48 protein-coding genes and 2 pseudogenes (1 of these 50 running past the window's edge) are annotated in these 57,425 nt (G+C 70.8%); 12 read left to right on the top strand and 38 right to left on the bottom strand.

Going from position 1 to position 57,425, the window contains the following annotated elements; genetic code table 11:
* The 4 genes from DWB68_RS04220 to DWB68_RS04205 all read right to left on the bottom strand — a co-directional run.
* A protein-coding gene (locus tag DWB68_RS04220; RefSeq protein WP_119423899.1) for an RNA polymerase sigma factor crosses the window boundary here: on the bottom strand, positions 1-110 show its beginning. It extends 1,054 nt beyond the left edge of the window; 110 of the gene's 1,164 nt are visible here — the first part of the coding sequence; the start codon lies at positions 108-110; its stop codon lies off the left edge, out of view.
* A gap of 251 nt (positions 111-361) precedes the next feature.
* A complete protein-coding gene (locus tag DWB68_RS04215) occupies positions 362-1,699 on the bottom strand; it encodes a DUF4192 family protein (protein WP_119423898.1) in 1,338 nt (445 codons plus the stop codon).
* Positions 1,700-1,781: 82 nt separating this feature from the next.
* A complete protein-coding gene (locus DWB68_RS04210) occupies positions 1,782-3,086 on the bottom strand; it encodes an MFS transporter (protein ID WP_119423897.1) in 1,305 nt (434 codons plus the stop codon).
* Positions 3,083-4,123, bottom strand: a complete 1,041-nt coding sequence (locus DWB68_RS04205; protein ID WP_147391571.1) for a PAC2 family protein — start codon at positions 4,121-4,123, stop codon at positions 3,083-3,085. Before DWB68_RS04205 ends, DWB68_RS04210 begins: the two co-directional genes overlap by 4 nt.
* A gap of 299 nt (positions 4,124-4,422) precedes the next feature.
* Here DWB68_RS04205 and DWB68_RS04200 point away from each other — a divergent pair, with 299 nt between their 5' ends.
* The 4 genes from DWB68_RS04200 to DWB68_RS04185 all read left to right on the top strand — a co-directional run bounded on the left by DWB68_RS04200 (position 4,423) and on the right by DWB68_RS04185 (position 9,880).
* On the top strand, positions 4,423-5,943 hold the full coding sequence (locus DWB68_RS04200; RefSeq protein WP_407645649.1) for a leucyl aminopeptidase: 1,521 nt from the start codon (positions 4,423-4,425) through the stop codon (positions 5,941-5,943).
* Between the two features lie 215 nt (positions 5,944-6,158).
* Positions 6,159-7,538, top strand: a complete 1,380-nt coding sequence (lpdA, locus tag DWB68_RS04195) for a dihydrolipoyl dehydrogenase (RefSeq protein ID WP_119423895.1) — start codon at positions 6,159-6,161, stop codon at positions 7,536-7,538.
* Between the two features lie 144 nt (positions 7,539-7,682).
* Positions 7,683-9,428: a 2-oxoglutarate dehydrogenase, E2 component, dihydrolipoamide succinyltransferase gene (gene sucB / locus DWB68_RS04190; protein ID WP_119423894.1), complete on the top strand. Its 1,746-nt coding sequence runs from the start codon at positions 7,683-7,685 to the stop codon at positions 9,426-9,428.
* Positions 9,429-9,529: 101 nt separating this feature from the next.
* Entirely contained in the window at positions 9,530-9,880 is a 351-nt protein-coding gene (locus DWB68_RS04185; protein WP_119423893.1) for a hypothetical protein, read from the top strand.
* 81 nt (positions 9,881-9,961) lie between these two features.
* Here the strand turns inward: DWB68_RS04185 and DWB68_RS04180 are convergent, their stop codons facing one another.
* Complete coding sequence (locus tag DWB68_RS04180) at positions 9,962-11,389, bottom strand: serine/threonine protein kinase (protein ID WP_158588201.1); 1,428 nt, start codon at positions 11,387-11,389, stop codon at positions 9,962-9,964.
* 266 nt (positions 11,390-11,655) lie between these two features.
* Here DWB68_RS04180 and lipB point away from each other — a divergent pair, with 266 nt between their 5' ends.
* From lipB to DWB68_RS04165, 3 genes are all read left to right on the top strand, one after another.
* Positions 11,656-12,342 (top strand): lipoyl(octanoyl) transferase LipB, encoded by a 687-nt coding sequence (gene lipB, locus DWB68_RS04175; protein ID WP_119423891.1) that lies wholly within the window; start codon positions 11,656-11,658, stop codon positions 12,340-12,342.
* Complete coding sequence (gene lipA, locus DWB68_RS04170) at positions 12,339-13,370, top strand: lipoyl synthase (RefSeq protein WP_119423890.1); 1,032 nt, start codon at positions 12,339-12,341, stop codon at positions 13,368-13,370. The genes lipB and lipA overlap by 4 nt, the downstream gene beginning before the upstream one ends.
* A gap of 68 nt (positions 13,371-13,438) precedes the next feature.
* Positions 13,439-14,224, top strand: a complete 786-nt coding sequence (locus DWB68_RS04165; RefSeq protein WP_119423889.1) for a DUF4191 family protein — start codon at positions 13,439-13,441, stop codon at positions 14,222-14,224.
* A 213-nt stretch (positions 14,225-14,437) separates the two neighbouring features.
* Here the strand turns inward: DWB68_RS04165 and DWB68_RS04160 are convergent, their stop codons facing one another.
* Positions 14,438-14,899, bottom strand: a complete 462-nt coding sequence (locus DWB68_RS04160) for an RDD family protein (protein WP_119423888.1) — start codon at positions 14,897-14,899, stop codon at positions 14,438-14,440.
* Positions 14,900-15,068: 169 nt separating this feature from the next.
* On the opposite strand from DWB68_RS04160, the gene glnA (DWB68_RS04155) reads away from it, so the two are divergent.
* Positions 15,069-16,493: a type I glutamate--ammonia ligase gene (gene glnA / locus DWB68_RS04155; RefSeq protein WP_119423887.1), complete on the top strand. Its 1,425-nt coding sequence runs from the start codon at positions 15,069-15,071 to the stop codon at positions 16,491-16,493.
* An 80-nt stretch (positions 16,494-16,573) separates the two neighbouring features.
* Here the strand turns inward: glnA (DWB68_RS04155) and DWB68_RS04150 are convergent, their stop codons facing one another.
* From DWB68_RS04150 to DWB68_RS04130, 5 genes are all read right to left on the bottom strand, one after another.
* The gene (locus DWB68_RS04150) at positions 16,574-16,774 is read right to left on the bottom strand and encodes a hypothetical protein (protein WP_119423886.1); all 201 of its coding nucleotides are present in this window, start codon (positions 16,772-16,774) and stop codon (positions 16,574-16,576) included.
* Positions 16,775-16,864: 90 nt separating this feature from the next.
* Positions 16,865-18,202 carry an anthranilate synthase component I family protein gene (locus DWB68_RS04145; protein WP_119423885.1) on the bottom strand — a complete coding sequence of 446 codons (1,338 nt, stop codon included), beginning with the start codon at positions 18,200-18,202 and terminating at the stop codon, positions 16,865-16,867.
* Complete coding sequence (locus tag DWB68_RS04140) at positions 18,199-21,231, bottom strand: bifunctional [glutamine synthetase] adenylyltransferase/[glutamine synthetase]-adenylyl-L-tyrosine phosphorylase (protein ID WP_119423884.1); 3,033 nt, start codon at positions 21,229-21,231, stop codon at positions 18,199-18,201. Before DWB68_RS04140 ends, DWB68_RS04145 begins: the two co-directional genes overlap by 4 nt.
* Before the next feature lie 2 nt (positions 21,232-21,233).
* Positions 21,234-22,574 carry a type I glutamate--ammonia ligase gene (gene glnA / locus DWB68_RS04135; RefSeq protein ID WP_119423883.1) on the bottom strand — a complete coding sequence of 447 codons (1,341 nt, stop codon included), beginning with the start codon at positions 22,572-22,574 and terminating at the stop codon, positions 21,234-21,236.
* A gap of 150 nt (positions 22,575-22,724) precedes the next feature.
* The gene (locus DWB68_RS04130) at positions 22,725-22,913 is read right to left on the bottom strand and encodes an SPOR domain-containing protein (protein WP_119423882.1); all 189 of its coding nucleotides are present in this window, start codon (positions 22,911-22,913) and stop codon (positions 22,725-22,727) included.
* A gap of 159 nt (positions 22,914-23,072) precedes the next feature.
* Between DWB68_RS04130 and map the strand changes: the two genes are divergently transcribed.
* Positions 23,073-23,957 (top strand): type I methionyl aminopeptidase, encoded by an 885-nt coding sequence (gene map / locus DWB68_RS04125; RefSeq protein ID WP_119423881.1) that lies wholly within the window; start codon positions 23,073-23,075, stop codon positions 23,955-23,957.
* Positions 23,958-23,996: 39 nt separating this feature from the next.
* Positions 23,997-24,827, top strand: a complete 831-nt coding sequence (gene ppgK, locus DWB68_RS04120; RefSeq protein ID WP_119423880.1) for a polyphosphate--glucose phosphotransferase — start codon at positions 23,997-23,999, stop codon at positions 24,825-24,827.
* A 237-nt stretch (positions 24,828-25,064) separates the two neighbouring features.
* On the opposite strand, the gene nrdR is transcribed toward ppgK, so the two are convergent.
* From nrdR to DWB68_RS03995, 26 genes and pseudogenes are all read right to left on the bottom strand, one after another.
* The gene (nrdR, locus tag DWB68_RS04115) at positions 25,065-25,550 is read right to left on the bottom strand and encodes a transcriptional regulator NrdR (protein ID WP_119423879.1); all 486 of its coding nucleotides are present in this window, start codon (positions 25,548-25,550) and stop codon (positions 25,065-25,067) included.
* A gap of 98 nt (positions 25,551-25,648) precedes the next feature.
* Positions 25,649-27,001, bottom strand: a complete 1,353-nt coding sequence (hisD, locus tag DWB68_RS04110) for a histidinol dehydrogenase (protein ID WP_119423878.1) — start codon at positions 26,999-27,001, stop codon at positions 25,649-25,651.
* Positions 27,002-27,091: 90 nt separating this feature from the next.
* Entirely contained in the window at positions 27,092-30,658 is a 3,567-nt protein-coding gene (gene dnaE / locus DWB68_RS04105; RefSeq protein WP_119423877.1) for a DNA polymerase III subunit alpha, read from the bottom strand.
* 56 nt (positions 30,659-30,714) lie between these two features.
* Positions 30,715-31,638 carry an RluA family pseudouridine synthase gene (locus DWB68_RS04100; protein WP_119423876.1) on the bottom strand — a complete coding sequence of 308 codons (924 nt, stop codon included), beginning with the start codon at positions 31,636-31,638 and terminating at the stop codon, positions 30,715-30,717.
* Complete coding sequence (gene lspA, locus DWB68_RS04095; protein ID WP_119423875.1) at positions 31,635-32,198, bottom strand: signal peptidase II; 564 nt, start codon at positions 32,196-32,198, stop codon at positions 31,635-31,637. The genes DWB68_RS04100 and lspA overlap by 4 nt, the downstream gene beginning before the upstream one ends.
* A 158-nt stretch (positions 32,199-32,356) precedes the next feature.
* Positions 32,357-33,073 carry a DivIVA domain-containing protein gene (locus DWB68_RS04090; RefSeq protein ID WP_119423874.1) on the bottom strand — a complete coding sequence of 239 codons (717 nt, stop codon included), beginning with the start codon at positions 33,071-33,073 and terminating at the stop codon, positions 32,357-32,359.
* Positions 33,074-33,241: 168 nt separating this feature from the next.
* On the bottom strand, positions 33,242-33,547 hold the full coding sequence (locus tag DWB68_RS04085) for a YggT family protein (protein ID WP_119423873.1): 306 nt from the start codon (positions 33,545-33,547) through the stop codon (positions 33,242-33,244).
* A 13-nt stretch (positions 33,548-33,560) separates the two neighbouring features.
* Positions 33,561-34,097: a cell division protein SepF gene (locus DWB68_RS04080; protein WP_119423872.1), complete on the bottom strand. Its 537-nt coding sequence runs from the start codon at positions 34,095-34,097 to the stop codon at positions 33,561-33,563.
* A gap of 66 nt (positions 34,098-34,163) precedes the next feature.
* Positions 34,164-34,931, bottom strand: coding sequence for a YggS family pyridoxal phosphate-dependent enzyme (locus DWB68_RS04075; protein WP_119423871.1), 768 nt, complete (start codon positions 34,929-34,931; stop codon positions 34,164-34,166).
* The gene (locus DWB68_RS04070) at positions 34,928-35,686 is read right to left on the bottom strand and encodes a polyphenol oxidase family protein (protein WP_119423870.1); all 759 of its coding nucleotides are present in this window, start codon (positions 35,684-35,686) and stop codon (positions 34,928-34,930) included. The genes DWB68_RS04075 and DWB68_RS04070 overlap by 4 nt, the downstream gene beginning before the upstream one ends.
* A gap of 148 nt (positions 35,687-35,834) precedes the next feature.
* Complete coding sequence (ftsZ, locus tag DWB68_RS04065; protein ID WP_119423869.1) at positions 35,835-37,034, bottom strand: cell division protein FtsZ; 1,200 nt, start codon at positions 37,032-37,034, stop codon at positions 35,835-35,837.
* A gap of 217 nt (positions 37,035-37,251) precedes the next feature.
* A complete protein-coding gene (locus DWB68_RS04060; protein ID WP_119423868.1) occupies positions 37,252-38,004 on the bottom strand; it encodes a cell division protein FtsQ/DivIB in 753 nt (250 codons plus the stop codon).
* Positions 38,001-39,395, bottom strand: a complete 1,395-nt coding sequence (gene murC / locus DWB68_RS16565) for a UDP-N-acetylmuramate--L-alanine ligase (RefSeq protein ID WP_233548608.1) — start codon at positions 39,393-39,395, stop codon at positions 38,001-38,003. Before murC ends, DWB68_RS04060 begins: the two co-directional genes overlap by 4 nt.
* On the bottom strand, positions 39,392-40,501 hold the full coding sequence (gene murG / locus DWB68_RS16560; protein WP_233548607.1) for an undecaprenyldiphospho-muramoylpentapeptide beta-N-acetylglucosaminyltransferase: 1,110 nt from the start codon (positions 40,499-40,501) through the stop codon (positions 39,392-39,394). The genes murC and murG overlap by 4 nt, the downstream gene beginning before the upstream one ends.
* Complete coding sequence (ftsW, locus tag DWB68_RS04050) at positions 40,498-41,748, bottom strand: putative lipid II flippase FtsW (protein WP_119423867.1); 1,251 nt, start codon at positions 41,746-41,748, stop codon at positions 40,498-40,500. The genes murG and ftsW overlap by 4 nt, the downstream gene beginning before the upstream one ends.
* 40 nt (positions 41,749-41,788) lie before the next feature.
* Positions 41,789-43,312, bottom strand: a complete 1,524-nt coding sequence (gene murD, locus DWB68_RS04045) for a UDP-N-acetylmuramoyl-L-alanine--D-glutamate ligase (protein ID WP_233548606.1) — start codon at positions 43,310-43,312, stop codon at positions 41,789-41,791.
* The gene (gene mraY / locus DWB68_RS04040) at positions 43,309-44,418 is read right to left on the bottom strand and encodes a phospho-N-acetylmuramoyl-pentapeptide-transferase (protein WP_119423865.1); all 1,110 of its coding nucleotides are present in this window, start codon (positions 44,416-44,418) and stop codon (positions 43,309-43,311) included. Before mraY ends, murD begins: the two co-directional genes overlap by 4 nt.
* A gap of 3 nt (positions 44,419-44,421) precedes the next feature.
* Positions 44,422-45,864 (bottom strand): UDP-N-acetylmuramoyl-tripeptide--D-alanyl-D-alanine ligase, encoded by a 1,443-nt coding sequence (locus DWB68_RS04035; protein ID WP_119423864.1) that lies wholly within the window; start codon positions 45,862-45,864, stop codon positions 44,422-44,424.
* Positions 45,865-45,878: 14 nt separating this feature from the next.
* Positions 45,879-47,489 carry a UDP-N-acetylmuramoyl-L-alanyl-D-glutamate--2,6-diaminopimelate ligase gene (locus DWB68_RS04030; RefSeq protein WP_119423863.1) on the bottom strand — a complete coding sequence of 537 codons (1,611 nt, stop codon included), beginning with the start codon at positions 47,487-47,489 and terminating at the stop codon, positions 45,879-45,881.
* Positions 47,490-47,494: 5 nt separating this feature from the next.
* The gene (locus DWB68_RS04025; protein ID WP_119423862.1) at positions 47,495-49,306 is read right to left on the bottom strand and encodes a peptidoglycan D,D-transpeptidase FtsI family protein; all 1,812 of its coding nucleotides are present in this window, start codon (positions 49,304-49,306) and stop codon (positions 47,495-47,497) included.
* A 111-nt stretch (positions 49,307-49,417) separates the two neighbouring features.
* On the bottom strand, positions 49,418-50,206 hold the full coding sequence (locus DWB68_RS04020; protein ID WP_147391570.1) for a hypothetical protein: 789 nt from the start codon (positions 50,204-50,206) through the stop codon (positions 49,418-49,420).
* The gene (rsmH, locus tag DWB68_RS04015) at positions 50,203-51,219 is read right to left on the bottom strand and encodes a 16S rRNA (cytosine(1402)-N(4))-methyltransferase RsmH (RefSeq protein WP_119423860.1); all 1,017 of its coding nucleotides are present in this window, start codon (positions 51,217-51,219) and stop codon (positions 50,203-50,205) included. Before rsmH ends, DWB68_RS04020 begins: the two co-directional genes overlap by 4 nt.
* A 171-nt stretch (positions 51,220-51,390) precedes the next feature.
* Positions 51,391-51,822, bottom strand: a complete 432-nt coding sequence (gene mraZ, locus DWB68_RS04010) for a division/cell wall cluster transcriptional repressor MraZ (protein WP_119423977.1) — start codon at positions 51,820-51,822, stop codon at positions 51,391-51,393.
* Positions 51,823-52,408: 586 nt separating this feature from the next.
* Complete coding sequence (locus DWB68_RS04005) at positions 52,409-52,804, bottom strand: DUF3040 domain-containing protein (RefSeq protein WP_119423976.1); 396 nt, start codon at positions 52,802-52,804, stop codon at positions 52,409-52,411.
* A 138-nt stretch (positions 52,805-52,942) separates the two neighbouring features.
* A complete protein-coding gene (gene dinB, locus DWB68_RS04000; RefSeq protein ID WP_267896928.1) occupies positions 52,943-54,175 on the bottom strand; it encodes a DNA polymerase IV in 1,233 nt (410 codons plus the stop codon).
* Between the two features lie 467 nt (positions 54,176-54,642).
* Positions 54,643-55,880, bottom strand: a pseudogene (locus tag DWB68_RS03995) (IS3 family transposase).
* A gap of 15 nt (positions 55,881-55,895) precedes the next feature.
* Here DWB68_RS03995 and DWB68_RS03990 point away from each other — a divergent pair.
* Both DWB68_RS03990 and DWB68_RS03985 read left to right on the top strand, forming a co-directional pair.
* Positions 55,896-56,270, top strand: coding sequence for a hypothetical protein (locus DWB68_RS03990; protein WP_147391569.1), 375 nt, complete (start codon positions 55,896-55,898; stop codon positions 56,268-56,270).
* Positions 56,271-56,356: 86 nt separating this feature from the next.
* Positions 56,357-57,241: a hypothetical protein gene (locus DWB68_RS03985; RefSeq protein WP_119423857.1), complete on the top strand. Its 885-nt coding sequence runs from the start codon at positions 56,357-56,359 to the stop codon at positions 57,239-57,241.
* Here DWB68_RS03985 and DWB68_RS03980 read toward each other — a convergent pair.
* Positions 57,238-57,425: pseudogene (locus tag DWB68_RS03980) on the bottom strand (hypothetical protein); the annotation flags it as partial. The gene DWB68_RS03985 and the pseudogene DWB68_RS03980 sit on opposite strands and share 4 nt — an antisense overlap.

Below are 57,425 nucleotides of genomic sequence, written 5' to 3'. Positions count from 1 at the left end.
TTGGCCGTGGCGCGCGTGCTGCGGCGCGCGGCGGGCTTCTTGGCGGCGGTCGCCGTGGCGTCCGCTGCGACTGCCTCGTCTGCTGCGTCCGCGGGGTTCTTCGTGGGCACGAGTTGCCTTTCTGCCGAGTGTCGTGGTGCCGTTGGATCCGTAACACCACTGTGACCCTGTCAAGTCCGCCGCCGACTCGAAAAGCTTCTCGAGCGACTTTGAACGCAGGGTCTGAGGGTTCAAACGCCTGCATCCCCCGCCTTGTTCCCGTGCGTGGGAACGAGGGCGGATCTCGCGGACCCGAAAGGGTCTGACATCCATTGTGTCATGGATCCGCACCGATCACGCGCAAGGGCACGGGCCTACCGCATCAGGTGTCCCAGCGCCCGCCCCGCCCGCCGTGGCTCGGCCGCAGCCAGCGAGGCACCGACCCGGTGTCGATGAATCCACGCAGGAGGGCCGTGAGCCGGTGCCCCGGCCATTCCTTGTTGGCCAGGTCCAGGGTGGCCCCGGCCACCGAGCCGTGGCCCCTGGCCCACTCGATCCAGGCGAGCAGGCACAGCGCCTCCACCTTGGCCCGCGCCGGCAGCAGGCCGCCGGCCGACTCCAGCACCTCCTCCAGGGCGAGCAGGCCGCCCGCGTCCACCGGTCCCTCCCACAGGCCGAGCAGGATCTCGGCGGGGTCTGCCTGGGAGGCGCCGCCCGCCGTGAGCGTGAGCAGGACGTCCCGCACCCCCGGCACGGGCAGCGAGCGCAGCGCCAGCACGAGTTCGGCGCGTTCGGCGTCGTTCCATTCCCACCAGGGGTCCCCCACCTCATGACGGTCGAGCACAAAGCCCCACGAGCACAGGCCGCGCCTGGCCACGGACGCGAGCCACCCCGGATCGTCGCCGGCGATCGCTTCCTCCTCGTCCGCCGGCCAAGGCGCCCACGCGCCGTTGCCCTTCCCCCGCGGGGCGGCCTGGAGCGCGGGGGCGTCCGCGCCCGGATGCTCATCCCCGCCCATCCCGGAGGCCTCGAGCCATTCCCTGACGAGGAGGAGCTCGTCCCGCGCCTCCGTCTCGCCGCGCTGCCACGCGGCGGTTTGCCGCAGCCCGGGGGCGTGCAGCTCCCTCGCCTGAGGGCCGACCCCCGGTACGCTGCCCGCACCCCATTCCTCCAGGGCCATCGCCGAGCCGAAGAGTTCCTCGCCGTCGTGATCGCTCCAGCCATCCGACTGCAGCCCGTGCCAGGTAGGCGGAATGACCCGTCCGGGTTCCTCCGGCTCCGGGACGACGAAGCCGCCCACGAGCTGGGGCAGGGCGTCCGCCAGGTCCGTCAGGAAGGCCCGCCCGGCCTCGGCCTCGCCGTACAAGCCCACGAGGAAGCCGTGCGCCTCCTCGGCCACGTCGAGGAGCCAGGCGACCACCGCACCCTCCGGCACGTCCGGGCTCCAGTCGTGTCGCGCCGTGGCGATCCAGTGGCTCTCCTCATCCAGGAGCACCACCACGAGGCTACGGCGCGGGTGAAAGCCCATGCGGTGCGGCACCAGGGCCACGATGTCGGCGAGCGAACTGGCCCGGGCCTCGGCCCGGCCGGGTGGTGCGTCCGCGGGCCCGTAGCCCGCCCTCGCCCTGGCCCGCTGCCCCGTCCGCCTGGCCGCCGCGGCTGCCGACCGCGCTTTGGCGCGCTGCGCGCGCGTGGTGTTGGTCTCTGTGTTCTCGTCCATCACCCCAGCCTGGCCGCGGGGCGCCCCGGCCGCTGGGGCCGAACTCCGTTCCGTGGAGGGGGCGGGGCTGTGAGGGAAAGCGCTAGCGCCCGAGCCGGCGGCGCAGGGCCCGCGCCAGCGGCTCGACCGCCTCGTGCGTGGCCCGCGTGCGCTTGCGCTCCACGAGGAAGCCGATGATCCCCACGGCGTAGATCGCGTAGAGCACCAGGAAGGCCAGCCTGAAGCCCTCCAGGGAGTACAGCGCGGCGCTGCCGCCGGACGCGCTACGGGCCAGGTCGAGGCACACGCCGATGGCCCAGATGGCGAAGAGGCCGCCCGTGAAGGAGCCGACGTTGGCAAGCCCCGTCGCTGCCCCGGCGAGGTGGGGCGGGTTCTCGGTGCGCGTGTAGTCGAACGCCACCATGGAGGTGGGGCCGCCGGCCGCGACACAGAGCGCGAGCACCACGAGCAGCCACACGGGCGCCGGGCCGGGCCAGAGCAGCACCGCGGTCCACGCCACGAGGGCCGCCCCGACCACGAGCATCACGAGGTTGCTGCGGCGGACGGGGAAGCGCGCCACGGCCGCACCCACGATGGGGCCGAACACGATCGCCACGACCACGAAGAGGGACATGATCAGCGAGGCCGTCTCGGGCGGCACGCCCTGCGCCGACACGAGGAAGGGATAACCCCAGGAGAGCAGAAAGACGTTGACCCCGAAGGCGCAGATCCAGTGCGTCCAGAAACCCAAGCGCGTGCCTGGATGCGCCCAGGCCTCGCGGATGGAGCGCCAGAAGGGCAGCGGCGCCGCCGAGCGTTCGGCCGCCGCACCCGGGCGGTTGCGCACGGCGAGGAAGGCCACGAGACACGCCACGAGCGAGAGCGAGGCCAGCGCCAGGAAGGCGCGCGTCCAGCCCGTCAGGCCCAGCAGCGCGGCAAAGGGCACGAGGGAGACGAGCTGGCCCACCTGCCCCACCGAGGCCGTGAGCTGGGACATGATCGGGTTCAGCCGTGGCGGGAACCAGGCCGGGAGCAGGCGCATGGCGGAAACGAACGTCATGGCGTCGCCGGCGCCCACGAGCACGCGCCCCAGGAAGCCGATGCCCACATCGTGGGAGAACGCCAGGACCAATTGCCCCACGGTCATGAGCGCCGCGCCGCAGCCGATCATGACGCGCGAGCCCCAGCGGTCAACGAGCGCCCCGACCGGGATCTGCAGGCCCGCATAGACCACGAGCTGCACCACGGAGAAGGTCGCGAGGATCGAGGCGCCGGCGCTGTAGCGCTCGGTCGCCTCGAGGCCGGCCACCCCGAAGCTCGTGCGTTGGGTGACGGAAACGAGGTAGGCAAACACGGCAGCGCCCCAGACCAACCAGGCCTGGGGCGTCGCCTTCGTGGGAACGCTCATGCGCGGGGGCCGTCGACTCCGTCCGGGTTCGGGGACGCGGGACCTGGGTCCCCTGGGTGTTCGCGCTGCTCCGGGCCCTGCTCGGGCTCGGTCTCCACCGGGCCGGCCAGCTCGCCGGCGCTGGGACCAGCCTCGCGCAGCTCGCTCGGGTCCAGCGTGACGGTGCGCAGGTAACGCTCGGCCGCGGCGGCGAGCTCGTCGCCGTCTGGCATGTGCTGCCCCTCCGCCACGAGCGCCGAGGCGGCCCCGAGCGCCGGGGACTCGACGTCGTAGCGCAGCTCGAGCCCGGCGACGAGGCGCTGAGCGTCCGGGTTGTCCTCGATCTGGGCCGCGATGCGGGCGTCGACCTCGCGGCCGGCCTCGCGCAGCTCCTCCGTCGGCACGGCCAGCCCGGCCTGTGCCGCGACGGCCTCCAGCCCTGCCACGGCGGCCGGCGGGTACTCGGACTCGGCGATGTAGTGGGGCACGGGAATCGTCATGCCGACGACCTCGCGCCCGCCCTGCACCAGGCGGGTCTCCAGGAGATGGGCGAAGGAGGCGGGCAACTCGAACGGGCCCACCCGCTCGCCGCTCTTCTCGCCGTGGCGGCGAATCGCGACGGGTCGGGTGTGCGGGACCGGCAGCGGAACCGCGTGGACCACGGTCACGGGACCCGCCCCCACGTCGTCGAGCAGGCCGCCCAAGGCGGCGGCGACGCGTTCCCAGCCGAAGGCGGGCTCCGCGCCGGAGAAGTAGAGGGCCTCGTTGCCGAGCTCGTCCTTCAGGACGTCGACGGCCAGCCGCGGCGGCGCGTAGTCGGAGAAGCCGCCGTCGGCGTAGGTGATGCGAGGGCGCGTGGCACGATGATCCACGAGCAGATCGGCGTCGAATTCGGCCAGCGGTGTGCTCTCCAGCCCGGCCTCGAGGCTGCGGCGCATGGAGGCGAGCGTGGATCCGGCGTCGAACACGCCGTCCACCACGGCCACGACGGGCAGGCCCTTGCCCACCACGGCGCGCTTGGTCGCCCCGTACACGTCCATCACATCCTCGGCACGCACGTTCGCTTGCACTCCCTTTCGCGTCTGCGGCGCGGGGCGTCAGCTTGCGACGACCCCACTCCTGCCCAACAGCGTAGTGCCGCCGCTTGTTCCCGGCACCGCGCGCGTCCCCGGGGCGCCGGTTCCCAGCGCACGACGGCGGGCGGGGCCACCCGCGCACCGGCGCGGGCGGGTGCCGGGTCGCGTGGGCACAGACCCCCGGGTCGGTGCTTGGCCCCCCAAGGTTTAGGCTGGGATCGGGTAGCCATGTCCTCGACGCAGCCACCAGCGCGTCGCGTGGCCCCGAAGCCGGAAGGATGATGTTGGTGCATAACACTGACGAAGTGACCCTGTCCGTAGTGGCCAAGGGCCAGCGCCGCCTGGGCGCGGACGTCGCCGTCGTTGCCGCGGCGAGCCTGGATGAGGGCGTCGTCCTGCTGGACTCCCCCTTCGATGCCGCCCGCACCACTGAGCTCGAGGCCCTGCTGCCGCGCCTCGGCTTCACGGGCTCCGCCGGCGCCACGCTGCGCACCGCCGGCCAGGACGATGACGCCGCCGCCGTGCTGCTCTTCGTTGGCCTCGGCGAGGTCAAGGAGTCGGCGAGCACCGAGCAGCTGCGCCGCGCCGCCGGCGTCGCGACCCGCGCGCTGGCCGGCCTCGAGAAGGCCGTGCTCCTGCTTCCCGCCTCCACGCTCGAGGACTTCTCGGCCGTCGCCGAGGGCGCCTCGCTCGGTGCCTACAGCTTCACGTCGCTGAAGTCGGCGCCCAAGCCGAACGCCGCGCCGCTGCGCGAGGCCGTCATCGCGACGGACCTGAAGGCCGACAAGGACCTCAAGGCCGCCCTGACCCGCGCCGCCGTCGTCGCCCGCCACACCAAGCGCGTGCGCGACCTCGTCGACACCCCGGCCAATGTGCTCTACCCGGAGTCCTTCACCGAGTACGCACGCCAGGCCTCCAAGTCCCTCGACATCAAGCTCACCGTCTGGGACGAGAAGAAGCTGGCCGCGGAGGACATGGGCGGCATCCTCGGCGTGGGCCGCGGTTCCGTGCGCCCGCCGCGCCTCGTCAAGGTCGACTACTCCCCCGCCCGCGCCAAGGGCCACGTGGCCTTCGTGGGCAAGGGCATCACCTTCGACACCGGCGGCATCTCCCTGAAGCCGGCCGCCGGCATGGAGGAGATGAAGTCGGACATGGCCGGCGCCGCCACGGTTCTGCATGCCGCCCTCGCGGCCGCCGAGCTCAAGCTCCCCGTGCACGTGACCGCCTGGCTCTGCCTGGCCGAAAACATGCCGGGCGGCGACGCCACCCGCCCCGGTGATGTGCTGACGATGCACAACGGCAAGACCGTCGAGGTCACCAACACCGACGCCGAGGGCCGCCTGGTCATGGCCGACGGCCTGTCCAAGGCCTCCGAAGAGGCGCCGGACCTGCTCTTCGATGTCGCCACGCTGACCGGCGCCCAGATCGTGGCCCTCGGCCACCGCACCGCCGGGCTCATGGGCGACGAGGAGGCCACCTCGGCCGTGCTCGCCGCCGCCGAGGCCTCGGGCGAGCCCTTCTGGGCCATGCCCTTCCCCGAGGACATCCGCCCGGACCTGGACTCCGCCACGGCCGATCTGCGCAACTCCGGCAACCGCGACGGCGGCATGCTCAAGGCCGGCGTCTTCCTGCGCGAATTCGTCGGCGCCGAGGGTGTCGAGACCCCCAAGTGGGGCCACCTGGACATCGCCGGCCCGGCCTTCAACACCGGTGCGCCGTGGGGCCACACCCCCAAGGAGGGCACGGGCTTTGCCCTGCGCACCCTTGTCAACGTCGCCGAGGCCCTGCCCGGCCGCGACTGATGCCACGGGCTCACGTCGGTGTGATGCACAGCACACCGACGTGAGCCTGCCGACGCGTGGTGGCACCCCGCCGCGCGCACCGACTACCATCACCAGAAGATAGTCATCCCCGCCGCGCGCGTGCTACACGTGTGTCCACGCACGCGACATCCCCGCAGGCCGCGACCGCAGCCTGCGTCAGACGCATCGAAGCATCGAGAAGTAGGGAGCGTTTCGTGGCCGACTCGGCAGCAACGCAAGAATTCGACGTCCTCGTCCTCGGCGGCGGCAGCGCTGGCTACTCAGCCGCGATCCGCGCCACGGAGCTGGGCATGACCGTGGGCCTCGTGGAGCGCGCCAAGCTGGGCGGCACCTGCCTGCATACGGGTTGCATCCCCACCAAGGCGTACCTGCACTCGGCCGAGCTGGCCGACAACGCCCGCGAGAGCGCCAAGTACGGCGTGAACACCACGCTCGAGTCCATCAACCTGGGCACCGTGCGCGATCACAAGAACTCCATCGTCGCCGGCAAGCACAAGGGCCTGACGGGCCTGCTGAAGATGAAGAAGGTCAACGTCATCGAGGGCCAGGGTCAGCTGACCGGCCCGAACACCATCACGGTGGACGGCGTGGCCTACACCGGCAAGAACATCATTCTTGCCACGGGCTCCACCTCGAAGACGATGGGCCTGGACATCTCCGGCCGCGTCATCACCTCCACCGAGGCCCTCGAGATGAGCGAGCTGCCCTCCTCCGCCATCGTCCTCGGCGGCGGCGTGATCGGCGTCGAGTTCGCCTCCATGTGGAACTCCTTCGGCGTCGACGTCACCATCGTTGAGGGCCTGCCCTCCCTCGTCCCGAACGAGGACCCGGCGATCATCAAGGTGCTCGAGCGCGAGTTCAAGAAGAAGGGCATCAAGTTCAAGACCGGTGTCTTCTTCGAGAAGGTCGAGCAGGACGCCAACCAGGCGACCGTCTCCCTGGCCGATGGCACCTCCATCTCCGCCGACATCGTGCTCGTCGCCGTGGGCCGCGGTCCCGTCACCGAGGGCTTCGGCTTCGCCGAGCAGGGCATCACCCTCGACCGCGGCTTCGTCATCACCAACGAGCGCCTGCACACGGGAGTCGGCAACATCTACGCGATCGGCGACATCGTCCCCGGCGTGCAACTGGCCCACCGCGGCTACCAGCAGGGCATCTTTGTCGCCGAGGAGATCGCCGGCCTGAACCCGGTCATCGTCGAGGACGTCAACATCCCCAAGGTGACCTTCTGCGAGCCCGAGATCATGTCCGTTGGCTACTCCCAGCCCAAGGCCGAGGAGAAGTTCGGCAAGGACAACATCGAGACCGTCGAGTACAACCTGGCCGGCAACGGCAAGTCCTCGATCCTCGGCACCTCCGGCCTGGTCAAGATGATCCGCGTCAAGAACGGCCCGATCGTCGGCGTCACCGGCATCGGCGGCCGCTTTGGCGAGCAGGTCGGCGAGGCCCAGCTCATCGTGAACTGGGAGGCCTTCCCGGAGGACGTGGCCACGCTCATCCACGCCCACCCGACGCAGAACGAGTCCCTCGGCGAGGCAGCGCTTGCGCTGGCCGGTAAGCCGCTGCACGGCTGACGCCGTCTTCGATCGGGGCGGTCACCTCGCGCGGCCCGCACGCCGCCGGCCGCCCCGATCGCCCAAGAACTACACACGCATCGCACTACGCCCCAGTACCGGCCGCACGGGCCGCGGGGCAGACAAGAGGAGAACGGGGACATCATGTCTGAAACCGTCAATCTTCCGGCCCTCGGTGAGTCCGTCACCGAAGGCACCGTGACCCGTTGGCTCAAGCAGGTGGGCGAGCACGTCGAGGTCGACGAGCCGCTGGTGGAAGTCTCCACCGACAAGGTCGACACCGAGATCCCCTCGCCCGTCGCCGGCATCATCGAGGAGATCCTCGTGGCCGAGGACGAGACTGCCGAGGTCGGCGCCCCGCTGGTGCGCATCGGTTCCGGTGACGGCGCCGCCGCTCCGGCCGCCGAGGCTCCCGTTGCCGAGGCCCCCGCCGCGCCCGCCCCGGTGGCCGAGGAGGCCCCGGTCGCCGAGGCTCCCGCCGCCGCTGCCGCTCCGGCCGCCGCCGCCGAGGACATCGAGGTGAAGCTGCCCGAGCTGGGCGAGTCCGTCACCGAGGGCACCGTCACTCGCTGGCTCAAGGAGGTCGGCGAGGACGTCGAGCTCGACGAGCCGCTGCTCGAGGTCTCCACCGACAAGGTCGACACCGAGATCCCGTCCCCCGTGGCCGGCAAGCTGCTCGAGATCCGCGCCTCCGAGGACGAGACCGTTGAGGTCGGCGCCGTGCTGGCCGTCATCGGTTCCGGTGCCGCCGCTGCGGCCGCCCCGGCCCCGGCCCCGGCTGCCGCTCCGGCCCCGGCCGCCGCTCCGGCCCCGGCCGCCGCTCCGGCCCCGGCCGCCGCTCCGGCCCCGGCTGCCGCCCCCGCTCCGGTGGCCGCTCCGGCTCCGGCGGCTGCTCCGGCTCCCGCCGCCGCCCCCGCGCCGGTTGCCGCCCCGGCCCCGGCCGCCCCGGCCGCCGAGGCCAACGGCTACGTGACCCCGCTGGTGCGCAAGCTCGCCAACGACAACGGCATCGACCTGAACTCCGTGTCCGGCACGGGCGTGGGTGGCCGCATCCGCAAGCAGGACGTGCAGGCCGCGATCGACGCCGCCAAGGCTGCTCCGGCTCCGGCCGCTGCCGCCCCGGCCGCCGCCAAGCCCGCCGCCGCCCCGTCGGCCGAGGCAGCCAAGCTGCGCGGCACCACGGTCAAGGCCCCGCGCATCCGCCAGGTCATCGCCCAGCGCATGCGCGAGTCCCTGGACGTCTCCACCCAGCTGACGCAGGTGCAGGAGGTGGACATGACCGCCATCGTCAAGCTGCGCAAGGCCGCCAAGTCCTCCTTCGCCGCCAACAACGGCGTCAACCTGACCTACCTGCCCTTCATCGCGCAGGCGGTCACCGAGGGCCTCAAGCAGTTCCCGGCCTTCAACGCCTCCTACGACGAGGCCAAGCAGGAGATCACCTACCACGACGCCGAGCACATCGGCTTCGCGGTGGACACCGAGAAGGGTCTGCTGGTTCCGGTCGTCTCCAACGCCGGCAACCTCAACCTGGCCGGCATGTCCAAGGCCATCGCCGACGTGGCCGATCGTGCCCGCACGAACAAGCTGGGCCCGGCCGAGCTCTCCGGCTCGACCTTCTCGATCACCAACATCGGTTCGGTGGGCGCGCTCTTCGACACGCCGATCATCAACCAGCCGAACGTTGGCATCCTGGGCACCGGCATCATCCAGAAGCGCCCCGTGGTCATCACGGGCGCCGACGGCGACGATGTCATCGCCATCCGCCACATGATGTACCTGTCGCTGACCTACGATCACCGACTGGTGGACGGCGCCAACGCCGGCCGCTTCCTGCAGGCCATCAAGGCCCGCCTGGAGGGCGCCGACTTCGCCGCCGAGCTGGGTCTCTGACCGCAGCAGCATCACCGCCGAGGGGCCGTGCATCCGCCAGGGTGCACGGCCCCTCGGGCTTTTTTCGACACGGCGTCGAAAAGAGCTCTAGAATGGGAGCCATGGATTTCCTGCGCTACGCCCTCATCTTCCTGCACATCCTCGGTGCCGCCGCGATCTTCGGCGGTTGGCTCGCCAACTTCAAGAAGCCGACCGTCACCCAGTGGCAGTTCATCGGCGCCATCGCCCAGGTCGTCACCGGCCTGGCCCTCGTCGGCATCGCCGAGGCGGGCGACCACCCGGTCAACCACATCAAGATCGCCGTCAAGGTCGTCATCGCGCTGGTCATCCTGGTCGCCGCGATCATCGGCTACCGCAAGGCCTCCAAGGGTGAAGCGGTCTCCACGGGCCTGGCCCACGCCGTGGGCGGCATGGCGCTCATCGACATCGCCGTCGCCACGCTCTGGCACTGAGCCACACCGATCTGCCCGAGGGGCCAGGACCACGCACGGTCCCGGCCCCTCGGCCGTTTCGGGGCCCCTCCGGCCGGCGCCCTACTCGCGTTGGACCGCGAGAATCCGCCAGCCCTCATCCCCGTGCCGCAGGGTCCAGCGCAGCGGCGTGCTGCTCCCGGGAATCAGCGCCGTGGGCGCGTTCCCGGGTCCCGTGACGCGATACGAGGCCTGGACGGCCACGGCACGCACCACCACGTCCCCGCCGTTGTCGGCCCCCACCGCCTGCACCGCCTCGAGCCGCGATCCCATGCCCTCGAAGCGTTGCCCGGCCTCCAGGAGGGCGGTGATCGTGGCCCGGTCCGCGGACAGGGCCGGACTCTGTTGCACGTAGACCGCCGAGAGGGCCGCCTCGTCGCGATCGCGCAGGGCCGCCGTCCGTGCCCGGTCCAGGGCGGGTAGCGCTCCCACCGCGGCGGCGTTGCGCTCGGCGGCGGAGACCTGGGAGAGCGACGCGGCCGGTTCCTGGGGCGGCGCGGGCCAGGCTCGCCAGGCGAGCACGGCCCCGGCCGTGAGGAGCAGTCCCAGCGCCGGCGCGTACAGCCACCGGCTCGGGGCACGCCAGGCAGAGACCCCGGCCCGACGACGCCTGCTTCCCCTGCTCAGGCGGGCCGCCACGGACGCGCGGCGCGCGGCGAGCGCGGCCCGCCACCCGGTGGGCGGCGGCGCTTGCGTGAGCATGTGGGGCGAGCCGGCGGCCGTGACGGCTGCGGAGGCGTCCAGGGGGCGGGGCCGCTCCCCCGCGAGCAGCTCGCCCGCGAGTTCCCTGGCCGGCGGCCGCACCCGCGGATCGGCGTCCACGCAATCCTCGATGAGCCGGGCCGTGGCCAGGCTCAGCTCGCGGCACAGCATGATGAGCGGCGTGCGGTGGCTGGCCGGCCCGGGCAGCTCCCCCGTCAGCACCCACCACGCCACGGCGCCCCACGCGTACACGTCCCCCGCCGTGCCCGGTGCCTCCCCCTCCGGCGCGAAGCCGAGGGTCGAGGCGGGCCCGGGCGCCTGCGCCGGCAGCCGGATGGACCCCGGGTCGATGAGCACGGGCGAGGAGTCGGCCCTGAACATGATGTTCTGCGGCGCCACGTCTCCGTGACTCACGCCCGCGGCGTGCAGGTGGGCCAGGGCCCGCGCGAGGGGAACGAGCAGCGTGACCGCCTCCCCGACGGGCAGGGCGCCCCTGGCCTCCATGAGCCCCTCGAGCGTTCCGCCGGGGACCAGCTCCATCACCATCCCCGCGTCGTCGGCGGTGGGCCCGAATAGCGCCACGAGGTGCGGATGGTCCCAGGCCTCGGGGAGCGTCAGCCGCCCCTCGCGCACGAGCCGGCCGCCGCCGTCGTCGTGCCCCTCCCCGGCCCCCTCGGGGCCCTCCTGGCGCCAGACCCTGGCCTGCCCGCCAACACCCACGAGCACCCGGCGTGAGCCGGCATGGGCCGGCGAGGCCACGGCCAATGCCCGCGCCTCGGGTTGCGTCAACGTTGCCGCCGTTGCGTCGGCCCCGGCGGGGTCGGGCGGCGCCCCTCGCGGCGCCGCCGCCGCGCCGCGGGGGCGCGCCGGCCCCGTGATTCCCGGCGAGTCGGCGCAATGGCGCCCCTGCCGATGGGTGGAGCTGATGCGGGTGTCAGGCGAGTGTTCCATGACAACAGTGTGTTGCAACGAGCCTGCCCCGCGTTCGGCTTATCCACAGGGATCCGGGCGTCCGGCGTCCGCGGAGGCCCCCGCGGAGGGATTAGCTTCGCGTCATGGCTACCCACGTCACCCCCGCCTTGTTGGAACCCGGCTACGCGCCGGAGCCCGTCCCGTACCTGGAGGCTTGGGCACTCCAGCGACGCCTCCACGATGGCCTCGTCGGGGACGCCGGCGACCCCGGCTACCTCATCGCCCTCGAGCACGCCTCGGTGTACACGGCCGGGCGGCGCACGCAGCCCTCCGATCACCCCACCGACGGGACGCCCGTGATCGCCGTGGACCGCGGCGGGCTGCTGACCTGGCACGGCCCGGGGCAGCTCGTGGTGTATCCCATCGTCCGCTTGCGGGATCCGGGGGCGGTCAAGGACTACGTGGATCGCCTCGAGCAGGCGCTCATCGACACCCTCGCCGGGCTCGGCATCGAGGCCACGCGCGTGGACGGCCGGGCCGGCGTGTGGATCCGTCGCGCCGGCCAGCCCGACGCCAAGATCGCCGCCATCGGCATCCACATCGAGGACGGGGTCACGATGCACGGCCTGGCCCTCAATGTGAACTGCGCGCTCGACGCCTACGAGGCCATCGTGCCCTGCGGCATCACCGACGCCGGCGTCACCACCGTGGCAGAGCAGCTCGGCCACGACCTCACCCCCGCACAGGTGGCTCCGGCGCTGATCGCTCGCCTCGGCGAGCTGCTGGCCCCGGCCCTCGCCATCGAGGCCCGCCAGGTGGTGTCGGCATGAGCGGCTGCGGCGTGAACCCCCAGACCGAGGGCGCGGGGCCCGCGCCCGAGGGCCGCAAGCTCCTGCGCGTCGAGGCCCGCAACGCGGCGGTGCAGGTGGAGCGCAAGCCGTCCTGGATCCGCGCGCACGTGGAGATCGGCCCCGAATACGTGGGCCTGAAAACCCTCGTCAAGGACAAGGGCCTGCACACGGTGTGCGAGGAGGCGGGCTGCCCCAACATCTTCGAGTGCTGGGAGGACCGGGAGGCGACCTTCCTCATCGGCGGCTCGCAGTGCACGCGCCGCTGCGACTTCTGCCAGATCGACACGGGCAAGCCGAGCACGCTCGACCGCCTCGAGCCCGAGAAGGTGGCCCGCTCCATCCAGGAGATGGGCCTGCGCTACGCGACCGTGACGGGCGTGGCGCGCGACGACCTCGACGACGAGGGCACGTGGCTCTACGCCGAGACGGTCCGCCGCATCCACGCCGTTAACCCCGGCACGGGCGTTGAGCTGCTCATCCCCGACTTCACGGGCCGCCCCGAGCTGCTCGACGTCATCACGGAGTCCCGTCCCGAGGTCTACGCCCACAACGTGGAGACGGTGCCGCGCCTCTTCAAGCGCATCCGGCCCGCCTTCCGCTACGAGCGCTCCCTCGCCACGATCGGGCACGGCAAGCAGGCCGGGCTCATCACCAAGTCGAACCTCATCCTCGGCATGGGCGAGACGCGCGAGGAGGTCTCCGAGGCCCTGCGGGATCTGCACGCCGCCGGCACGGACATCATCACGCTGACCCAATACCTGCGCCCCACGCAGCGCCACCTCCCGGTGGATCGCTGGGTGCGGCCGGAGGAATTCGTGGAGCTCTCGCAGGAGGCGGAGGAGATCGGCTTCCTCGGCGTCATGGCGGGGCCGCTCGTGCGCTCCTCCTACCGCGCCGGTCGGCTCTGGGCCCGCGCCATGCGCGCGAGCGGCCAGGAACTGCCGGCGGCGCTGGCCCACATCGCCGACGAGGGAAGCGCCCGCCAGGAGGCCCTCTCCCTGCTCTGAGCGAAAGCCGTCACGGGTTCGACGCCGGGGCCCCACGAGCGCCCCGGCTCCGGTAGACTCGTGCCGCTATGGCCAAGAAACTCGACGCAACCGCCCAGGAGCAGATCGCCCGACTGCGTGCTCAGCAGAAGGAAGAGAAGCAGGCGGCCAAGATCGCCAAGAAGGAACGCAAGAAGAACGGCGGCGGTGACGGCCGGTGGGCCCAGATCGGCCAGGTCTTCAAGATGACCCGCGAGGAGGAGCCGGCCCTTCCGTGGATCATGCTGGCGATCTTCCTCGGTGCCGGTGCCGTGGGCGCTGGCCTAGGCCTGCTGCTCGGCGGCTGGGTCCTGTGGATGATCCTCGGCCTGGTGGTCGGCTTCTTCCTGGCCACCCTGTACATGAACCGCCGCGCCGAGGGCGTCGCGTTCGCCCGCATGGCCGGTCGCCCCGGTGCCGCCGGCGCCGCCCTGTCCACGCTGGGCCGCGGCTGGATCGTCAAGGACGAGCCCATCGCGATCTCCCCGCGCACACAGGACCTCGTCTACATGGCCATCGGTCGCCAGGGCGTCGTCCTCGTCACCGAGGGCCCCACGACCCGCGTGCGTTCGCTCGTCGAGGGCGCCAAGCGCGACATCACGCGCGCCGTGAAGAACGTGCCGGTCACCATCATCAACTCCGGTCAGCACGAGGACCAGGTGGAGCTCGCCAAGGTCCGCAAGACCGCCAAGGGCATCAAGAAGTCCATCACGCGCCAGGAGGTGGCCGCGGTGGACAAGCGCCTGAGCACCCTGCGCCTGAACCAGCCGCCGATCCCCAAGGGCATCGACCCCACGCGCCTGCGCCCTAACCGCAAGGCCATGCGCGGGCGCTGATCCGCACGCTTGGCCACAGACCACTCGGTGGGCCGCCTCCCTGTTCGGGGAGGCGGCCCACCGTCGTTGTCGGGGGTCCTTCACCGCCCGACGGCGCGGGGCCCGGCCCCAGCGAGGCGCGCCGCCCGCGCGGGGCGGGCACCCGCCGTCGGGCATCACAAAAGGCCGTGGGCAGCCGGTGCTGGGCGGCCCACGGCCTTCACGCGGTGAGGACTAGCGGATGCGCACCAGGATGGTGCCGCGGGCGCGGTCGTGCAGGCCGCGGGTGTCGGCGTCCTGGATGAACGGCGGGACCACGAGCAGCACCAGCAGGGTGCGGATCAGGCCGTCGAGCGGGCGGGCGGCGGTGCCGTTGAGCTTCTGGACCTGCATGCCCAACAGGCGGTGGCCGATGCTGTGGCCGAACAGGCACACGCCCAGCAGCGTCATGGCGGCGAAGAGGCTCAGGGTGACCCACTCGTTGCCGCCCCAGAAGACCAGGGAGATCACGTAGGCGAGGGCCCAGTCGATGAGGATCGCCACGATGCGGCGGCCCCAGCGGGCGATGGATCCGGGGCCGGCCTGCGGGCGGCCCATCCGCTGCCCCGGGTACGCCTGCGTGTTCAGCTGCGGCGGGCCGGAGATCCACGAACCGAGATCGGCCCGGGTGATGCGCTCTGGATCCTTCTCAGTCATGCCCCCCATTCTAGGTGAGCGGGACAGTTTCCCCATTTCGGGCCGGCCGCGCCAGTGTTACACGTCGGAAACACCCGAGACACCCCCAAGTCACCGCAACTTCGTAGAGTTGGAACCGCAAACGGGATTCCAAGCCCGGACAGCCACTCTCTCGACACAGGAGCCACTCGTGTTCACCAGCCCCGAGGAAGTCCTCGCGTTCATCAAGGACGAGGACGTCAAGTTCGTCGACATTCGCTTCACCGATCTGCCGGGCGTGCAGCAGCACTTCAACGTGCCGGCCAAGTCCGTCGACGCCGACTTCTTCGTGAACGGCCAGCTCTTCGATGGTTCCTCCATCCGCGGTTTCCAGGGCATCGCCGAGTCCGACATGCAGCTGATCCCGGACGTGAAGACGGCCTTCCTGGATCCGTTCCGCCAGGAGAAGACCCTGGCCATGAACTTCTCGATCGTGAACCCCCGCACGGGCGATCCCTACCACCGCGATCCCCGCGGCGTGGCCGAGCGTGCCGAGGCCTACCTGGCCTCCACCGGCATCGCCGATACCGCGTTCTTCGCCCCCGAGGCCGAGTTCTTCATCTTCGATGACGTGCGCTACAACACGGACTCGCACAACTCCTTCTTCACCGTCGACTCGATCGAGGCCCCGTGGAACACGGGCCGCGTCGAGGAGGGTGGCAACCAGGGCTACAAGACCCCCATCAAGGGCGGCTACTTCCCGGTGGCCCCGTTCGACAAGCAGGCCGACCTGCGCGACGAGATCTGCCTGCAGCTGGACGCCGCCGGCCTCGAGGTCGAGCGTTCCCACCACGAGGTGGGCGCCGCCGGCCAGGCCGAGATCAACTACAAGTTCAACACGCTGACCCACGCGGCCGACGACCTGCTGAAGTTCAAGTACATCGTCAAGAACGTGGCAAACGAGTGGGGCAAGTCCGCCACCTTCATGCCCAAGCCGCTGCACGATGACAACGGTTCCGGCATGCACTGCCACCAGTCGCTGTGGAACGGCGGCGAGCCGCTCTTCTACGACGAGAAGGGCTACGCCAACCTCTCCGACACCGCGCGCTGGTACATCGGCGGCCTGCTCAAGCACGCCTCCGCCGTCCTGGCCTTCACCAACCCCACGGTGAACTCCTACAAGCGCCTCGTGAAGGGCTTCGAGGCCCCGGTCAACATGGTGTACTCGCAGGGCAACCGCTCCGCCGGCATCCGCATCCCGATCACGGGCTCCAACCCCAAGGCCAAGCGCCTCGAGTTCCGTGCCCCCGACGCGTCCTCGAACCCGTACCTCGCCTTCGCCGCCCAGCTCATGGCCGGCATCGACGGCATCCGCAACCGCATCGAGCCCGCGGAGCCGATCGACAAGGACCTCTACGAGCTGCCCGCCGAGGAGGCCAAGGACATCCAGAAGGCCCCGGGCTCCCTGGCCGAGGCCCTCGAGGCCCTGCGCGAGGACCACGAGTTCCTGCTCGCCGGCGACGTCTTCACCGAGGACCTGATCCAGACCTGGATCGACTACAAGTACGACAACGAGGTCACCCCGCTCTCCGCGCGCGTGTCCCCGCTCGAGTTCCAGCTGTACTACGGCGTCTGATCCTCAGTCCGCCAGACAGCACGACGGCGCTCCTCCCCTTTTGTGGGAGGGGCGCCGTTTGGCGTGGCTAGGGCGTGGGTTCAGGAGCGCGGAGGCGTCGGGTCCTCCGGCTCAGCTTCGTCTTCCTCGTCGCCTCTTCCGAACCACCCGAAGGCGAACACCGCGCCGATGACGATGAAGGGCAGGGCGACCGCCCAGTTCCTGCTGCCGGCGCCCACGCCGAAGCCGATCACCGCGAAGCCCAGGCCGAGGGCGAGGGACGTTGAGGAAGATTTGCTCATGCCCTCCAGCCCATCATCAGAACCGCCGCGCTCGCGTCGCCCGCAGGGATGACTCGCGCGGTAGGTACTCTCCGTGCCCCGGGCAGAGTCTTACCGCCGCAGGGCCGCGAGCGTAGCGCGGGCCTTGAGCTGGGCCTCGGCCCACTCGGCCGCCGGCACGGAGTCGGCCGTGATGCCGCCGCCCACGCCGATCATGGCGCGCTCCGGCGTGATGACGGCGCAGCGGATGCTCATGGCGAGGTCGAGGCCGCCGCCGGAGCCGATCCAGCCGAACGCGCCCGAGTACACCCCGCGGCCGCCCGGCTCCAGCGAAGCAGCGATCTGTGCCGCACGGCGCTTCGGAGCCCCCGTCATGGACGTGCCCGGCGCAAGCGAGGCGAGCACCTCGAGGACGCTCACGCCGCGGCGCAGGCGCCCGCGGACCTCGGAGACGAGCTGGTACACCGCCGGGTAGCTCTCCACCTCGCGGAAGCGCGGCACGGCCACCGAGCCCGGCTCGCACACGCGCGAGAGGTCGTTGCGCGCCACGTCCACGACCATGAGGTTCTCGGCCAACTCCTTGGGATCCGCCGCGAGCTCTTCGGCGAGCCGGGCGTCCTCCTCACGCGTCGCGCCGCGGGGCCGCGTGCCCTTGATCGGGACGGTAGTCGCGGTGCCGTCGCCGTCCACGCGCAGGAAGAGCTCGGGCGAAGCGGCGACGAGGCACAGCTCGCCAATGCGGATCAGGCCCAGGTGGTGCGTGGGGTGCGCCGCGCGCAGCGCGAGGAACGTCTCGAGCCCGTCGAACGCGCCGGGCACATCGACGGCGGTGGTCAGGCAGACCACGTAGGCGTCGCCGTCGGCGATGCGCGCGAGGATCTCCCGCACCGCGCGGGCGTAGCTCTCGCCGTCGCCGCGCCACACGGGCGCCAGGGGCGCCCGCGACGCCTCGGCAGGGTCCGAGGGCCCGACGCCGCCCGCTCGCCCCGTGGGGGCGGCCTCCAGGGCCGCGCGCAGCAGGGCCTCGGCGGCGGCACGCTGGGAGGCGAGCTCCGCCGCCCGGCCCGGGCGGGCGTCGTCGTGCCTGGCCGAGGCCGTTCCGCCGGGTGCGACCTCCTGGACCCAGCGGGCCTCCCCCGCCTCGAAGCGGAGGGCGCCGCGCACGCGGAGGAAGGACGTGGCCGGCTCGTTCACCGCGCCGAGGCCCAAGCGGCCCAGCATCCAGGCGAAGTCAATGAAGCCCACCCAGCCGAGGCCGGGCTCGGAGGCGGCGGTGCCGGCGGGCAGGGCGGCCATGGCGGCCTCCCACTCCCCCACGCTCACGCGCTCCCCCGTGCCGACGACGGAGACCCCGGCGGAGGCGTCCTCGAACCAGGCCTGGTCGGCGCCGGCCTCCCAGAGCGCGCGGGCGTAGAGCGCCGGGGCATCCGGCGGGGGCAGGGGGTTCACGACGCGTCCGGATAGAAGAAGGCCTCGAACGCGGCCCGGGCGTGGCGCGCGGTGCGCATCCAGTCCTCCTCGAGCGCCGCGGCCCGGTCCTTGCCGTAGCCCGTCCACTGGGCCACGGCCCGCAGCTCCTGGCGGTTGGTGGGCAGCGAATCGGAGGCGCGGCCGGTGCAGGCCACCACCGCGGAGCGGGCGTCGGTGGCGAGCAGCCAGGCGTCCTCGAGGGCGCGTGCCGCCTCGGGGGCCAGCAGGCCAGCGTCGGTGGCCGCTCGCAGGGCGTCGAGCGTGCCGGTCACGCGCAGGGCCGGGACCTCGGCCGCGTGGCGCAGCTGGAGCGTCTGGGCCACCCACTCGACGTCGGAGAGCCCGCCCGGGCCAAGCTTGAGGTGGCGCTTCGGGTCGGCGCCGCGCGGGAGCCGTTCCCCCTCGACGCGCGCCTTCATGCGGCGGATCTCCATGGTCTGGGCCTCGCTCAGCCCGCGCTCGTAGCGCACCGGATCGATGGCCTCGACGAAGGCCTCGGCGAGGGAGTCATCGCCGGCCAGCGGGCGCGCGCGCAGTAGCGCCTGGCGCTCCCACGTCACGGCCCAGCGCTCGTAGTACTCGCGGTAGGAATCCAGGGTGCGCACGAGCGCTCCCTGGCGGCCCTCCGGACGCAGATCGGCGTCCAGCTGCAGCCGGCGCTCGGCCTGCACCGCCGGGGTGAGCGGGCGCTGCAGGAGCGCGCCGACGGCGTGGGCCAGGCGCAGGGCCTGCGCGGCGGCCTCCTCCTCGGGGGCACCCTCCAGCGGCCGGTGCACGTAGAGCACATCGGCGTCGGAGCCGTAGCCGATCTCGCGGCCGCCCTGGCGCCCCATGGCCACCACGAGCAGGCGGGTCAGCTCGCCGTTCTCCGCGTATTCCTGCTGCTCGGCCACCCGGAGCGCACCGAGGATCGTGGCGCGGTCGACGTCGGCGAGGGCGTGGCCCACGCCCTCGGCCCCGAGCAGGTCAGCGCCGTCGGCCAGCGCGATGCGCAGCTGCTCGCGGCGGCGCAGCAGGCGCACGAGGCGCATGCCCGCCTCGGGATCGCTCGCGTGGCGGTCCAGCTTCGAGGAGATCTCGTTCCAGAGCTTCTTGACGCTGCGCGGCACCAGCTCGGCGTCGTCGCCGAGCCACGCCGTGGCCTCTGGCGAGACCTCGAGCAGGTCCGTGGCCATGCGGGAGGTGCCGAGGATGCGGCACAGGCGCTCGGCGCCGGCCGGCGAATCGCGCAGCATCGCCAGGAACCAGTGCGTGGTGCCGAGCGATTCGGAGAGCCGGCGGAAGCCAAGCAGCGCGGCGTCCGCGTCGACACCCTCGGCCATCCAGCCGAGCAGCACCGGCAGGAGTTGGCGCTGCAGGGTCGCCGAGCGGCTCACGCCGGCGGTGAGCGCCTCGATGTGCGCCATGGCCTGGCGGGGGTCCGCGTAGCCGAGCGCCGCGAGGCGGGCCTGCGCCGCCTCGGGGCTCAGGCGCACCTCGTCATCGCCGAGCCGCGCCGCGGTGGAGAGCAGGGGGCGGAAGAAGAGCTTCTGGTGCAGGCCGCGCACGCGACGCTTGGTTCCCTGCCAGAGCTTCAGGACGTCGTCGGCGCTCGTGAGGTCCTTGGCGCCGACCTCGACCACGCCGCGGGCGAGGACGCGCAGCTGCGCGCCGGCCGTGGGCATGAGGTGGGTGCGGCGCATGTGCTTGAGCTGGATGCGGTGTTCAAGCAGGCGCAGCTGGCGGTAGTCGCGGCCGAAGTCCTTGGCGTCCTCGCGCGAGATATAGGCCGATTTGGAGAGGGCCTTGAGCGCAGGAAGGGTTCCGCGCACGTGCAGGGTGTCGTCGATGCGTCCGTGGACCAGCTGGAGCAGCTGGACCGTGAACTCGACGTCGCGCAGGCCGCCGGGGCCCAGCTTGATCTGCCGGTCCACCTCGGCCGCTGGGATGTTGTCGGTGACGCGCTGGCGCATGTGCTGCACCGACTCCACGAAGCCGGGGCGCTGCGAGGAGGACCAGATGAAGGGAGCCGCCTCGGCCTCGTAGGCCTCGCCGAGCGCCCGGTCGCCCGCGATGGTGCGGGCCTTGAGCAGGGCCTGGAACTCCCAGTCGTGGGCCCAGCGCTTCCAGTAGCTCACGTGGGATTCGAGGGTGCGCGAGAGCGCGCCGTCCTTGCCCTCGGGGCGCAGGTTGGCGTCCAGCTCCCACAGGGCGGGTTCGACGCCGGGCGAGGAGACGGCCTTGGTGGTCGCCTTGATGAGCTGGGCGGCGAGCGTCGACGCGGCGGCCTCGGTCGCCTCGTCGGTGCCCTCGCGCGTCGAGTGGACGTAGATGACGTCGACGTCGGAGATGTAGTTGAGCTCGCGGGCGCCGCACTTGCCCATGCCGATGACCGCGAGGCGCACGGCGTCCAGGTCAAGGCCCGGGTGGGCGGCCGCCACCTCGGCGCGCGCGATCGCGAGCGCGCCCTCCACCGCCGCGGCGGCGAGGTCGGCAAGCTCCACGGCCACCCAGCCCACGGCGGCCGTGGGGTCGGCCGCGCACACGTCGCGCGTCGCGAGGTCGACGAGCGCTGCGCGGTAGGCCACGCGCAGCGCCGCGGCACCGTCCGTCCCCACGAGGCTCGCCACGGGGGTGTCGGCGGCCGGATCGGCGCCGACCGCCACGAGCAGCTCCGAGCGAAGGTGCTCCGCGTCGGCGGCGATGAACTCCAGCTCGCGCGTCAGCGCCAGCAGACCCAGGTGCTCCGGATGCCGGGCGAGGAAGTCGCCGAGCGCCTCGGAGGCGCCCAGGAGGCGGAACAGCGGGTGGTGGGCCATGACGTCGTCGGCCAGTTCCACCACGCGGGGCTCGCGCTCGGCGATGCGCAGCAGCCCCATGAGCGCCTGGTCGGGGTCGGCAGCGAGCGCCAGGCCCTTGACGAGGCGTTCGGGGTCGGCGCCCTCAAACTCGCGCGAGCCGAGCAGCCGCTCGGCCCGCTCGACGTCGAGCAGGCCGGCGGCGATGAGCTGGCGCCTCGAGAGAGCCACTATCAGAGGATGCCGAGGTAGCGGTTCAGCTCGAAGGGGCTCACGTCGTGGCGGTACGCGTCCCACTCGTCCGCCTTGTTGCGCAGGAAGGCGTCGAAGACCTGCTCGCCGAGGATCTCGGCGATGAGCTCGGAGTTCTCCATGGCGCGGATCGCGTCGTGCAACGAGCCGGGCAGCGGGTCGTGGCCGAGGGCGCGGCGCTCGGCCGTGGTGAGGCTCCAGACATCGTCCTCGGCGGCCGGGCCGAGCTCGTAGCCCTCGCGGATGCCCTTGAGGCCGGCGCCCAACACCACGGCGTAGGCCAGGTACGGGTTGCAGGCGGAGTCGATGCCGCGGTACTCCACGCGGGCGCTCTGACCCTTGTCGGGCTTGTAGAGCGGCACGCGGACCAAGGCGGAGCGGTTGTTGTGGCCCCAGGAGACGTGGCTCGGGGCCTCGCCGTCGCCCCACATGCGCTTGTAGGAGTTCACGAACTGGTTCGTGACGGCCGTGAACTCGGGGGCGTGCTTGAGGATGCCGGCGATGAACTGGCGCGCCGTCTGCGAGAGCTGGTATTCCTGGCCGGCCTCGAAGAAGGCGTTGCGATCGCCCTCGAAGAGCGAGAAGTGCGTATGCATGCCGGAGCCCGGGTGCTGGGCGAAGGGCTTGGGCATGAAGGTCGCGTAGATGCCCTGCTGCAGGGCGACCTCCTTGACCACGGTGCGGAAGGTCATGAGGTTATCCGCCGTGGTGAGCGCGTCCGCGTAGCGCAGGTCGATCTCGTTCTGGCCCGGGCCGTTCTCGTGGTGGCTGAACTCCACCGAGACGCCCACGGCCTCCAGCATCATGACCGCTTGGCGGCGGAAGTCCTGGCCCACGCCGCCCGGGACGTGGTCGAAGTAGCCGCCGTGGTCAACGGGGCGCGGCTGGCCATCGGCCCCGAGCTCCTCGGACTTCAGGAGGTAAAACTCCACCTCCGGGTGCGTGTAGGCCGTGAAGCCCATGTCGGCGGCGACCTCGAGCTGGCGGCGCAGCACGTTGCGCGGGTCGGCGGTGGCGGGCTCGCCGTCCGGCGTCAGGATGTCGCAGAACATGCGGCTCGTCGGCTCGACCTCGCCGCGCCAGGGCAGGATCTGGAAGGTGGACGGGTCCGGACGCAGCAGCATGTCCGCCTCGGAGATGCGCGAGAGGCCCTCGATGGCGGAGCCGTCGAAGCCAAGCCCCTCGGAGAAGGCCCCCTCCACCTCGGCCGGGGCCAGGGCGATCGACTTGAGCGACCCTGCCACGTCCGTGAACCACAGGCGGACGAATCGAACGTCGCGCTCCTCGATGGTGCGCAGGACGAACTCTTGCTGACGATCCATGCCTCTCCCGCCTTGTTCTGCTGAAGATGTTGATGCTGTGCACGCCCGCGGATGGGCGCGTTTCTCACTCTATCCGGCGCCGCACAGTGAACCGGCCCAGAAGTCGCACTTCCGGGCCAGCGTTCACCGCGACGAAACAAAGCGCCGGTCTCAGGACTCCTCGTCCTCGTCCCAGGCCTCGTTGTTGGCCTTGACCTTCGCCAGCGCCGCCTCGGCGTCGGCGCGCGTGGCGTAGGGGCCGATGAGCTGCGTCCAGTCGGACTGCGGGCCCACCTCCACCTCGTGGGTGTTGACGTTGTACCAGTAGTTGCCCTCGTTGGCGTCCAAGTTGGCGTCCATGCCCGTAGCTCCCCTGCTCGTACCGATGTGTTCCTTCGCGCCCAGCCTAGCCAGCCCCGCGCCCGAAGGAAGGGCCCCGCGCCAACCGGCGCGGCGCCGTCGTGCCCTGGTCAGAGCCCTAAGGGGGCCAAGGAGCCCACGTCCCCTAGAATCGAGGGCATGTCCGTCGTCACCGCCGCTCGCGGCCCGCTCACCGCGGGAGCGCTCTCACGGCCCCGCCCCGTCCCATCCTCCATCGCCCGCCCCGAGTACGTGGGCAAGCCGGGCCCCACGCCCTTCACGGGCTCCGAGGTCAAGGACGCCGACACCCAGCGCCGCATCCGCGCCGCCTCGGCGCTCGCGGCGGACGCCCTCCAGGCCGTCGGCGCGGCCATCGCCCCCGGCGTCACGACCGACGAGCTGGATGCGATCGGCCACCAGTACCTCATCGAGCGCGGCGCCTATCCCTCCACCCTGGGCTACCGCGGCTTCCCCAAGTCGCTGTGCACCTCGCTCAACGAGGTCATCTGCCACGGCATCCCGGACAGCACCGTCATCCAGGACGGCGACATCGTCAACATCGACATCACCGCTTACCTCGACGGCGTGCACGGCGACACCAACGCGACCTTCCTGGCCGGCGACGTCTCCGAACCGGCCCGCGCGCTCGTGGAGCACACCCGCGAGGCCCTGCGCCGCGCCATCCGCGCCGTGAAGCCGGGCCGCGAGATCAACGTCATCGGCCGCACGATCGAGGTCTACGCCAAGCGCCACGGCCTCGGCGTGGTCCGCGATTTCACCGGCCACGGGGTCGGCGAGGCCTTTCACACTGGCCTCATCGTTCCGCACTACGACGCCGCGCCCGGCTACGCTGACGTGATCGAGCCCGGCATGGTGTTTACTATCGAGCCGATGCTCACGCTCGGCGGCATCGACTGGGAGCTCTGGGAGGACGGCTGGACGGCCGTCACGAAGGACGCCTCCCTCACCGCCCAGTTTGAGCACACCCTCCTCGTCAACGACGACGGGGCGGAGATCCTCACCCTTCCCAGCACCGCGCTCTGACGCGGTCGGATCCCGTTCCCGAAAGGACAGCACACCCCCATGGCGCAGCAGGCACACCGTTTTGGCATCGGCATCGACATCGGTGGCACCGGTATCAAGGGCGGCATCGTCGACTTGAAGAAGGGCAAGCTCGTGGGTGAGCGCTTCCGCATCCCCACGCCGCAGCCCGCCACCCCCGAGGCCGTCGCCGCGGTCGTGGCCGAGGTGGTCGCCGAGCTCGACTCCCGCGAGGACGCCCCGGCCCTCGACTCCCCGGTCGGCGTGACCTTCCCGTCCATCGTCGTGGACGGCGTCACGCTCTCCGCCGCCAACGTGGACAAGAGCTGGATCGGCACCAACGCCGACGCGCTCTTCACCCGCGTCCTCGGCCGCCCCGTTCACCTCATGAACGACGCCGACGCGGCCGGCCTCGCCGAGGCGCGCTTCGGCGCGGGCAAGGACACCCCCGGCGTGGTCCTGACCATCACCCTCGGCACCGGCATCGGCTCGGCCATGGTCAACGACGGCCGCCTGGTTCCCAACACGGAGCTGGGCCACCTCGAGATGAACGGCACGGACGCCGAGTCGCAGGCCTCCGCTTCGGCCCGCGAGCGCCTCGAGCTGGACTGGGATCAGTACGCGCAGCGCCTGCAGCAGTACTTCTCCCACGTGGAGTTCCTCTTCTCCCCGCGCCTGTTCATCGTGGGCGGTGGCATCTCCAAGCGCAGCGAGGACTTCCTGCCGCAGCTGAAGCTCAAGACGCCGATCATCCCGGCCAAGCTCAAGAACAACGCGGGCATCGTGGGCGCGGCGCTCCAGGCCGGCGTGCAGGAGAAGGCGGCTGCCAAGGCGGCCAAGCACGACGCCGCCGAGGAGCCGGCCGAGGCGTAGCCCTCGGGTTCCGCTGGGAGCCGGTCGACCGCCGTCGGGCAGAAAAAACCGGCGGCGGTCCGGGCTTCCCCTCCCGGGCCGCCGCCGGAGGCGGTGGGGTCCTGCTGTGTGGGCCGGCCAGTGGCCGGCCCTTCTTCATGCCCGACGGCGGGTGGTGCCGTCAGCGGGCGAGCGTCGGTGACGTCCGCCGGGCGTGGGAGCCGCTGGCTCCCTGTACGCCCGGCGCGCCCAGTGCACTCAGCGCGCCGTGAGCGGGCGCTGACGCGGGGCCGCGTCCTCGTGATCCTCGCGCAGGGTCTCGATGGCCCGCTCGAAGTCCTCGAGGGTCTCGAAGTCCTGGTAGACGCTCGCAAAGCGAAGGTAGGCCACCTGGTCCAGGCGGCGCAAGGGGGCGAGGATCGCCAGGCCAACGCGGTGCGCGTCGACCTCGGCCGCGCCGTCGCCGCGGATCGTCTCCTCGACCTCCTGGGCCAGCATCGCCAGATCGTCGTCGGAGACGGGCCGGCCCTGGCAGGCCTTGCGCACGCCGTTGATGATCTTGGCGCGGGAGAACGGCTCGGCCACGCCGGAGCGCTTGAGCACGGAGAGGCTCGCGGTCTCCAGGGTCGTGAAGCGGCGGGAGCACGCGCTGCACTGGCGCCGGCGGCGAATCGCCAGGCCGTCATCGCTCACACGGGAATCCACCACGCGGGAGTCGGGATTGCGGCAGTACGGGCAGAACACGCTCTCGCGCTCCTTTGCACTCTCGGGTCTTCTGGGCCGTCGCCCTGAGCCGGACGACGCGGCGGACCCCCGCTCGCGCGGCGGGTCCGCCCCCAAATTTACACGGTGCGACGCACGTCCACGGCGTCTCCGTGGGCCGGGAGGTCCTCGGCGTCCGAGAGCACGCGCACGTGCTTGGCCACCCCCGCGAGGCCCTCGCGCCCGTAACGGATCTCCTGCACGGCCTTCAGGAAGGTCGTGGTGTTCAGGCCGGAGGCGTGCGTGCCGGTCCCGAGCGTGGGCAGCACGTGGTTGGACCCGGCGGAGTAGTCGCCCAGCGAGACGGGCGAGTACTCCCCCACGAACACGGCGCCGGCGTTGACGATCCTCGCAGCGACGGCGTCCGGGTCGGCGGTGTGGATCTCCAGGTGCTCGGCCGCGTAGAGATTGGCGGCGCGGATCGCGGTGTCCAGATCGGCGACGAGCAGGATGCCGGACTGCTCTCCGGTGAGGGCTGTGCGCACGCGCTCGCTGTGCTTGGTCGCGGCGACCTGGCGCTCCAGCGGGCCGCGCACGGCATCGACCAGCTCGGCCGAATCCGTGATGAGGAAGGCCGCGGCGTCCGGGTCGTGCTCGGCCTGGGAGATGAGGTCGGCGGCGACGAACTCGGGGTTCGCGCCGGCGTCGGCGATGATGGCGATCTCGGTGGGCCCGGCCTCCGCGTCGATGCCCACGATGCCCTTGAGCAGGCCCTTGGCCGTGGCGACAAACTTGTTGCCCGGGCCCGTGACGAGCTGCACCGGCTCGAGGGCCTGCGGCAGGCCGGCCTCGGCGTCGGCCTCGAGGCCGTAGGCGAAGGCAGCGATGGCCTGCGCGCCGCCCATGGCGTAGACCTCGGTGACGCCCAGCAGTTCGGCGGCGGCGAGGATCGTGGGGTGCGGCAGGCCGGAGCCGTCGCGGGCCGGCGGCGAGGCGAGGGCAACGGAGCTCACGCCGGCCTCCTGGGCCGGGACCACGTTCATCACCACGGAGGAGGGGTACACGGCGAGGCCGCCCGGCACGTAGAGGCCAACGCGGCTCACGGGCACCCAGCGCATCGTGACGGAGGCGTCCGGGCCGAACTCGCTCGTCACGTCCTGCGGGCGGTGGGCGGCAGCAAAGGCACGCGCGCGGGCGATCGAGGCCTCGAGGGCCTCGCGGATGCTGGGCTCCAGCGTGGCCAGGGCCTCGGTCATGGCCTCCTGCGGCACGCGCAACAGCGGCGGGCGGGAACCATCGAAGCGCTCGGAGAACTCCTGGACCGCGGCGGCGCCGCGCTGCTTCACCTCGGCGAGGATGGCCTCGACCGCCTCGCGCGGGCCGGCGCCATCGCCCTGATGCAGGCGCGGCAGGGCGTCGCGCAACTCGCGATCGCTCGGCTGGCTCGCGGAGAAGTCGGTGACGGACAGGATGCTCGGGGCTTGCTCACTCACTCCCCCAGTTTAGGCGCGCGCACGCCCCGTTCCCGGCCCGTGTGACGGGCGGGAGCGGGGCGTGCGGTGGCACCCCGGCGCGCGGCGGCCTCAGTTGTCGAGGCAGCTGGGGCCGAGCAGCACCTTGAGGTCGCCGAACAGGGCCGGGTTGGGGTTCACGCGGAACGCCCCGCCCAGGCGCATGACCTCCGTGGAGTGCGTGCCGAGCAGCTTCACACGCACCTCGGACTGACCGTGATGGGCGCGCAGCACGTCGCCGAGCTTGCGGATGACGTCCTCGGTCGCCTTGTGCGTCGGCAGGCTCAGCGTCACGGGCCCCGAGGTGCCGTCCTCCACGATGTCCGGGATGCGCAGCTCCTGCGCCGACAGCGAGATGGAACCGTCGTCGCGGCGCTGCACGCGCCCCTTGACGACCACAATCAGGTCCTCGGCGAGCACCGTGGCGATGGGCTGGTAGGCCTGCCCGAAGAACATGACCTCCATGGAACCGGAGAGGTCCTCGATCTCGCACTTGGCGTACGGGTTGCCGGAGGACTTGGCCACGCGGCGCTGCAGGCCGGAGATCATGCCGGCGATCGTGACCGAGTGGCCGTCCTGCGGACCGTCCTCGGCGATGACGCGGTTCACCGGCATGTCCGCCTGCGAAGCCAGGAGATCATCGAGACCCTTGAGCGGGTGATCGGAGACGTAGAGGCCGAGCATCTCGCGCTCGAAGCCCAGCTTGTCCTTCTTGTCCCACTCCGGCAGATCCGGCACCTCGACCTCGAGGGCGCTCGAGAGCGAGTCGTCCCCGGCGGCGGAGAAGAGGTCGAACTGGTTCGCCGCCTCGTTGCGCTTGAGGCCGACGGCGGCGTCCACCGCCTCCTCGTGGATGCGCAGGAGCGAACGGCGCGTGGCGCCGAGGGAGTCGAAGGCGCCGGCCTTGATGAGCGACTCGATGGTGCGCTTGTTGCACACCACGGCCGGGACCTTGTCGAGGAAGTCGGAGAAGGACTCGAAGCGGCCCTTCTCGTTGCGGGCGCCCACGAGGGCGTCCACGACGTTGGCGCCGACGTTGCGGATGGCGCCCATGCCGAAGCGGATGTCGCGGCCGACCGGGGTGAAGGTCAGGTCGGACTCGTTGACGTCGGGGGCCAGCACCTCGATGCCCATGTGGCGACACTCGTTCAGGTACAGCGCCGACTTGTCCTTGTCGTCGCCCACCGAGGTCAGCAGGGCCGCCATGTACTCGGCCGGGTAGTGCGCCTTGAAGTAGGCGGTCCAGTAGGAGACCAGTCCGTACGCGGCCGAGTGGGCCTTGTTGAACGCGTAGTCGGAGAACGGGAGCAGGATGTCCCAAAGCGCCTTGATGGCGGCCTCGGAGAAGCCGCGATCGATCATGCCCTGGTGGAAGCCGGCGTACTGCTTGTCCAGCTCCGACTTCTTCTTCTTGCCCATGGCGCGGCGCAGCAGGTCGGCCTGGCCGAGCGAGTAGCCGGCCACCTTCTGCGCGATGGCCATGACCTGCTCCTGATACACGATCAGGCCGAAGGTCGTGTCGAGGATGTCCGCGAGCGGCTCGGCCAGCTCGGGGTGGATCGGCGTCTTCTCCTGCAGATCGTTCTTGCGCAGGGCGTAGTTGGTGTGCGAGTCCGCGCCCATGGGACCCGGGCGATACAGCGCGATGACGGCCGAGATGTCTTCGAAGTTATCCGGGCGCATGAGGCGCAGCAGCGAGCGCATGGGCCCGCCGTCGAGCTGGAACACGCCCAGGGTGTCGCCGCGCGCGAGCAGCTTGTACGCCTCGGCGTCGTCGACGGCCAGGCGCTCGAGGTCGATCTCGTCGCCCGTGTTCTTCTTGATGTTCTCGAGGGCGTCGGAAATGATCGTCAGGTTGCGCAGGCCCAGGAAGTCCATCTTGATCAGGCCGAGGGACTCGCAGATGGGGTAGTCCCACTGCGTGATGACCTGGCCGTCCTGGATGCGGCGCATGATCGGCACGACGTCGATGATCGGGTCCGAGGACATGATCACGCCCGCCGCGTGCACGCCCCACTGGCGCTTGAGGCCCTCGAGGCCCAGCGCCGTGTCGAAGACCTTGCGGGCGTCGGGATCGGTGCCGAGCAGTTCGCGGAAGTCGCCGGCCTCGCCGTAGCGCTTGGCCTCCGGATTCTCGATGTCGGCCAGCGCGATGTCCTTGGCCATGATGGCCGGAGGCAGGGCCTTGGTCAGCTGTTCGCCCATGGAGAAGGGGAAGCCGAGCACGCGCGAGGAGTCCTTGAGCGCCTGCTTGGTCTTGATGGAGCCGTACGTGACGATCATCGAGACCTTGTCGGCCCCGTACTTCTCGGTCACGTAGTGGATGGTCTCGGCGCGGCGACGATCATCGAAGTCGACGTCGAAGTCGGGCATGGAGATGCGCTCTGGGTTGAGGAAGCGCTCGAAGATCAGGCCGTGCTCGAGCGGATCGAGGTCGGTGATGCGCATGGCGTAGGCCACCATGGAACCTGCGCCAGAACCGCGGCCGGGGCCCACGCGCACGCCGTGGTCCTTGGACCAGTTGATGAAGTCGGCCACGACGAGGAAGTAGCCGGGGAAGCCCATCTTGATGATGATGTCGAGCTCGTAGTCTGCCTGCTTGCGCGAAGCCTCCGGGACGCCGTCCGGGTAGCGGTAGTGCAGCCCCTTGTCGACCTCCTTGATGATCCAGGAGGTCTCGTCCTCGCCCTCGGGCGTGGGGAACTTGGGCATGTACTTGCCGATGGTCTGATCGAAGTCCACCTCGCAGCGCTCGGCGATGAGCAGTGTGTTATCGCACGCCTCGGGCAGATCGCGGAAGAGCTCGCGCATCTCGCGCGGGGACTTCAGGTAGTAGCCGGTGCCGGAGAAGGCGAAGCGGCTGCCGCCCTGGTCGTAGCTGGGCTCCAGCAGCGTGGAGCCGGACTGGATGGCGAGCAGCGCCTCGTGGGCCTTGGCGTCGTGCTCGTGGGTGTAGTGCAGATCGTTGGTCGCCACGAGCGGGATCTTGAGCTGCTTCGAGAGACGCAGCAGGTCCTGGCGGACCCGGTTCTCGATGTCGAGACCGTGGTCCATCAGCTCGCAGAAGTAGTTCTCCTTGCCGAAGATGTCCTGGTACTCGGCCGCCGCTCGCACCGCCTCGTCGTACTGACCCAGGCGCAGGCGCGTCTGCACCTCGCCCGAGGGGCAGCCGGTCGTGGCGATGAGGCCCTTGGAGTTCTGGGAGATGAGCTCGCGGTCGAAGCGCGGCCACTTGCCGAACACCGAGTCGAGCGAGGCAACGGAGGCCGCGCGGGTCAGGTTCTGCCAGCCCTCGTTGTTCGAGGCCCACATCGTCATGTGGGTGTAGGCGCCGCCACCGGAGACGTCGTCGCTGCGCTGGTGCTCCTCGCCCCAGCGCACGCGGGTCTTGTCGCCGCGCGCCGTGCCCGGGGTGACATAGGCCTCGATGCCGAGGATGGGCCGGATCCCGGCCCCCTTGGCCTTGTTCCAGAAGTCGAAGGCACCGAAGAGGTATCCGTGGTCCGTGATGGCCATGGAATCCATGCCGAGGCGATGGGCCTCGGCGAAGAGATCGCTGACGCGCGCGGCGCCGTCGAGCATGGAGTACTCGGTATGGGTGTGAAGGTGGACGAATCCGTCATCAAGGCTGCCTGGCACCGCTCCATCCTAGTGCGAGGAGCCGACGCCACGCCCACCCGGCGCGGGCGGCTCCGCTAGCCGCGCAACAGCTCGAGCGAGGAGATCAGATCGTTCGGGTACGGCGCCTCGACCTCCACGCGCCCGCCGCGCACCGGGTGATCAAAGCCCAGCCGGTAGGCGTGCAGCCACTGGCGTGTCAGCCCCAGCTCGGCGGCGACCTTGGGGTCGGCGCCGTACTGCTGATCGCCCACGAGGGCGTGGTGCAGGGCCGAGAAGTGCACGCGAATCTGGTGGGTGCGGCCCGTCTCCAGGTGCACCTCCACAAGGCTCGCGCGGCCGAAGGCCTCGAGCACCTCGTAGTGCGTCACGGCGTGGCGGCCGTCCTCCACCACGGCAAAGCGCCAGCTGGCCCCCGGGTGGCGGCCGATGGGCGCATCGATGGTGCCCTTGAGCGGCTCGGGCAGGCCCTGGACCACTGCGTGGTAGACCTTCGTGGGCGTGCGGTCGTGGAAGGCCTGCTTGAGGCCGGAGTAGGCGCGCTCGGACTTGGCCACGGCCATGGCGCCGGAGGTGCCCACATCGAGGCGGTGGACGATGCCCTGACGCTCGGCGGCGCCGGAGGTGGAGATCGACACGCCCTGGGCCACGAGCTGGCCGGACACGGTGGGGCCCGTCCAGCCAGGCGAGGGGTGCGCCGCGACGCCGACCGGCTTGTCGATGACGATGAGATGCTCGTCCTCGTAGAGGACCGGAAGGTCGATCATGTGCTCCTCCGTGAAGCTCGTGGGGGCCGGCACGCGCACGACGACGCTCGCGCCGGCCCGCGGGCGGGCGGACTTGGCAGCGGTGCGGCCGTCGACGCTCACGCGCCCCTCCGCGATCCACGCGGCGGCCACGGCCCGCGACACCTCGGCGGCCTGCGCCACGATCGCGTCGACCCGGGCGGAGCCGTCGATCTGCTCCGGGTCGAGCGAGAGCTCGCTCTCCTGGGCGCTCATGCCTCAGTAGCCGGTCGCTCGTCGTCGGAAGCGGTGACGCGCGGGCCGCCGGTGACCGGGACCCCGGTCCACAGCAGCAGCACCACGGAGATGACGGAGCAGACGATGAGCGAGTCGGCGATGTTGAAGATCGCGAAGTTGCCGACGGAGATGAAGTCGACGACGTGGCCCATGCCGTTGCCCGGCGGCTGGAAGAGGCGATCGGTCAGATTGCCCATGGTGCCGGCGAAGAGGCCGCCGAGGGCCAGCGCCCAGAGGCGGGACCGCACGCGCGGGAGGAAGACCAGCACGCCGACGGCCACGATGGCCATGAAGATCGTGAACACCCAGGTGTAGCCCTCGCCCATGGAGAAGGCGGCGCCCGAGTTACGAATCGAGTACCAGCGCAGCACCCCGGGGATGATCTCGATCCGCTCGAGGAGTTCCATGCGCGTCACCACGAGGTACTTCGTGAACTGGTCGAGCCCGTAGCCGATGACCGCCACGATCGCGGCGAGCAGGGCGACCCGGCCAAAGCTCGCCGGAGCGTGAGCGGTGGAGGGGGGCGGCGTGGCGCTCATACGGGGGTGTCCTTCTGTTGCGCGTGGGGAGGGCGGCAGGGAACGGGTGGGGGCCTGGTCCGGGAGCTGGGCTGGACCAGACACAGACGACGGCGCCATCGCACCTGGTGCGATGGCGCCGTCGTCGTGAGCGGTGCCCGGCGGATGCCGGGACGGGCTCAGTTGGCCGAGGAGGACTCGTCGCCGATCATCGCGGCGGACTCGAGATCCTTCAGCTGGCCCTGGATGTAGGTGCGCAGACGCGAGCGGTAATCGCGCTCGAAGCCACGCAGCTTCTCGATCTGGGTCTCCAGGCCGGACTTCTGACGCTCGAGCTCGGCCAGCGTCTTGCGCTTGGTCTCCTCGGCGTCCTGGGTCGTCTTGCGAGCGGCGGCCTCGGCCTCGGACACGAGGCCGGCGGCCTTGTCCTGGGCCTCGCCCACCAGGCGATCGCGCTCGGTGGCGCCGGCGGTGACGTACTCGTCGTGCAGCTTCTGGGCCATCGCGAGGACGCCGGCGGCGTTCTCGGCCGAGGAAGCGGCCGGGGCGGCAGCGGCGGCCGGAGCGACGGGAGCGGAGACGACGGGGGCGGCGACCGGGGCGGGCTCCGCGACGGGCGCGGCTTCCTTGACCTCGGGCTCCTCGGCCTTCGGCTCCTCGGCGGCGGCCTCGGGCACGGCGGCAACGGGGGCCGGAACCGGCTCGGCGGCCTGGACGGGCTTGCCGGCCTGGCAATCCGCCAGCTGCACGCGCAGCTCGTCGTTCTCCTTGTTCAGGCGACGAAGTTCTTCGACAACCTCATCCAGGAAGTCGTCAACCTCGTCCTGGTCGTAGCCCTCGCGAAACTTGGTTGGCTGGAATCGCTTGTTGACTACATCATCTGGCGTCAGAGCCATCGGGGTCACCTCGATAGTTGGATACGTTGGTCGATGCCGCGGGAAGCGACACCGTAACGGTTGGACGTTGGGGCCTTGCTAGCTGCCCCCGCGCCCGATGCCACTCAAGCCGACTATATAACGGGCCCGTGACCTTTCGTGCACCTGCGGGGGAAATCTCGCTGGCTGCTACAGGTTTTGTCCGATGCTCAACACGATGCGTTGAAGGATCGAGACGACAAAGAAAACAACGATGAAGGAGAGGTCAAGGCGCATCCCGCCGAGGTTCAGCGGCGGGATGATCCGGCGGACCCACTTCAGCGGCGGATCCGTGGTGCGGTAGACCGTCGACGCGAAGACCAAAGCCGCACCCTGGGGCCGCCAGGAGCGGGCGAAGAGCTGCACGAAGTCCACCACGATGCGTGCCATCAGCAGCAACATAATCACCGTGAGCAGGAAGTACACCAGACCCAGAATGGCGCCCGTGGTTGACATCGTGAAGGGTTCCTCAGCTCTGGTTGAAGAAGGCGGACTGCTCGTCCCCGGCCAGGTCCTCGCCGAGGATCTCGACGCCTGCGGGGGTGAGAAGGAACACCTTATTGGTGACGCGCTCGATGTTGCCGCGCAGGGCAAAAACGAGCCCGGCGGAGAAATCGACGAGGCGCTTGGCCTCCGATTCGCCCATGTCCGTCACGTTCATGATGACGGGGATGCCGTCACGGAAGCTCTCACCGATGGTCTTGGCATCGTTGTAAGAGCGCGGGTGAACCGTGGTGATCTGACGCAACTGGGTGTCCTCTTCAGGTGCAGCGGCGGCGCGCTTGATGGGGGTGACGGGCGCCCGGAATTCGGTCACCGTCTCCTCGGCCGGTTCCGGAGCCGGTTCGGGCGCCGGGGCGAGACGCGGGGCCGGTGCGGCCTGCGCCTCGGGAGCCGCCTGGCGGGGGGCCGGGTCCGGCTGGACCTGGGCATGCTCCGCCTGCGGCGCCTCTTCACCCTCGGCCAGGCCGAGGTAGATCATGGTCTTGCGGAGTGCTCCAGCCATGGCTGTCTCCTTTTCCCCTCTACAGGTGTGCACGTCACGGTGCTGACGCGACCGCGCACCTCGACGCTACAACAGGCTCGCGCGGCGTCCCAGCACATCCGAGCCGATCCGCAGGCGTGTCGCGCCCGCCGCCACGGCGGCCTCGAGGTCCCCGCTCATGCCCGCCGAGAGCTCTCGCGCCTCGGGGTGATCGCTGCGCAGCCGCTCGGAGAGCGCCGCGAGGCGTTCGAAGGCCGGGCGCGGGTCCTCGCCCAGCGGCGCCACGGCCATGAGGCCGCGCAGGCGCAGGGCCGGGCTGTTGGCCACGAGCTCCGCCAGCCCCGCCAGCTCCTGGGGCCGGGCCCCTCCGCGCGGGGCATGCGGATCCTCGCTCAGGGAGTCCTCGCCTCGCAGGTCCACCTGCAGGTAGATCCCCGTCGGTTCGGCGCCCGTGTCCGTCTCGGCGCGGCGGGCGGCGGCCTTGGCCAGCGCCGTCACGAGGCCCGCGCGGTCCACGCTGTGCACCTCGCTCGCGAAGCGCAGCACGCGGGCCGCCTTGTTGCTCTGCAACTGCCCGATGAAGTGCCAGCGCGGGGTGGCGCCGTGTTCCGCGGCGAGCACGGCCTTGGGGCCCGCCTCCTGCTCGCGGTTCTCCCCCACCTCCCGCACGCCGAGCCCGTGCAGGGCCACGACATCGGAGGCGGGGAAGAACTTGGTCACGACGATCAGTTCCGGCTCCACCGACCGGCCGGCCGCGGCGGTGGCGAGCGCGATGCGTTCGCGGACGGCGCTCAGATTCTGGCTCAATTCCTGCACACGCTCCGCGGTGGCGGGCGTGAAGACCTCTTCGGTCACTTCGCTTCTTCCTCGGCCGGTTCCGCGTCCAGTGGGGACGCCTGATCCGACGCACAATCGTCGTCGACCCAGAGGAGGGTCGCGTTGCGGGGGGCACTGTCCCCTCCACGGTAGGAGAACCAGGCCCGATCCTCCAAGGTGCAGGCGTGGCTCGCGTGCACCAGGACGCCGGCCCGCCGCAAGATGCTCGCCGCGGCGCCGGGCAGGTCGAGGGAGGGCGTGTCCCAGCTCGTGCGGGCGGAGATGCCCGGCACACGGGTCTCGGCGTCGGCGCGCATGGCCTCCGGCACCTCGTAGCAGCGCCCGCAGATGGCGGGGCCGATCCAGGCCTCCAGCTCCCCGGCACCCTGCTCGGTCAGCGCGCCGAGGGTCGCTTCGAGCACGCCCGCCAACAGGCCGGGTCGCCCGGCGTGGGCCACGGCCAACACGGTCCGCTCCCCCGCGCGCCCGGCGAGGGCCACCGGCACGCAATCGGCGGTGAGGACCACGGGGGCCAGCCCGCCGTCCGCGTCCAGCAGGGCGTCGACCTCGGGCACCTCCGCGCCGGGGGCCGGCGCGGAGGCCACTCGCGCCGAGTGCACCTGGCTCATGTAGGAGAGCCGCTGGGGACCCACGCCCAGTTCGGACGCGAGCCGGGCCCTCGCTGCGCGCACCTGCTCCGGTTCCAGGCCGGTGTGGGAGGCCTGGTTCCCCTCGGCGCGGCCGCTGAAGGCGACGCGCACGCGCGGATGCTTCTCGAAGCGCTCGATCCTCATAGCGTGAGCCTTTCATACCGGCGGCCCGGGTCAGCGAACGACGACGGGCGACCGGTTGGGCGGGGCCGCCCGGGGGGCGGGCGGAACGACGGCGCCCCACGCACCGCGGGGTGCGTGGGGCGCCGTCGAAGGACATGGCTGGCTGGGACTACTTCAGGAAGTCGGGGACGTCCAGCTCGTCGTTGCCGCGGGGCAGCTCGGGCTCCACGAGCTCGGGGAGCTCGTCGACCTCGTCCGCCAGGGTGGCGGGGAGGGCCGGGCCGGGCTGGGCCACCGGGACGGTGCCGGGAACGATCGGCACGGTGCCGGGGACCTGGGCGGGGATGGTGCCGGGCACGGTCTGCGCCGGGAGCGACGCGGGGACCTCGGCGGCGCGCGGAGCGGCCGGCTTGGAGGTCATGTCCACGTTGTCGAAGCCGGCGGCGATGACCGTCACGCGCACCTCGTCACCCAGGGCGTCGTCGATGACGGCACCGAAGATGATGTTGGCCTCGGGGTGAGCCACCTCCTGGACGAGGCGGGCCGCCTCGTTGATCTCGAAGAGGCCGAGGTCGCTGCCGCCCTGGATGGAGAGCAGCACGCCGTGGGCGCCGTCGATGGAGGCCTCGAGCAGGGGCGAGGCGATCGCCAGCTCGGCGGCCTGGACCGCACGGTCCTCGCCGCGGGCCGAGCCGATGCCCATGAGCGCGGAGCCAGCGCCCTGCATGACGGACTTGACGTCGGCGAAGTCGAGGTTGATCAGGCCAGGGGTGGTGATCAGGTCGGTGATGCCCTGGACGCCGGAGAGCAGGACCTGGTCGGCCGAGCGGAAGGCGTCGAGCATCGAGACGTTGCGGTCCGAGATGGAGAGCAGGCGATCGTTCGGGATGACGATGAGGGTGTCGACCTCGTCGCGCAGCGCGTCGATGCCGGACTCGGCCGAGTTGGCGCGGCGGCGGCCCTCGAAGGTGAAGGGACGGGTCACGACGCCGATCGTCAGAGCGCCGAGCGAACGGGCGATGCGGGCCACGACGGGCGCGCCGCCCGTGCCCGTGCCGCCGCCCTCGCCGGCCGTCACGAAGACCATGTCGGCCCCCTTGAGGACCTCCTCGATCTCTTCGGCGTGGTCCTCGGCGGCCTGGCGGCCCACCTCGGGGTTCGCGCCGGCGCCCAGGCCGCGGGTGAGCTCGCGGCCCACGTCGAGCTTGACGTCGGCATCGGACATCAGCAGGGCCTGCGCGTCAGTATTGATCGCGATGAATTCCACGCCGCGAAGGCCAACCTCGATCATCCGGTTGACGGCGTTCACGCCGCCGCCGCCGATGCCGACGACCTTGATGACGGCGAGGTAGTTCTGAGGAGCTGCCACGTCTTGCGTCCCTTGTTCGATGTCCACGAAGAACCGTGAAGGCGAGCCGAGTGGCGCCTCCGACCGAAACCTTGACCCTCTACTTGAGGGTTGGTCTCAAGTCAAGTTCCGTCCTTGCTTCTGAAGTTAACCGTGCCGCAGGCCCCAGCGGTATCGCATCGGGCGGCGTGTCGAGCATTCGATCCACCGATTGCCCGGATTCTGGCCTCGCGGGGCCCTACTTGCTCAGCGGCGTGCGCGGAGTGGACACGTCGATGACCTTGTCCTTCAGGTTTTTGTCCTTCAGCATCGCCGCGAGCACCTTCGCCTTGAGCTCGCCCTCCGAGGCATCGCCCCACACCACGGTGCGCTTGTCGCCGAGCGAGAAGGTCACCGTGTCAACCGAGGAGGCCTCCGCCGTCTCCAGCTGGCCCAGCACCGCGGCCGGGAGCTGCGCGAGCGCGTGCACCACGGTGTCGAAGATCCGGCCGTCCGGGTCCTTGGCGTCCAGCTTGACGAGGGGGAGCTGGCGGTCGGTGCGCTTGCTCAGCGTCTTGAGCTTGGCGCCGTTGTCTCCCACCAGTACAAAGCCCTCGCCGGCGGCCATGACGGCCACCTCACGATGCTCGAGCACCGTGACCTTGAGCCCGCTCGGGCCGTCCAGGCCGAGGCGGATGTCGGAGATCGCCGGTTCCGAGGAGAGCGCCTCCCGCACGCCGTCCGAGGTGACCCGCGCGAGCGGCATCCCCACGTAGTCCTTCAGGAGCGCCTGCACCTTGGCCTCGTCGGCCAGGCGGGTGCCGGAGATCGTGATGGTCCGGACCGAGAGCAGGGGCGTCAGGTACAGCACCGCCAGCAGGGCCGCGACCATGAGCACCCCGATCCCCGCCGCGATCCAGCCACGCAGGCGGCGCCTCCGGGGCGGACGCGGCATCTGCAGGACGCCGCCGCCCGTCTCGGGAGCGCCCACCCGCTGGCCGGAACCGCTCATCGCGGCTCAACCCCCGCGAGCGCAGCAACGATGAGCGGCCCCTGGGCCGTCACGTCGCCGGCGCCGACGGTCATGATGACGTCACCGGGCGCGGCCTCGGCGGCGACGGCGGCGGCGGCCGCTTCGGCCTGCACGACGGCGTGGGGTGCGCTCACGCTCTGCGCCACGAGTTCGCTCGTGACGCCGGGCAGTGGTTCCTCGCGGGCCGGGTAGATCGGCAGCATCCACACGCGGTCGGCGGCGGAGAGCGCCTCGCCGAACTCGCGGGCGAAGTCGCGGGTGCGGGAGAAGAGGTGGGGCTGGAAGAGCACGTGGACGCGCCCCTCCCCCGCCACATCGCGGGCCGCGCGCAGCGCGGCGGCCACCTCCGTGGGGTGATGCGCGTAGTCGTCGTACACGCGCACGCCGGCCGCCTCGCCGCGGAACTCGAAGCGGCGGGCAGCACCGGCGAAGGCCGCCAGACCCGTCAGGGCGGCCTCGGGGTCAAGCCCGAGCTCCAGGCCCACGGCGTAGGCGGCGGCGGCGTTGAGCAGATTGTGGTCGCCCGGAACGCGCAGGGTCAGGGTGCGCGCGTCGCCGTCCGGCCCCGTGAGCTGGGCCGTGGAGCCGAGCCCGCTGTGGGACGCGGCCGAGAGCCGGTACGTGGAGCCCTCGCCGAAGCCGTAGGTGACCACGCGGGAGCCGGGCGCCGCGGCCAGGCGGCCGCGCGCGGTGGCGGCCGCGCCGTCGTCGTCCCCACACGCCACGAGTAGCCCGTCCTGCGGAAGCAGGGCCGCGTAGTCGTCGAAGGCCGCATGCACGGCCTCGGCCGTGCCGTAGTGGTCGAGGTGATCGGCCTCCACGTTGGTCACCACGGCGATGCGCGGGCGGTAGTTCAGGAACGAACCGTCCGATTCGTCGGCCTCGGCCACGAAGGCCGGCCCGGAGCCGAGCTCGGCGTTGGTGCCCAGCTGCGGCAGGGCCGCGCCGATCGCGAAGGTGGGGTCCGCGCCCGCCTCGCGCAGCATGAGGGCGATCATGGAGCTCGTGGTGGTCTTGCCGTGGGTTCCTGCCACCGTGATGCCCGTGCGGCCCTCCATGAGCGCAGCGAGCGCCTCGGAGCGGTGCAGGATCGTGAGGCCCTTGGCGCGCGCCGCCTCGAGCTCCGGATTGCCGTCCTTGATGACGGAGGAGAGCACCAGAGTGTCCGCGCCCTCGATGTGGGCGGCGTCGAAGCCCACGTGCACGCGGGCGCCGGCCGCCTCCAGCTCGCGCAGGACCGGCAGGTCCTTCGCGTCGGTGCCGGAGACGCTGAGCCCATCGGCCAGCAGCAGGCGGGCGACGGCCGAGACGCCCACCCCGGCGATGCCCAGCAGGTGGACGTGTCCCAAGGACTGTGTCGAGGCGCTCACGCGCGCTCTCCCTTCCGGGCCGAGGCGATGATCAGCTCGGCCATCTTCTGCGCGGCATCGCGCACGCCGTGAGCGCGCGCTGCCGCCTCCATCCCCGCCAACCGGGCGGGATCGGTGATGAGGGGCAGCGCCTCCTCGAGGATCCACGCCGCGCTCAGCTGCGCGTCGTCGACCATGAGGGCACCACCGGCGGCCACGAGCGGCGCGCCGTTCAGGCGCTGCTCGCCGTTGCCGATGGGCAGCGGGACCAGGATCGAGGGAAGGCCCACGGCCGCCAGCTCGCACACCGTGCCGGCACCCGAGCGGCACAGCACGAGGTCGGCCGCGGCGTAGGCGCGCTCCATGCCGTCCACGTACTCCACCTGCGTGTAGCCGGGGGCCGTGAAGGGGGTCCCGTCCTCGCCGAGCAGCGCCTTGCCGCGGCCCGTGACGTGCAGGATCTGCACGCCGGCGGCGCCGAGGGCCGGGGCGGCGCCGAGCACCGCGCGGTTGAGCGAGGCGGCGCCGAGCGAGCCGCCCGTCACGAGCAGCACCGGCCCCTCCGGCTGCAGGCCGAAGTCGGCGCGGGCCTGCGGGCGCAGGGCGGCGCGGTCGAGCCGCGCGATCCCAGCCCGCATGGGCATGCCAACGAGCCGCGCGCCGGGAAGGCCCGTGCCCTCGAAGGCCGTGCCCACGACGGCGGCGTGCTTGGCTCCCACGCGGTTGGCCAGGCCGGCCCGCGCGTTGGCCTCGTGCACCACGATGGGGATGCCGGCCTTGCGGGCCGCCGCGTACACGGGCGTGGAGACGTAACCGCCCACGCCCACGACGACGTCGGCGCCGACCTCCTCGAGGATGGCCCGCGAGGCGCGCACCGAGCGGGGGTAGCGCACGGGGAAGCGCAGCGCGTCCAGATCGGGGCGGCGCGGCATGGGCACGCGCTCGATGAGGCGCAGCTCGTAGCCGGCCGCGGGAACGAGCCTGGACTCGAGCCCCTCGGCGGTGCCGATCACGGTGATCCGCGCCTCGGGCGCGGCCTGACGCACGGCATCGGCCATCGCGAGCAGGGGCGAGACGTGCCCGGCGGTGCCGCCTCCGGCCAACACGACGGAGAGCAACTGGCTCATGGGGTCCTTCCGATACTCGGTGCGGCCTCATCCTCCGAGGCCGGCAGCCCGTGCCGAATCTGGTCGCGGGCGAAGTTCAAGACGAGCCCCACCCCGCACAGGGCGGTCAGGAGGGCCGAACCACCATACGAGATGAAGGGCAAAGGCACGCCGATCACCGGCAGCAAGCCGGTCACCATGCCCATGTTGACGAAGGCCTGGCCAATGATCCAGGCGATGACGCCCGCCGTGGCCACGCGCACGAAGATGCTGCGGCTGCGGTGGGCGATGCGGTACATGCTCACGGCCATGACCAGGAAGAGCGCCACGATGGCCAGGGAGCCGATCAGGCCCAGCTCCTCGCCGATGATGGAGAGGATGAAGTCGTTCTGCGCCTCGGGGACGTAGCTCCACTTGAGGCGGGACTGGCCGAGGCCCACGCCGAACCAGCCGCCCGAGGCCAGGGCGTATCGGCCCTGCAGGGCCTGCAGGCCCGTGCCCTGCGCGTCGATCTCGCCGCCCGTGAGCGAGGCCCACCACTCGGTGATGCGACCCATGCGGTTGCCGCTCGTGATGGCCATGAAGAGGATCCCGGCCACGCCGGCCACGAGCACCACGCCGAAGATGATCCGCGGCGCCCCGGAGACCCAGAGCATCACCGCCAGGATCAGCGCGAGGATGATGACCGTGCCGAGGTCGTGTTCCAGGACCACGAGGCCAAGGATCGCTGCGCCGCCCGGGAAGACGACAGGGATGAGCGCGTGCTTCCAGTCGCCGATCAGCCTGCGCTTCTGGCCGAGCACCGTGGCGGCCCACAGGATGAGGGCAAACTTAGCGAACTCCGAGGGCTGGATGCTGATCGGCCCGATCTCGATCCAGTTCTTGTTGCCAAGCACCTCCTTGCCGATGAACAGCACGAGGATGAGCAGGGCACCGGAGACCATGAGCGCCGACCAGGCGAGCTTGCGCAGCCAGCGCGTGGGCATGGCCATGATGACGAACATGCCCACGAGGCCGATCAGGCCAAACACCGACTGCTTGAGGAACAGGACGAAGGGGTCCTGATTCTTCGAGACAAACTCCACGGCGGAGCTGGAGAGCACCATGACCATGCCGAAGCAGGTCAGGATGACGGCGCTCAGGATCAGCAGGTACTGCGCCGTGCGGATGCCCTGGGCATCCGTCGACTCGATCCGTTCCCACTGGCGCAGGATCCAGCCCTTGCGGGGGGCGCCTGCGCCGGCGGCCTCGATCTTCGTGCGTGCCACGCTCAACTCCTCGTGTTCCTCGCGCGAACCGTGTGCCGCGTCAGTCCTGCCCGTGTTCCTCCTGCAGCGCCAGCACGGCCTGCGCGAACGCGGTGCCGCGGTGGGCGTACGAGACGAACTGATCCATGGAGGCCGCTGCCGGGGCCATCAGCACGGTGTCGCCGTCCTTGACCAGGCTCGCGGCGGCGGCCACGGCCGCCCGCATGACGGCCGCGCCCAGCTCCTCCTTGGAAGCCGACGCCTCCGTGCCATGGTCTCCTACGGCCGTATCGATGACGGGGACGTCCGGGGCGTGTCGGCCCAAGGCTGCCACGAGAGCGTCGTCGTCCGTGCCGATCAGGACCACACCGCGCAGGTGGTGCGCGTGGCGCTGGATCAGTTCGTCGTACTCCACACCCTTGGCGAGGCCGCCGGCGATCCAGACGACGGACGGGAACGCCGAGAGCGAGGCGTCGGCCGCGTGCGGATTGGTGGCCTTGGAGTCGTTGATCCAGCGGGCGCCCAGGAACTGCGCGATCGGCTGGATGCGGTGCTCACCGCGGTCGTAGTGGCGCAGGCCCTCGCGCACCGCGACTGCCGGGACGCCCGCGGCGCGGGTCAGCGCGGCGGCGGCCAGGGCGTTGGCCACGGTGTGGTGCGGCGCCGGATCGCCCAGATCGGCGAGCGAGGCGAGCTCGGCCGCCGAGGTGCGGCGCTCCTCAATGTAGGCGCGGTCGACGAGCAGGTCCTCGACGACACCGAGCATCGACAGGCCCGGCGTGGAGGTCGTGAAGCCGATGGCGCGGCAGCCCTCCTGCACGTCGGCCTCCTCCACCATGTGCAGCGTGGAGGCGTCCTCGGCGTTGAAGATCGCGGCGACCCGGGTGCGCTCGTAGATCTTGGCCTTGGCCGCGGCGTACTCCTCGAAGGAGCCGTGCCAATCCACGTGATCCTCGGCCAGGTTCAGGACCACGGAGGCCAGCGGCTCGATCGAGTGGGTGAACTCGAGCTGGAAGCTGGAGAGTTCCACGGCGAAGGCGTCGAAGCCGATCGGATCGCGGACGAGGTCGAGCACTGGCGTGCCGATGTTGCCGCACGCGTCGGCGCGCAGGCCGGCGCGGCGCAGGATCTCCGCCGTCATGATCGTGGTGGTGGTCTTGCCGTTGGTGCCCGTGATGCACAGCCACTGCGCCGTGGGGCGTCCCTCGCGCTCTCGCACGCGCCAGGCGAGCTCGATCTCGCTCCAGATCGGCGTGCCCTCGGCCGCCGCCTGGGCCAGCACGGGGTGGCTGGGGCGCCAGGCCGGGGAGACGACCACGAGCTCGGGACGCTCGCCCGCGACGTCGGGCAGCGCGGCCGTGTGCTCCTCGCCGAGGCGCACGTCGAGGGCGCCCACGATCTTCAGGGTCTCGGCGCGCTCGCGGTTCTTCTCGGTGTCGCCGCCGTCGATCACGAGGACCTGGGCGCCGAGCTCGATGAGGGTGTCGGCCGCGGCGAAGCCGGAGAGCCCGAGGCCCGCCACGACGACGCGCAGGCCCTTCCAGTCGGATTCCCAGCGGGTGAGGGTGGAGAGATCGCGGCTCACGCGCGGACCAGCCAATCGAGGTAGAAGAGGCACAGGCCGGCCACGACGAAGAGGCCGCCGAGGATCCAGAAACGCACCACGACGGTGGTTTCGGCCCAGCCCTTGAGTTCAAAGTGGTGCTGCAGCGGCGCCATGAGGAAGACGCGCTTGCCGCCGGAGAGCTTGAAGTACCCCACCTGGATGATGACGGAGAGGGAGATCAGCACAAACATGCCGGCGATGATGACGAGCAGCAGCTCGGTGCGGCCGAGGATCGCGAAGGCGGCAACGGCGCCGCCGAGGGCCAGCGAACCGGTGTCGCCCATGAAGATCTTGGCGGGCTTGGTGTTCCACCAGAGGAAGCCGATGAGCGCGCCGACGAGGATGATCGCCAACAGCGCGAGGTCCTGCGGGTCGCGCACCTCGTAGCAGGCGCCCTCCACGGCGCGGTCGGCGCCGCAGGCCTGGCTCGTCTGCCACATGCTGATCAGGCCGTAGGCCGAAAAGACCATGATGGAGATGCCCGTCGCGAGGCCGTCGAGGCCGTCGGTCAGGTTCACGCCGTTGGTGGCCGCCGTCGTGATGACGTTGGCCCAGATGACGAAGAGGATGCCGCCCACGACCGGGCCGGCGAAGGCGAGGTTGAGCCAGTCGACATCACGCGCAGCCGAGATCATGGTGGAGGCCGGGGTGCGGCCGTGCGCGTCGGGGAAGTTCAGCGCCAGCACCGCGAAGGCGATGCCGATGATGGCCTGGCCCGTGATCTTCTGCCACGGCGTCAGGCCGAGACTGCGCTCCTTGGCGATCTTGGCGTAGTCGTCGAAGAAGCCGATGAGGCCCATGCCGGCCATGAGCAGCAGCAGGAGCAGGCCGGAGGCCGTGGGGCCCGGGCTCGCCTCGCGCGTCGCGGCCATGATGAGGTGCGTGACGAAGTACGCCACGATCACGGCCACCACAAACACGACGCCGCCCATGGTGGGCGTGCCGCGCTTGGACTTGTGGGACTCCGGGCCGTCGTCGCGCACGAACTGGCCGTAGCCGGCCTTCACGAGCACCTTGATGAACAACGGGGTGCCAACGAAGGACAGGACGAGGGCGAGGATGCCGCCCACCACGAGTGAAAGCATGGATCAGGCCTTCGTGTCGGGCTCGGCGTCGAGGGCGTGTGCCACGCGATCGCCGAGCAGGCGCAGGCCGGAGCCGTTGGAGGACTTAAAGAGCACGATATCGCCGGGGGCCAGGCGCGGCGCGAGGAAGTTGTAGGCCTCGTCGAGCGTCTCGACGAAGGCGGCCTCCTCGCCCCAGGAACCCTCCATCACGGCGGCGGAGTGGATCGGCTTGGCGCCGGAGCCCACCACGAGCGTCTGGGTGATGTTCATGCGCACCACGAGGCGGCCCAGACGGTCGTGCTCCTCGATGCGCTCGTCGCCGAGCTCGAGCATCTCGCCGAGGACGGCCCAGGTGCGGCGGGCCGTGCCCGTCGCATCCGGGCGGCCCAGCGCGGCGAGGGTCTGCAGCGCGGCGAGCATGGATTCGGGATTGGCGTTGTAGGCGTCGTTGATGACACTCACGCCGTCGGCGCGCTCGGTGCGCTCCATGCGGAAGCGCGAGGTGGGGCCGAGGCCGTCCAGCACGGAGGCGATGCTCGCGGCGTCGACGCCGAGGGCCCAGGCGGCGCCGGCGGCGGCCAGGACGTTGGCCACGTGGTGGCGGCCGATGAGGCCGGAGACGATGGAGTGTTCACTGCCGTCGGGGAAGGCGAGCGTCAGGTGCGGGTGACCGTCTGCATCGACGCTGACGCCGGAGGCGCTCACGCCGCCCTGGGCGCCGGAGCCCTCGCCGAACGCGAGGACGGAGGCCTGGGTGCGCTCACGCATGCGCCACACGCGGGCGTCGTCGGCGTTGAGCACGGCGGTGCCGGAGGCGGGAAGCGCCTCGACGAGCTCGCCCTTGGTCTTCTCGATGTTCTCGACGCCGCCGAACTCGCCCACGTGGGCCGTGCCCACCATGAGCACCACGCCGACCTCGGGCTTGACGATGTTGGCAAGGTACTCGATGTTGCCGACGTGATCGGCGCCCATCTCGGCCACGAGGTAGCGGGTAGATTCCGTGACCTCGCAGGCGGTCAGCGGCAGGCCGACCTCACCGTTGTAGGAGTTGAAGGGCTTGACGGTCTCGCCCTGCGTCTGCAGGATCGCGGCCAGCAGATCCTTGGTCGTGGTCTTGCCGGCCGAGCCGGTGATGCCCACGACGCGCAGGCCGGAGGCACGCTTGGCGCGGGCCACGACCTCGGCGGCGACGGCACCGAGCGCCACCACGGCATCCGGCACGACGACGGCGGGGACGCCGGGCAGCTCGCGCTCGGCCAGCACGAGGCTGGCGCCGGCGGCGAGAGCTGCCGGGACGAAGTCTTGCCCGTCCGCTTGCTCGCCCTTCTTCGCGACAAAGAGCGTCCCGGGGGTGACCTCGCGGGAGTCGGTCGTCACGCTGTGAACGGTGGTGGCTGGGTCGGCGCACTGGGAGAGGGTGCCGCCGGTGGCGGCGGCGATCTCGGCGCTCGTGAGAGTGATCATGTCGAAGGAAGACTTTACTCCGTGACGGTGTCTGGATGAGCCGCGGCGAGGGCCTGGCGCAGTTCCTCACGGTCGTCGAGGGCCAGGTTGACGCCGGCGACTTCCTGCCACACCTCGTGCCCGCGCCCGGCCACGAGGATGACGTCGTGGGGGCCGGCGAGCCGCGCGGCCTCGGCGATCGCGGCGGCGCGCGGCGCCACCTCGAGGACCTGGGTGTCCGGGCCCGCCGCTGCGCGGGCGCCGGCCAGCACCTGCGCGCGGATGTCAGCGGGCCCCTCGCCGTGCGGATCGTCGTCGGTGACAATCACCACGTCCGCGTTGCGCGCGGCGAGCTCGCCCATGATGGGGCGCTTGGAGGTGTCGCGCTCGCCCGTCGCGCCGAAGACCACGATGGTGCGTCCGGCGTCGGTGCGCACCGACTCCAGCGCGCGAACGATCGCGTCGGGGTTGTGCGCAAAGTCGACGATGGCCGTGGGCGAGGTGGCGATCACCTGCATGCGTCCGGGGACGGAGGGCGTGAGCGGCCCGGCGGCGTCGGCGACGAGGCCCTGCAGCGCGGCGATCTCCACGCCGGACTCAAGCAGCATCGCGAGCGCCAGGGCGGCGTTGGAGACGTTGAAGTCGCCGGGCAGGCCCGTCACGGCGTCGAGCCGGCGCCCGTCCCGGTGCACGAGGCCGAAGCGGTGGCCGAGCCCCTCGCGCTGCAGCTCGACGACGCTCCAGTCGGCCCCCTGCACCCCGGCGTGGGTCGCCAGCGTCACGGTGCGCACCCCTGCCTCGCGGGAGCGCCCGGCCATGGCCTCGCCCCACTCGTCGTCGATGCTGACGACGGCCGCGTCGGAGTACTCGGGCGTGAAGAGCTTGGCCTTGGCGGCCAGGTACTCCTCCATGGTGCCGTGCAGATCGAGGTGGTCCTGCGTCAGGTTGGTGAAGCCGGAGACGGCGTAGCGCAGCCCGGCCACGCGGCGGAACTCGAGCGAGTGCGAGGAGACCTCCATGGCCGCGTCCTGCACGCCCGCCTCCCGCATGCGCGCCATGAGGGCGTGCAGCTGCGGGGCCTCGGGGGTCGTCAGCACGGACGGGATGGGGGTGTCGCCGGCCAGGATCTCGATGGTGCCCACGAGGCCCGTGGTGCGGCCCAGGGCGCCGAGCAGGGAGCGCAGCAGGTACGTCGTGGTGGTCTTGCCGTTGGTCCCCGTCACGGCCAACACGCGCGGCGCGTCCGCGCGGGTGCCGTACACGGCGGCGGCCACGGCGCCGAGCACGGCGCGCGGCTCGGGAACCTCGATGACGGGGAGCCCGACGCCGCCCAGGACCGCGGCGCCGTCGGCATCCGTCAGGATCGCGGCGGCTCCCGCGGCGACGGCCGCGGGGGCGAAGGAGGCGCCGTGCACGCGGGCACCGGGCAGCGCGGCGTACAGGTCACCCGGCTGCACTGCACGGGAGTCGAGGCACACGCCGCTCACCGTGGCGGCGACGGCGGAAGCCGGCGTCAGGCTGGCACCCGGCCCCGCGGCGTCGAGCACCGCGTCAAGACCCACGCTGGGCGGGGTCGAGGGGCGAAACGCTCGCTCGGCCTCCCCCATCTGCGTGTGCGGGTCCGGCGCCTGGGGGGCCGTGCTCATGCTTCTCACCATCCGTAGTTCTGGTTCTCCCCGACAAAGACCTTGAAGGGGTTGGGCTCGGTGGTGGTCGGCGCCACCGAGTTCTTCGCGAGGACCGCCTTCATGATGGACGTGAAGGTGTCACCGACGGTCCACGAACGCCAATTGCCCTGCGGGTGCTGCATCGTCACGACCACGATGTACTGCGGGTCGTCGATCGGCACCATGCCGGCAAAGGAGCTCGTGTGCTGATCAAACTTACCGTCATCGCCCTGCGCCTGGGCGGTGCCCGACTTGCCGCCCACGCGATATCCCGCGATCTGCATCTTGGTCGAGGTGCCGTCCGTGACGACCGTCTCCATCATGCGACGCATCGTTGCGGAGGTTTTCTCGGAGACAACGCGCTGAGTGGCCGAGTCCTCGGTCTGGTGCACCGTGCCGTCCGGGTCGATGTAGGAGTCGATGAGCTTGGGCGCCACCTGGACGCCGCCGTTGCCGATCGCCTGCATGATCGAGGCCGTGTGCAGGGCCGTCTGGGTGTAGCCCTGGCCAAACATCGTGGTGAGGCGCTGACGGCGCTCCCAATCGCTGTAGTTGGCCAGCAGGCCGGCGTTGGCGCCGTTGAGGCCAATGTCGATCTTCGAGCCGATGCCGAGCTTGCGCATGAAGTCGTAGCGATCCTGATCGCTGAGCTTCTCACCGATCTGCACGGTGCCCGTGTTGTAGGAGCGGGCGAAGACGCCGGCGGCCGTCATCTCGAACTTCTGGTGCTTGAGCGAGTCGTTGATGGTCTCCTTGCCGATCTTGAGGGCATTGGGCACGGTGAACTCGCTCGTGGCGCTCACGGCGCCCTGCTCCAGCGCCAGCGCGAAGGTCGGGACCTTGCCGGTGGAGCCGGGCTCGAAGGCCTGCGTCACGGTCGTGGACGAGCGGTACCTTGTCTCCGTCGCGGCGGGATCGTTGGGGTCCATCGAGGTGGAGTCGGCCAGGGCGAGGATCCGGCCCGTCTTGGCCTCCATGACCACGGCGTTGACCCACTCGGCCTTGAATTCCTTCTGCTTGGCCATGACCGCCTCCATGGCGCGCCACTGGATGTCGCTGTCGATCGTCAGCTTGACGTCCTGGCCGTCCACTGCGGCGGTCTCGGTCAGCGGGGCCGAGGGGATGCGGACGCCGTCCGCTCCCTTCTCGTAGACCCGCTCGCCCGGGGTACCGCTCAGCGCATCGTTCTGGGAGAGCTCGAGGCCCTCCACGCCGGCGCTGACCTCCTCGGTGCTCTTGTTGCCGGCGGCGTCAGTGTTCTCCTTGAGCTGCGTCTGCATGAAGCCGAGCACGGGCCCGGCGAGGGTCCCGTTGGGGTAGCTGCGCTGTGAGGTCTGGATCGCCTGGAGGTAGGGGAAGCCGACGTCCTCCGCCTTGTCCTTCGCCTCGGGGGTGATGGACTTGGTGATGACGGAGTAGCCCTTCTTGGCGGCCCCCTCCTTGCCGAAGACGGCGAGGGACACGGCCTCCTCGTCGAGGCCGAGGGCGTCGGCGAGGGCCTTGACGTCGTCCTTGGCGTCAACGCGCACGCGCGTCTTGGTGACGGGATCGCGCTTGGTATACGTGGACTTGACCTGGCGTTGGTCCACCACGAGGTCGTAGCGCACGATCGAGGTCGCGAGCACTCCACCCTCGCTGTCGAGGATGTCGCCGCGGACCGGCTCGATCACCTGCGTGGTGGTGCGCGCGTCGACGGCCGCCTTGGCGGCGTTGGCTGGATCGATGCCCTGGATCCACACGAGGCGGACCATGAGGCTCACGAGCAGGACGAGCACCAGCACCAGGGCGAGGCGCATGCGCCGCACGCTGCGTGGGGCTTTCTGTTGGGTCGTGACCAAGGCTCTGCCTCCTACGCGGGGTCACCAGCGGTGTGCGGGTGCCCCGATGTACATCGTGCGGCTGTTGTCCTAGTTGCTGGGTGCGGGGATGGTGCCCCCGTTGAGCTGCTTCTTGGTGAAGCCGGTGCCCTGCTCCGTCGCGGAGCCGGTGGTGCCGGAACCGGAGGACGCGCTGTCCTGAGGCGCCGTGGCGGTCTCCGACTTGGTGCCCTGGTTCGCGGAGGTTCCCGTCCCCGCCGTGCCATTCTCGCCCGCCGCCCCGCCCGCGGCGGCGGAGGACGCGCTGGAGGCCTTGGCGTTGGCCTCGGCGGTGGCGGCGGCCTTGGCTGCGTTGGCCTGCTCCTGCTTCTTGGCCACGGCCGCCGCGCGCTCGGCCGGGGTGAGCGGCGTTGCGACGTTGAGGGCGTCCTCCTTGGCGGCCTTCTTGGCGTCCGCGTCGGCGGCCGCCGGGGCGGCCTGCGCCGTCACGTTGCCCTTGGCGAGATCGACCACGCCGGGCTGCCCGCCCGGCACCATCGACTCGGCCTTGGCCTCCTTGGCCAGGTTCTGCGGCGCGCGGCGGTTGTTGATCTCCTCCGTGAGGGCGCCGTTCTCCTGGGCCACGGCCTGCTGCTCGGCCCGGAGCGAGACGAGTTGGTACTGCGTGCGGGACACCGACACGTTCAGCACGAGCACGGTGCCCACCACCGCCGCCACGACCATGACGCACATGAGCACGAACGGCCAGCGTCGCCGCTGCCGCACGGCCGGGCGCACGAGCGCCAGCGGCGTCCGCTTCGGCGCGTTGTCCCCCTGCGGCTGCGGCGGGAGCTCGAGAGCCCGCTCGCTCGCCACGTCTACAAGCGGCAGAGCGCTCATTTCTTCCCCTTCGTGGAGCCGGTCCCCACCGGCAGGCGGAGCCGCTCAACGGCCCGCAACCGGGCGGAGGCCGCCCGTGAGTTTTCTTCGATTTCAGCCTCGGTCGGCCGCTCCGTTCCCTTGGAGATGACCTTGAAGCGCGCCTTGGTTTCCTCCGGCTCCACGGGGAGCCCGGGAGGGGCCGTCGACTTGGCGCCGTCGGCAAAGAACCGCTTGACGATCCGGTCCTCGAGGGACTGGTAGCTCATGGCGACGACGCGGCCGCCGACCGGCACGGCGTCCATCGCGGCCGGGATGGCCCGCTCGAGGACGCGCAGCTCGTCGTTGACCTCCACGCGCAGCGCCTGGAAGGTCCGCTTGGCCGGATGCCCGCCGGAGGTCCCGCGGGGGTAGGCCTCGATGATGAGCTGGGCCAGCTCCCCCGTCGTGGCGAAGGGCGTGACGTCGCGGCGCTCCACGATCGCCACGGCGATGCGGCGGGCGTGGCGCTCCTCGCCCCACGTCCGCAGCACCTGGGTGAGCTCGTCGAGCGAATAGTTGTTGACGACGTCGGCCGCGGTGGGGCCCGTCGTGGAGTCCATGCGCATGTCCAGCGGGGCGTCGTAGGAGTACGCGAAGCCGCGGTCCCGCTCGTCCAGCTGGAAGGAGGAGACGCCGAGGTCGAAGAGAACGCCGTCGGCGTAGTCGAAGCCGGCCGTCTCCAGGGCGGGGGCGATCTCGTCGTAGACGGTGTGCACGGGGTGGAACCGCTCGCCGAAGCGCTCCAGGCGGGCGCCGGCGAGGGCCAGGGCCTGGGTGTCGCGGTCGAGGCCCACGAGGTGCAGCTGCGGGTAGCGGGTCAGGAGGGCCTCGGAGTGCCCGCCCATGCCGAGGGTCGCGTCGATGACGACGGCGATGCCGCGCGCCTCGATGCCGACCAGGATGCCGGGCTCGAGCAGGGAGATGCAGCGGTCAAGGAGCACCGGAACATGGCGCTCTGAGGTTGGGCGGGGTGTGGGCGGTTGCTCCGTCACGAAAAACCTCGTCCCTCATTCTTGGCGAGCCTGGCAGCGGGTGATGCTGGCGGAGACCCGCGCTGGGGTCCGGTCCCCCACCGCTTCCCAAGGAGCCTGACTCAGGGGAAGTTGAGTCAGGATCCTTGGGAAACGGGGAGGAGACCGCATCCCAGCGAGAGCTCCGAAGCCCTAGAACAGGCCCGGAATGATCTCCTCATCCGTCTCGGAGAAGGATTGCTCCCTTTCCTCCAGGTACGAGTTCCAGGACGTGCTGTCCCAGATCTCCGCCCGGTTGCCCGCGCCGATGACGGTGACCTCGCGGTCGAGGCCCGCGTACTGGCGCAGGGGCGGCGGGATCGTGACCCTCCCCTGTTTGTCCGGCATTTCGTCGGACGCCCCGGAGAGGAACACGCGGATGTAATCCCGCGCCTGCCGAGAAGAAAGCGGGGCCGCTTGCATTTGCTCGTGGACCCGCTCGAATTCCCTGGCACTGAAGACGTAGATGCACCGTTCCTGGCCCCGCGTGAGGACCAGCCCGTTGCCGAGCTCGTCCCGGTACTTGGCCGGGAGGATGAGCCGCCCCTTCTCATCGAGACGGGGCGTGTAGGTCCCGAGGAACAGCTTCGCCACCCCCTCATGTGAAGGAGGCGGACGACGCCTCCGGAACCCCTTGGTCTTCCAGTTCGCCCCACTTTACTCCACAACCCTCCACTGTCAACGGAAAAACGGGGGTTTCGGGGGCGTGCCGCTGGGCACACTTCCGCGTCATTGCTGGGATCCGAGGCGGTGGTGGAAGGTGGAGGGCACGGAGCCTGTGCACTCCCTGGGAAGCCCGCGTCGGCGCGCCGCGCTGGTTCCGCCGCGACGGTGCCGGGGCGGGCCTGGGCGGCCCGGCGTGGATGCCGGGCCGGCGCTTGGCGGGCGCGGATCCGCGCCACGGCGCGGCTGTCTGGGTCGCCGGCGGCTCCCACGGTCCCGCCCGACGGCGGATGGCCCAGCCGTGTGGGCCGCCTCGCCTCGCGCGCCGGGGGGCGAAATCGGGGCGGCGCGGGAGCGAAGTGGAGGGCGCGGTGGAGGAAGGTGGAGGGCGTCGTGGAGGAAGGCGGGAGGACGCTGGCTCGGCACGCAAACAGTTGGGGCCCGGCCGTCCTGGCCGGGCCCCAGCTGATGGGAGTCCTTCGTCTCGGCGCTCGTCGCCGGGGAGGTCCTAGTTGTTTTCGCCCCTGCGGCGCTCGTCCCACTCCGCCTCGAGGCGCTGCAGGTAAGAGGAGCGCTTGGGCGGGGCAGCGGCCGCGCCGCCCGAGCCGAGCGAATCGCCGCCGGCGGAGCCGCGCTTGGAGAGGGCCAGGTACACGCCGAAGCACATCAGGAAGAAGCCGATGACACCCACGGCGATGCCGATCACTGCCATGCTCGAGAGCGAGATGCCCACGAGCACCACAGCGAGGCCGGCCACCGCGATGAGCAGGCCGATGGCGATGTTGCGCGTGGAGTAGCGCCCGGCGGATTCGGCCTGGCGCAGGGAATCCGCAAACTGCGGGTCGGCGTGGAGCTGCTTCTCCATCTCCTCGAGCAGACGCTGCTCGTGCTCCGACAGCGGCATGGTGTCCTCCACCTCGTATGGTCCGCCTCGTGGGCGGGGTGTTCTTCTCCCTGTGCACGGGAAAACGAACCGAGGCTCTCCCCGGTTCCCCCTCCCTCAAGGATTCCTCCCATCCTATGACGTATTGGGCCCAGGCACCTAGCCGCTGCCCTGCGCTCCCGGCGAATTCCCTGCTGGGCCCTCCGCCACCCCGGCCTCGTCCCCACGCTCTATGCGGCGCCGCGGGCTGCCGGCGCCCAGCAGCGAGGCCGGCCCCACCGCCCCGGCGAAGCGCGCGTTGATCCGATCCATGGTCTCCTCGGCGTCCCGGCGCGCGTCTTGCGTGGAGTCGAGGCTCAGTTGCAGGCCGGTGCCGGCGGGCGTGAGCGAGTCGAGGCGCAGGCCGATCAGGCGCACGGGCGGCAGCGGCTGGGGCAGCGCGCGCATGAGCGAGACCGCTGCGGCGGCGAGCTCGGCCGCGGCGTCGCTTGGACGCTCGAGGCGGCGCTGGCGGGAGTGGGTCGTGAAGTCCTCCCAGCGAATCTTGAGCGCCACGACCTCCCCGAGCCGGTCCGCCGCCCGCGCCCGCTCCGCCACGCGGTGGGCGAGCCAGAGCAGGGTGCGTTCCAGCGTGGCCGGATCGGTGATGTCGGTCCCGAAGGTGTGTTCGGCGCCGAGGCTCTTCTCCTCGCGCTCGGTCACGATCGGGCGGTCGTCGATGCCGCGGGCGAGCAGCGCCAGCTTCATGGCACCCTGCCCCAGCAGCTTCGAGACCTCCTCGGGCCGGGCGGCGGCGAGCTGGCCCGCCGTGGAATAGCCGGCCAGCCGCAGGGAGCGCGCGGTGGCCTCGCCCACGCCAAAGAGCTCGCCGATGGGCAGGGGATCGAGGAACTCGTGCACGCGCGCGGGCGGGATGGAGAAGATGCCGTCGGGCTTGGCCCGCCCCGAGGCCATCTTGGCGAGGAACTTGTTGGGGGCCAGCCCCACCGAAGCCGGTAGCCCCACCGCCTCACGGATCCCGGCCCGCATGCGGGCGGCGAGCTCCTCGGGGGTGCCGCGCCCGCGCAGCGCGCCGCTCAGGTCGAGGTAGGCCTCGTCCACGCTCACCTGCTCCACGGCCGGGCTGAGCTGGCGCAGGGTCGCCATGATGCCGGCCGAGAGCTCCTGGTAGCGGGCGTGCCGGGGCTCGGCCACGATGGCGTGGGGCGCGAGCCGCTTGGCCTGCGCCACTGGCTGCGAGGAGTGCACGCCGAGGGCGCGCAGGTCATAGGAGGCCGAGAGCACCACGGAGCGCGGGCCGTCGTGGCCCACGATGAGGGGCCGCTGGCGCCACTCGGGCCGATCCAGCCGTTCGGCCGAGACGTAGAAGGCGTCCATATCGACATGCGCGATGACGCGGGGACGAATCCGAGCACCCCCGGCGGCTCTAGGTCGCGCCGAAATTGCCGTTGTCGCGCGAGATTCCAGGGGCTGGCTCAGATTCACCATGTGTCCACCTCCGTCCAGCTCTGTACTCAGATGACCCGCTAGCCTACCAGCCTCGGTCATCTAGCTTACCGAGGTCGGTAAGATAATCTTGACGCTCGGTAAGCTCCAGGCTACCGGCCACACACGACGTAAAGCGGCCCTTCGCAAGGTTCGCGGAGGCGCGAATTGCTGTCGTACGGCATCCACGCCGTCGGCCAGATTTGATATCCGTCGCTGAGGGCGGCGTCAGGCCCATTGCTCCGGTCAGGCACATAACGGTACGCCGGGACGAGGTGACGTCAGGAAGACTTCCGAGGCGTGGAGCCGCCTGCGAAACAAGTGTCAACGCGGGGGCTCCATTCAAGACGTTTGAATCGCCCTGGGTTTCGTTCCTATCGGGTTCCTTGTCCGACGATGGCCGGCTGGGGTGATTCTTGGTCAGCGTTGTGCGCGGCCTCGACCTCGGCAGGCGTGCGGTATCCGAGTTCGCCGTGGAGGCGGGAGTTGTTCCACCACCACACGTACTCGAGTGTCGCGAGCTCGACCTGCTTGATCGTCCGCCACGGGCCTCGGCGGCGGATCAGTTCCGTCTTGTAGAGCCCGTTGACAGCCCCGGCGAGGGCGTTATCGTAACTGTCGCCCACGCTCCCCGTGGAGGGTTTCGCGCCGATCTCGACGATCCGATCCGTGTAGACCACGGACAGGTAGTTCGACCCGCGATCGGCGTGATGGATGAGCTCATCGAGCGGACCCGCCGCGTTGAAGGCGGCCACGTTCAGCGCCTGCAGCGGCAGCACATCGGCTTTCAGTGTGGAAGCGACGTTCCACCCGATGATCATCCGGGAGAACACGTCGATCACGAAAGCGACATACGCGAATCCCGCCCATGCCGCGACATAGGTGATGTCCGCGACCCACAGCCGCCGCGGCGCAGAAGCAGTGAAGTCGCGTTTGACGAGGTCCTGCGGCTGCGGGATCGTCGGATCAGACTTCGTGGTGAACACCTTCTTCGACCGCACCGCCCCGCGCACTCCCGCGAGCACCATGAGGCGGGCGCTCTGGTCACGACCGACACCCCACCCCTGCCGTCACAGAAGCGCATGCATTTTCCGCACCCCGTAGACGCCGTAGTTCTCCTCATGAAGACGGCGGATCTCCGGCACGAGCAGCTCATCACGCAGCTGCCGGGCCGAGGGCACGCGCGTCTTCGCGGCGCGATACCCGCGGGAGGTGACCAACCCTGGCACCACGTCCCGCAGGACGCGGCAGAGGAACTCGACCCCGAACTGATCCCGATGCTCGTCGATGAAGCGGATCATGTCGGTCAAGGCCGGTCGAGTTCCTTCGCGAAAAACACGCCCGCGGCTTTGAGGACCTCGTTCGCCTTCCGCAGCTGAGCCTTCTCACGCCGCAGCCGCTAGATCTCCTCGGCAACATCGGTCGAGACACCGGGCTGCTGGCCCGCGTCGACCTCGCGACGGCGATGCCACACCCGCAACGTCTCCGCACTCATGCCGAGAAGCCCCGCGACATGACGCACCGCGGCCATCAGGTTCGGATGCGAAGGCTTCGCCTCATCCAGCATCCGCAACGCCTTCTCCCGCATCTCGGGCGAGTACTTCAGATTCATCGTTTCCATCCTTGCTTGAAGAACGGAACGAAACCCAGGGCGATCCACCATCAGACCCAGGGCGCTTCACTCGGCTATCAGGAGACCACCTGGTCGCCGGCCCCGCAGCTGCGCCCGGCGGCTGCGCCCGGCGGCGGGTTCATGACGCCGGCCGTCGGCGACGCCGTACTCATCAGCCAGTACGGGCTCTCCAACGTCGAGCGGCGAACGCCGGCCACGATCACCGGCGAAACGCCGTCCGAGTGGATCGTCGGATCGCTTCGCTTCTCGAAAGCCGACGGCACGCAGCTGGAAGCGGGCGAGCACATGTGGCGCCCTCCAGTCGACCTCCTCACCTCCGAGGGCGGGGCCATCGGCCACTTGCTGGAGAACGCATCGCAGCCTGCATAGGGAAACACGAGGCGCAGCGCCCGTAGTCGCCTATCGATCGATTACCCTGGTGCTCATCGCTTCGCCCTGCCCGACTAGGAGACTCCGTGTTCCGTGCTCTCAAGCAGGTGGCCGCCACGACCGCCACTGCATTCGCCCTCACCCTGATGGCAGCTGCCCCTGGGGCTTACGCCTCGGCACCCCTGAATGACAGTGACCACCAATTTTGCAGCGTCCTGACGGTCTACACCGACCGCGGCTGGGAGGATCGGATCACCGTCTCCGAGCACCGCATCCACGAATTTGACAAGATGGCCGACATGTTCGACACCGCCAGGGCAGAGGGCTGGTACGAGCGAAAGATGGGCATCTGGGAACCGGGGCGCCAGGATTGCTTGTGGGTAAATCCCATGGCCAAATGGACTATTCAAGAATTCTGGGACGAATACAAGGCTGCGTTCAAGGCCCAGCCCAAGGCGACCACATCTGCGACCGGCACCGCACGAGTCGGCTCGACGCTCTCAGCCAAGTTCGCTTCCAAGGCGATACCCAAGCAGGCCCTGAAGTTCGCCTGGCTTCGTGACGGCAAAGCCATCAAGGGCGCGTCCAAGGCCACGTACAAGCTCACGGCCTCCGACGCCGGCCACAAGGTCAGCGTGAAGATCACCCGCAGCGCGTACAACTACAAGCCTGTCACGACCGCCTCCAAGGCCGTCAAGGTGGCCGCCGGCGCCTCGAAGGCGGGCAAGGTCGCCGTCTCTGGCACCGCGAAGGTGGCAAAGAAGGTCACGGCGCGCGCCACCGGCTGGGCGAGCGGCACGCGCCTGTCGTACCAGTGGCTGCGCAACGGCAAGAGCATCAAGGGCGCAACCAAGGCGAGCTACACCCTCACCCGCGCGGACAAGGGCAAGAAGATCTCGGTGAAGGTCACCGGCAAACGTGCCGGGTACACCACCGTTGCGCGCACGAGCGGCGCGAAGAAGGTCTCCTAGGCCGTGTTGCTAAAGGTGCTGGTGAGCCAGTGGAGTGTCGCGGCGAGGCAGAGGCCGGCGTGGTAGTTGCGGGCGGTCTTGTCTGAGCGCATCGCGATCCCGCGCCATTGCTTGAGCTTGTTGAAGCACCGCGCGACGACGTTGCGGCCGCGGTAGCGGACCCGCTGCTGGTCACCGAAGTCGA

It is taken from the genome of Galactobacter valiniphilus (genome assembly GCF_003575975.1).
Classification (GTDB): Bacteria; Actinomycetota; Actinomycetes; order Actinomycetales; family Micrococcaceae; genus Galactobacter; species Galactobacter valiniphilus.
The sequence above is the reverse complement of the archived record's forward strand: the minus strand, read 5'-3'. Positions and strand labels throughout refer to the sequence as shown.

What these genes read in the sequence shown, in the direction of transcription:
- sucB (WP_119423894.1), top strand. Translation starts at nt 7,683, where the DNA reads ATGTCTGAAACCGTCAATCTTCCGGCCCTCGGTGAGTCCGTCACCGAA.
- DWB68_RS04150 (WP_119423886.1), bottom strand. Translation starts at nt 16,774, where the DNA reads ATGAGCAAATCTTCCTCAACGTCCCTCGCCCTCGGCCTGGGCTTCGCG.
- DWB68_RS04100 (WP_119423876.1), bottom strand. Translation starts at nt 31,638, where the DNA reads ATGAGCGCCCAGGAGAGCGAGCTCTCGCTCGACCCGGAGCAGATCGAC.
- DWB68_RS04200 (WP_407645649.1), top strand. Translation starts at nt 4,423, where the DNA reads ATGTTGGTGCATAACACTGACGAAGTGACCCTGTCCGTAGTGGCCAAG.
- DWB68_RS04005 (WP_119423976.1), bottom strand. Translation starts at nt 52,804, where the DNA reads ATGCCGCTGTCGGAGCACGAGCAGCGTCTGCTCGAGGAGATGGAGAAG.
- DWB68_RS04215 (WP_119423898.1), bottom strand. Translation starts at nt 1,699, where the DNA reads ATGGACGAGAACACAGAGACCAACACCACGCGCGCGCAGCGCGCCAAA.
- DWB68_RS04080 (WP_119423872.1), bottom strand. Translation starts at nt 34,097, where the DNA reads ATGGCTGGAGCACTCCGCAAGACCATGATCTACCTCGGCCTGGCCGAG.
- DWB68_RS04165 (WP_119423889.1), top strand. Translation starts at nt 13,439, where the DNA reads ATGGCCAAGAAACTCGACGCAACCGCCCAGGAGCAGATCGCCCGACTG.
- lipA (WP_119423890.1), top strand. Translation starts at nt 12,339, where the DNA reads ATGAGCGGCTGCGGCGTGAACCCCCAGACCGAGGGCGCGGGGCCCGCG.
- DWB68_RS04060 (WP_119423868.1), bottom strand. Translation starts at nt 38,004, where the DNA reads ATGAGCGGTTCCGGCCAGCGGGTGGGCGCTCCCGAGACGGGCGGCGGC.
- DWB68_RS04090 (WP_119423874.1), bottom strand. Translation starts at nt 33,073, where the DNA reads ATGGCTCTGACGCCAGATGATGTAGTCAACAAGCGATTCCAGCCAACC.
- DWB68_RS04185 (WP_119423893.1), top strand. Translation starts at nt 9,530, where the DNA reads ATGGATTTCCTGCGCTACGCCCTCATCTTCCTGCACATCCTCGGTGCC.
- ppgK (WP_119423880.1), top strand. Translation starts at nt 23,997, where the DNA reads ATGGCGCAGCAGGCACACCGTTTTGGCATCGGCATCGACATCGGTGGC.
- glnA (WP_119423883.1), bottom strand. Translation starts at nt 22,574, where the DNA reads ATGGATCGTCAGCAAGAGTTCGTCCTGCGCACCATCGAGGAGCGCGAC.
- DWB68_RS04130 (WP_119423882.1), bottom strand. Translation starts at nt 22,913, where the DNA reads ATGGACGCCAACTTGGACGCCAACGAGGGCAACTACTGGTACAACGTC.
- lipB (WP_119423891.1), top strand. Translation starts at nt 11,656, where the DNA reads ATGGCTACCCACGTCACCCCCGCCTTGTTGGAACCCGGCTACGCGCCG.
- DWB68_RS04035 (WP_119423864.1), bottom strand. Translation starts at nt 45,864, where the DNA reads ATGATCACTCTCACGAGCGCCGAGATCGCCGCCGCCACCGGCGGCACC.
- mraY (WP_119423865.1), bottom strand. Translation starts at nt 44,418, where the DNA reads ATGCTTTCACTCGTGGTGGGCGGCATCCTCGCCCTCGTCCTGTCCTTC.
- murG (WP_233548607.1), bottom strand. Translation starts at nt 40,501, where the DNA reads ATGAGCCAGTTGCTCTCCGTCGTGTTGGCCGGAGGCGGCACCGCCGGG.
- DWB68_RS04160 (WP_119423888.1), bottom strand. Translation starts at nt 14,899, where the DNA reads ATGACTGAGAAGGATCCAGAGCGCATCACCCGGGCCGATCTCGGTTCG.
- DWB68_RS04030 (WP_119423863.1), bottom strand. Translation starts at nt 47,489, where the DNA reads ATGAGCACGGCCCCCCAGGCGCCGGACCCGCACACGCAGATGGGGGAG.
- DWB68_RS04070 (WP_119423870.1), bottom strand. Translation starts at nt 35,686, where the DNA reads ATGAGGATCGAGCGCTTCGAGAAGCATCCGCGCGTGCGCGTCGCCTTC.
- DWB68_RS04210 (WP_119423897.1), bottom strand. Translation starts at nt 3,086, where the DNA reads ATGAGCGTTCCCACGAAGGCGACGCCCCAGGCCTGGTTGGTCTGGGGC.
- map (WP_119423881.1), top strand. Translation starts at nt 23,073, where the DNA reads ATGTCCGTCGTCACCGCCGCTCGCGGCCCGCTCACCGCGGGAGCGCTC.
- DWB68_RS04025 (WP_119423862.1), bottom strand. Translation starts at nt 49,306, where the DNA reads ATGCGCCTCGCCCTGGTGCTGGTGCTCGTCCTGCTCGTGAGCCTCATG.
- DWB68_RS04020 (WP_147391570.1), bottom strand. Translation starts at nt 50,206, where the DNA reads ATGAGCGCTCTGCCGCTTGTAGACGTGGCGAGCGAGCGGGCTCTCGAG.
- DWB68_RS04085 (WP_119423873.1), bottom strand. Translation starts at nt 33,547, where the DNA reads ATGTCAACCACGGGCGCCATTCTGGGTCTGGTGTACTTCCTGCTCACG.
- lspA (WP_119423875.1), bottom strand. Translation starts at nt 32,198, where the DNA reads ATGAGCGCCACGCCGCCCCCCTCCACCGCTCACGCTCCGGCGAGCTTT.